This is a genomic window from Priestia sp. YIM B13486 (assembly GCF_042787865.1).
GTDB classification, from domain to species: domain Bacteria; phylum Bacillota; class Bacilli; order Bacillales; family Bacillaceae_H; genus Priestia; species Priestia megaterium.
In genome coordinates this window covers 620,182-677,852 of record NZ_JBHZOZ010000002.1, presented here as the reverse complement: position 1 = coordinate 677,852, position 57,671 = coordinate 620,182, and the positions used below count along the sequence as shown (strand labels likewise).

Sequence of the window (57,671 nt, the reverse complement as noted above, 5' to 3'; positions counted from 1 at the left end):
TAAGCATACAAATGGAGGAAAACAATGCGTTTATCAACAAAAGAGAAATTTCGTTTAAGTATTCTTGCGACCCTAAGGTGGACCATGGCCATTACGTTTCTTATTTATGGAATAGCCAAAATCTACCCAGGACAATTTATAACAGGCGATTTTGTGTTCGATTCAACAAAAGATTCTGCGATGAAACTGGCGTGGTATTTCTTTGGGTATTCCGATTTCTACAACTATTTTATTGCCGCTGGCGAATTATTAGCTGCATTGCTATTGGTGATTCCGCGTACCGCAACACTAGGGAACGTTATTTTTCTCCCCATTATTGCCAACATCACCGTCCTTAACTATTGTTTCAACATTCCTGCCAAAGTGGTGTGTGTTCCACTGCTTGCAATGAGCTTGCTATTAGTATTGATGGAATATTCAAAGTTAAAAGGCATCTTCTTTATCAACACTGCTACCCCAATGCAGAAGGTAGACGTTCAATCATCCGAAAGGAAGGTGACCGTTAAATGATTGTCTTTCTTTTGCCGCCCATTATCTTCGGTTTGGCATGTACCTATTATTTTGGTCTTCGGAAAGAAGACTGAACACAGACAATTCCTATTTTGCTTTGACTAGTAGTTACGGAAACCAGAGAAGTTATCCATAAGATACTAAAAAAACTGCTGCAGGTAAGCTAATAAAAGCGCAACTTAATGCCACTTTTCAAAAACAATAAAAAAGGCAGCAGCTCAACTTATGAGCTGCTGCCTTTTATTTATAGAAACACGGGAATAACCTTTTAACGATACCAAATCGTTTTATCTTGATATGGAATACGTTTTGATGAAGCTTCTTTATTAGGATGTCCGACGTAAATTAAGCCTAAGAGCTTATCTCCGTCTTCTAGAGATAAAAAGTCATTCAGTTCTGTCTGATAGACAATTTCACCGGTTCTCCAAATTGTAGCCAAACCTTGTTCTTCCGCTACTAATAGCATATTTTGTATGCTTGCCGCTACGGCAGAGATTTCTTCAATTTCAGGCACTTTACCAGAAGGACTTACTGCTACAGCAATAATGACAGGAGCGCGAAGCGGTCCTTTTTTTGCTTTTGTTGTTTTTTTCAACGCTTCTTCTTCACTTAAGTGAGCAGTTTTTTGTTTCATAATACGTTCCATTTCGTCTCCTAAACGAACGCGTGAACCCCCTGTAAACACGCGGAACTTCCAAGGCTCTGTCTTTTTATGGTTAGGAGCCCAAGTGCCGGCTTCTAACATAAGGTTAATAGCATCTTCTGATACGTCTTTGTCTTGCATGGCCCCAATCGTTCTTCTAGCTTTAATAATATCTAATACGCTCATGCTTTCTATCTCCTTTTCTACATTCAATTTATTATAAGTATGTATTTGTCTTGAATATAGAATAATTGAAAATCATTCTCACTGTCAAATGTTTTGATTATTACTTAGGTAACGATAAAAAAATATGCCAATTTTTTAAGCGTGTTTGTTTTTTTAGCGGGTTTTCTTTTAATTATTTGGCAGTTTTGTCAAATAAAAAAACGATTTGGAACATAGAGTCCAAATCGTTTTTTCATCTTATACCCACCCGCGGAAACGAGAAGCTTCAGCTGATTTTTTGATTCCTGCCATGTAAGCAGCAAGCCTCATATCTACGTCATTTTCTTGAGAGATTTGATAGACCGTTTCAAATGAATCTACCATTACCTTGCGTAATTTGTAAGCTACTTCCTCTTCAGACCAGTAGTATCCTTGATTATTTTGCACCCATTCGAAGTATGAAACCGTTACGCCTCCAGCACTCGCTAAAATATCTGGCACTAAAAGTACGCCTTTTTCATCTAAAATGCGCGTAGCTTCAAGCGTAGTCGGTCCGTTCGCTGCTTCTACTACAATAGAAGCTTTAATGCGATGAGCGTTGCGAACCGTAATTTGATTCGAAATGGCTGCAGGTACTAAAATATCACATTCTTTTTCTAATAGTTCTTCGTTTGTCATCACATTGGTAAATAAATTTGTTACGGTACCAAAACTGTCGCGTCGATCAAGCAGGTAATCAATATCAAGACCAAGCGGATCATAAAGAGCTCCGTATGCGTCTGAAATGCCAATTACTTTTGCTCCTGCATCATGCATGAACTTAGCGAGAAAACTGCCGGCATTTCCGAATCCTTGAATAATAATTCGCGCTTCTTGCAAGTTAAGGTTTTTCTTTTTAACAGCTTCTTCTATACAAATGGTTACTCCTTTAGCCGTTGCAGTTTCGCGTCCTTGAGATCCTCCGAGTACGATAGGTTTTCCGGTAATAAAACCAGGAGAATCGAACTCACGCAGTCGGCTATATTCATCCATCATCCATGCCATAATTTGAGAGTTTGTATAGACATCCGGTGCAGGAATATCTTTAGTAGGCCCAACTATTTGACTGATGGCTCTTACATAGCCGCGGCTGAGTCGTTCTAGTTCGCCAAAAGACATGTTTCTTGGGTCACATACAATTCCGCCTTTACCGCCGCCGTACGGAAGGTCGACAATGCCGCATTTTAAGCTCATCCAAATGGATAATGCCTTCACTTCCTCTTCATTTACTTCAGGATGAAAACGTACTCCTCCTTTAGTAGGCCCGACAGCATCATTATGTTGAGAGCGGTAGCCGGTGAATACTTTTACCGATCCGTTATCCATTTTAACCGGAATGCGAACCGTCATCATGCGCAGCGGTTCTTTCAATAAATGGTATACTTCTTCACCATAGCCTAGCTTTTGAAGCGCTTCTTGAATAACTGTTTGAGTAGATAAAAATAAATTAAGTGATTCCTGTTCTTGCTGCTGTTCTCTTTTTAATTCACTAGCTGTTTTTGTAATGGACATTCTGTTCACCCCATATTAATCATTGAATTTTCTCAACTATTTAACATGCAATTCCTGTGCCAGTTTGCAACGCTTTTATATTATAAATAATCTCTATTAGCAAGCCTTATATTCCCTGCATAGGCTGATATTAGTATATACTTAAAGAAATAAGACAAACTATTTATACCGCAAAGGAGGAAAGTGCTATGTTACATGAAAGAAAAGAACAAGAGCGAAACAATCACTGTATAGAATGCTGTTCCATCTGCGGAGAAAGGCTAACATCTTTTCAAGAAAAAGAAATATTCACATGCGACAGCTGCTTTGAACAAAAAGTCAACGATGTGCTTTCTGAGCTGTAATCAGATGCTCTATTTTTTAGAAACAGGTGTCACAATGTTAAAGTTTGGATCGATAGAATCCTGACAAGACAAAAAGAAATCCCATTTTGATTTATCTCCTTGAACAAATATGACCGAGCTATAAGAGTGATCATTTGTAGTTGTGAGTCGATATAAGGTATCTTGCCACATCGTTACCGTCACCTCAGCTTTCTTTCGCGTATCTCCGAGATACCTAAAGATTCCATGCTTAAATTCTGTGAGAGCTACTTCATTACGATCTGGTATGACAAACAATAGACGATAGTTACATGCACCTGCCTTTAATCCATCTACGCGAATGCTAAATAGTTCTAAAATATTTTTTAAAGGAAGTGTATCCCATACTTCTTTTGTGATAATGTTGGCAGGTAGCGGTATATTACCTAAACGAAGTTCTTTGGCTCCTGTTAAATATTCATTTCGCCAAGGGCCAGATTCCGCTATATACCCTAATTGTTCAAGCGCGTCTGCACATAAAAGTTTTGCCTTTACATGGTGAGGATCAGCGTAAATAACTTGTTTGGTCACTTCAGCTACCCATTGATAGTCGCCTTGTTGAAAACAACGCTGCGCTTTTTTGACAATGTTGTCCGCTCCCCCCATATACTCTACATACTTCTTAGCTGACTCTTCAGGAAACAGTTTATTTAAATCGACAGGATTGCTGTTATACCAGCCCATATAGCGCTGATAAACCGCTTTTGCGTTGTGGTTAACCGTTCCATAAAAACCGTTGGTATACCACTCGTGAGATAGGATTTCTGGGAGCTTCATCATTCGGCCGACGTGATCAATGGTATATCCTTGATTCATGAGCCTTAATGTTTGATCATTAATATATTGATAAACATCTCGTTGATTTTCGATATATGTGATGCACGAGTCGTTTCCGAACCTTGGCCAATTATGTACCCCAAATACAGTTGTTAGTTCTTGGCCAAATAAATCGATTGCTTGCTGCAAGTATCTTGCCCATGCTGCTGCGTCTCTTACTTTTGCTCCTCTGAGCGTATAGATGTTGTGCTGAGTGGCCGTACAGTTTTCTGCAATACACAGAGACTTTTCACTAGGAATATAGATGTTCATTTCAGCAGGCGCTTCCGTTCCTGGCGTAAGCTGAAACTGAAATGAGACGCCGTCAATTTTCTTACTTACATAAGAATGATGTTCGGAAGGACGGATTTCTTCTATGCCTTTAATAAGCGTGATTGTTCCAAATGAAATTTCTTTTCCGATACCGTTGTCAATTAAGCCTTTTTCATCGCGTCGCAGTTGAATACCGTACATATATTGACTTCTTCGTGTCATTGCTGTTGCCGCCGTGACGTTTTCATCGATAACCGCATCCATAAACCCAGCAGGAGCATAAACTTTACTAGTTTTATTTTGTGTTGAGTCAGGTAATACTCCTAAAACTCCACCGTAATGGTCTATATGTGAATGTGAGAAGATAACGGCTCTAACAGGACGCTTCCCCCAGTGCTGGTTTACTAGTTTAAGTGCTTCTTCTGCTGTTTCTCTTGACGTCAAGCAATCAATAACAATCCATCCCGTTTTCCCTTTAACAAATGTAATATTAGCCATATCAAAGCCTCTTACTTGAAAGATATTTTCAGTTACTTGATATAAGCCGGCTTGTACATTTAATTTTCCTTGTTCCCACAGTTTAGGGTGGACAGTAGCAGGTGTAGATTGTTCAAATAAAAAAGCGTACTTTCTTAAATCCCATACAGGATACAGCTGATTTTTTTTGAAAATCAGAGGAAAAGGTACGCGTACAAGAGCTTGGTAATCCGCAAGATTTTGTTCTGATTTCACTTGTTCCCAGTCTATGTTTTTATAAGTATCAGCATTAGTCGCTGCAGTCTTTTGAGTAGCATCTTTTCGGTGAATCGTTAACTCCTGTTCATAATCAAACAGCATAACCCCCTCCTTTTTATTACTTTATGCGTAAAAATGAGACGAAGTACAAAAAGGGAGGGAAAATAGAGTTAACAAAAAAGAAGATGCGCTTAGCACGCATCTTCTTTTTTATACTGAATGTCATGTTTGAATAGTCGAGTATTCTGTCTGAATTAGACAGCCTAGCACTTAGTATAACGATTGTTTACCAATGTGCCTTTTGTAATCAAAACAAATCTTCCTTCTAAGGTGCTCAATACGTTTCTTGAAGTCGCTGTAAAACAATGCATGTGTACAGTCTCTCCTTTCTTGTATTGGCCTTACATAGATTGTATACCCTCGAAAAAATAATTGAAACCTAATTGGGAGATTTTTTCAAAAAATAATAAATACATTATGGTTAGGCTCTTTTGTCTCTATTTTTTCACCCAGTTGTCATTATCATCTTTTTTGTACTTCGTTTTCACCGCGTTCCAAGCGACTTTGTGAGCGGTAGCTTCTTCTTTGTATTCATCACTTGCTGAATTGAATGCTTCTTTATAAATTTCCTGAGCATGATGAGGAAGATTATCTCTTACTCCATCCGGCAGTTCTTTTAATGAATTGTAAGGCATGATAGTATTCCTCCTTGAAAACATCTTTTACTACTGATTTACCTGTTTTCAAATAACATAAACATTTAATAAATATAGTCCTTATACAAGTCGGACTGAGTGACCTTTTTATAAGCAAGTCCGTGTTTTTTAGCAAGGGCTTTTACTTCATCTACACAGTTTTGAGCGCTTCTTGGTGATACGTAAATTTCATTGATAAGCTGATGTAAATTACATGTAAGGAGGTTACCATGCTCATGAGAAAACTCATACGATCTTTTTTCAAGGATATCCATTCGTTGTTGCCATTGATTTGCGGAAATACCTTGAATTTCGAACAGCTTTTGCAGCTTCCAAGCGTGTATACGACTTGCTACAATAACAAGCCTCAATTCATTTTCATGCTGATAGGATTTGCGCTTGTAAAATAACGTGTCATACACAGAGTGACTGACCATTTCTTTTTGGAAGTCTATGTACTGCACTTTGCCAGAGAAGATTTTATAGCGTAAATCTTTAATACTGCACAATAAATTTTCATAGGTGGTTTTAATAGCTACGCCATCATTCCCCTTTAAATATAGATCCCACATTCCAGCGGCTTCGTAATCATTGATATGCCAGGATGAAACAGCAGAAAATTCATGGATTTTTCTTATATAGGTTCTAGAGGTACGGTTATGACGTTCGCCTTTTTTTCTTAACTCTTCTATGTTCCACATTGAAGAGCATCCTTCAAGAGGGTCCGAAAATGCATCAGGTTTTGCGAAAAAAAGCGCATTGGTTTCCAGTAAATCTTGAAAATCAGACAGCGGCATAAATCGCCACACCGTCGGATTATTGTGCACCTTATAGCGTTCATCATAATCGTCATAGCTAGATTCGAATCTTTTGGCATATTCGTAAGCTTTATCTCTATAAGCTAAATCCATTGGTTTTCCTCCTCTGAATGCATATTCACACTTGAATTATAGCACTTAATTGTTGTAATTTTCAAAATTATCCACCTGTATTAGGAGAGTTCTGTTATCAGAAAAGAAGGCACGCCTCAACATCTGCAGCGTGTCTTCTATTTAATGAAATGAATGTTTTGCTTAACACTTTCACTTTCTGGCTGATTTAATTCCAATAAATAAATTTTATCCGCTCGAAAATCAGTATTCTTCATTTCTTTTTTTAAGGCACGAATAAAGGCAGCTGAACTTTTTCCGTAGGCTTCAAAATAATGAAACGTGTGTACAACAAATAGAATGGATGCTCCACTGTAATCTTTTTTGCTCTTTTTTTGGATGTTTTCTAGCACTTTTTCTATATACTCTTCTACAGAACCTTCCGTCTGGATACGGGGTAGAGCAAAATTTCCTGAATTCACCCTCTGTGCATCTTCAAATTCCAGTTTCCCATCTTTGTAAGAAGTAATTTCAATTCGTTTTTCAGTACCATCCGGCTGAAGAATTAATCCGTCGTATCCTTGACTTCCAATAATAAGCTTCAATTTTGAATTCCTCGGACAATAGGAAGATTGGCTGAAGCAATAAAGCGGATAAAACTCTTCAAAAAACTTTTTGAAACGCCCTTTTTTAAGTCGAGCCAATTTTATATATTCTCTGTTTTGATGAATCATTTTCTGCGTATGTTCAAAATACTGCTTCATTTCCTCTTGCGTCCTGTACACATCAAGATCTTTAAATAATTCATCCATCTTTTTCACCTTCAATCCCACCAACTAAAAAAGTCTTCTTGCTTAGTAGATACATATTCATAAGTGTGTGTGACAATTTTCTTTTTTTTTAAGATATAACTTTTTTAAAACAAAACGTGCACACTTTTCATTTTTTTGCATATCCTGTTATTCGTGCGTTCAATCATGAGCGTACATTTCAGCCTTTAGTTGTAAAAGATGAACAGCAAAGTTACCGCTGATGGCGGATGATATGCTTCTGATTATTTCATAAACTATAACAAACAGGAAACTTAACAATAATTGAGGTGTTGAAAATGTTTGATAATGATTACGTAGTTAAAACCATTCACGATTTATATGTAAGAAATACAGAAAGCAAATTAAAAGTCTTCTTAACTTATTTTTGCCATAAAAGATAACATGTATTTATAGACGGTAATATATAGTCAATTGTTACTTGGAGTTTTTTTATAGGAAGAAGAGTTTGATACAAATAAAAAGGAATAGTGGGTAATCCACTACTCCTTTTTTTATTATACTTGCAATTCCCGAATAAGTTCAGCAATAATTTTAATGCTTCTATCGATATCTGGTAAAGAAGCATAGGCGTAAGAAAGCCGAAGATAACTGCCGGTTTCTTGTGCATAGATACTTCCGGAATTAAGCAATATTCCTTTTTTTAAAGCACGAGAGTATAAAGATTTCATTGAAATAGAAGGTTGAATATGCACCCATATAAAAAAGCCTCCTTCAGGATTCGTCCATGTCGCTACATCTCCTGCATATGTTTCTAAAGCATTCAGCATAACTTTTCTTCTTGTTTGCAATTCGGTTCGTACCGTTTCCATATGCTGTTGATATAAGCCATTTTTAAACCATTCTGCTGCCACTCTTTGAGACAATGAGCTGGATCCATAATCCGTTTGCATTTTAATATCCGCCAAACGCTCAATGACTGGTTCTGGGCCGACTATCCATCCGATACGTAATCCCGGGCTTAATGTTTTAGAAAGACTGCTAACATATAACACGTGTCCATTTTTATCTAAAGCTTTTAATGGCAACGGAGGCTGTTTATTTAGCCATAATTCGCGGTATAAATCATCTTCAATAATAGGAAGCTGATGTTCCTCACATTCTTTCAGCAAATCGTAACGCCTTTTTGAGGACATTAATGTTCCCGTTGGGTTATGGAAACATGGATTTGTATATAAAATAGCTTGCCCTTCTTGAGGGTCAGCGCATTTTATAGCTGTTACTTTTATTCCTTCCTCATCCATAGAGAGACCTTTGAGTTTCATTCCGGCTGATTGAAATACATGTAAGGAGTATAGATAAGAAGGTTTTTCTAGCAAAACCGAAGAGTTCTTTTGCAGCAGTCCAATTGAAATAAGCTGAAGAGCTTGAAGCGCGCCGGAAACAATTAAAATAGAATCTGGAGAAGATTCAACCCCCATTGTTTTCATATACGTACTTAACTCTTTTCGTAAAGGAAAATACCCCTTTGGTTCTTCGTATCCCAGAACTTCCATGTTTTTTGCTACTTTTTCCATAGCGTATTTCATTTTATCTTTAGGGAATATGTCAGGTGAAAGCTCTCCTTTGCTTAATTGAATAAGGTTTGAGTTAAATTCGGATTCATTAATATCTTGTACCATTGCTTGACTCGGACGATGCATACCTGATTTCACATGAACATTCCAATCGGGCGGAGCCGTAGCCAAAAGTGTCCATGTATTATTTATAACGATTGTTCCCTTTCCCATCTTACCTTCAATTAAACCGTCCGCTGTTAATTCCTCTAATGCCGTGATGACCGTACTTCGGTTAACATCGAACATAGCAGCAAGCTTTCGCTGACTAGGAATTTTACTTCCAATCGGCCATTCTCCACGCGCAATTTTCTCTTTCATAAAATCAATGATTTGCTTGTATTTTGGATAACTCGAACTGTTCTCTTGATTCATACATTTACTCCTGTTTTTAAAGTGGTTGGGTTAATTGCTTTTAAACTGGTTGAAGACATTTTATCAAATGTTTATTAACATGGGAACCACAATAGATACTGGTTGGATTCAAAATGAAAAATGGAGATGAATAGGCATGAAATTAACGTTTAGTCTGGTGTTCTTACATATACTGATGATTAGCTTATGGGCTTCAGCATTTCCAGTTATTCAAATAGGGCTGGAATCGTTTTCTCCTCAGCACCTCGCTTTTGTTCGGTTAAGTATTGCTTCTGTAGTGCTGTTAGTTATTGCAATAGCCACACGCATGCGCTTACCTGATATAAAAGATATTCCACTTCTTTTAGCACTCGGTTTTTTAGGTTTTACCGTATATCACACGACATTAAACATTGGAGAAAAAACGGTGAGTGCGGGTATTGCGAGTTTACTGGTCTCGACTACTCCTATTTTTTCTTCACTTTTAGCTATTTTTCTTTTTCAAGAGGAGTTCGGAAAAAGAAAATGGATTGGATCTGCAGTAAGCTTTGCGGGTATTGCACTTTTAACCTTGAGCAAAGAGAATTTTGTACACTCAGTTAATGGAATCTTACTGATTCTGCTAGCTGCCCTTGCAGAAAGCATCTATATAGTATGTCAAAAAAATTTATTAAAAAAGTATGGTTTCCTTTCTTTTGTGACGTACAGTATTTGGGGGGCTACAATTTCTATGCTTGTTTTTTTACCTGGGTTAGAAACAGAACTTGCACATATCTCTGTCAGATCAGCAATAAGCGTGACATATTTAGGATTATTTCCAACCGTTATTCCCTATATGGTACTCGCTTATCTGACATCGCGTATAGGTTCTGCTGAGGCTGCCATTTCTCTTTACTTAACTCCTGCGCTGTCCTTTTTCTTAGCGTGGCTGCTTTTAAAAGATATCCCGAGTGCAGCTTCCATCGTTGGAAGCATCATTACGTTATGCGGCGTGTTTCTTACACATAGTAAAAGAAAAGTAGTGGTAAAAGAGACAAAGTTCACAATACAAAGATAATGTGTACGATTTAAGTAATTCTCTTAGAGGCTATGTTTTTTACCTATATATTTTATTTAGAACATACTTTAATTTCTTCTTTTTGCAGTTTAATTAATAATTAATAAAAAAGCACCTTTCTTTAATCTTGGTTTAAGATTTAAAGAAAGGCGCTTTTTTATGTAGTTTCTAATTCTGCTTTTATTTTTCCAGCCACTGCGTGAGTCAGCTGCTGAAGATCGTAAATCTCTTCTCCTGAAAGTACTACATGTCCGTTTAAAACGTGGTTATGTTTATATGCTCGATACGTCACTTCGATACTTTTTATCGCACGCTCTACTTCATCATTCACCATAATACTTTCATAGTGATAGGATAGTGTTTCAATTCGAATCTGCGTATTTTTCATATTCATTCACCCTCCATGAGCCGTTGACTAAAAATATGACTGTTAGAGGTGAACTATACATAGAAACTTTTTTGTTACCACCTAATTTGTTATTTAGAACATATTTCAATTAATTAATTCATCTCTGCTATTCTTTTTTTACAAAATACCAAAATAAACCCCCGCTCTTCGGAGCGGGGGTTTATTGCTTGTAGTACCAGCCTTTTTTATCTAAAAACTGTTTAACTTTTACAAAATCCAGCCCAGCTGCGGTAAGTTCAGCGGACGGATTACCTATTGCATGTACGTGTAATTCACTGTCGATTCCTTCATTTTTTAAGAAAGCACGAAACTCTGTTTCCATGTCTTTACTTAATCCGCCTGTTTTAATTGTAATTGGGATAGGTTCTACGTCTTTCATTTGCACAAATCCGCCTGGAATAGCCCATGCTGCATTGGTATACCCATATACGCTAAATACTGTGCCTTTTTTTATAGTTCTAAAATTCTCTGTTACATTCGCATATTTGTAGACTCCAATATCCTTCTTCGCTTTTACTTGAAAAGAATATTTATCTCCGAGTGAAGTAACCTTTGGTAATGATTCTTCGACAGGATTACTTACACCCTTAAGCAATTCCATCATTTTAGCTAATGTTGTCTCATCAGCTTTTCCAGTTGACGTTAATCCGTACTTTTCTTGAAGAGCTTTAACAGCTGCAACAGTTTCGCTGCCATATTGACCATCGGTTCCTTGCTGGGAAAGTTCAAATCCTAATCTAATTAAGTTTTGCTGCAGTTCTTTTACAGCTAGTCCGCTATCACCTTGCTGCAATTGTGCTGATGGCTTATTATTTTCCACCACCGTCACGCCTGTATTAATACTATTAAAGAAATCCAGATCCATTTCATTGATATCAACATTGCCTTTAATCCCGTTTACTTTTCCTTGATCTGTATATTGAAACATAGCCCATCTATCCCAAATCGCCGTATCACCTGGGTTAACGAATCCCTTAGAACGGTTACTTCCACTGTAACGAGCTATCCATAGCGGATATCTTGCCACGGCGCTTGTAAAATTGGATTTAATAAAACTATACCCCGTGTAAAGAATAGGCGTAATACTTGTTTTCCTTTCAATATACTCCATCCATCTGACTGCAAAGGCTGTGACCTGCGCTTTTGTTTTCCCTTTATTTTCTTCCAAATCTAAGCAATGAGGCAAATCAACCTTCATGCTGCCTAATTTATTTAAAAAGAAATTAACTTCTGCAATGGGATCATTATCAGCATGAGCAAAGTGATAAAAGCCTACACGTAGACCTGCATTTTTTGCACCTATATAATTATCATATGATTTTTTATCTAAGAAGGTTGTACCTTCTGTTAATTTAATATACGCGCCTTTTACACCATCCGACGCCACTTTTGCCCAATCAATTGTTCCGTTGTGATGAGAAACATCAATGACCTTAATATTTTGATTATTACGGTTTTGCATTGCTATCACTCCTTCATACAAACTATGAATAAAAAAGGAAATGGCAACTGATACAGGCCTATGAAATAGATATTAGGCTTTATAAAAAAACTACACTAAGAAGGGATTTTGGTAGCCTTCCCTTATTATAAGAAATGAATTTGTGCAATTTTATAAAGTGAGGAAAGCTATATTCGTTTATACTAATAATATGAAGATATACTGAATAAAAAGTGGAGGAATATGATGTCTTTAATAAAAGAAGCACGTAGATATGCAGAACACGCTCATAGCGGCCAAATGCGCAAGCTGTCCGATACACCTTATATTGTTCATCCTATTAACGTAGGTACTATTTTAGAAAAAGCAGGTTTTAGTGAAGAAGTAATTGCAGCAGCTTATCTGCATGATGCTGTAGAAGATACAAGTGTAACACTCGAAGAAATTGTACAAAGATTTGGTTTAGAGGTAGCGGGGATTGTTGAAGCTCATACAGAAAACAAATCAAAAAGCTGGGAAGAACGTAAACAGCATACAATTCAAATTGTGAAAACTGGTTCTCTTGAAGTGAAATCTTTAATTGTAGCAGATAAATTAGACAATTTACGGTCTTTAAAAGAAAGCTACGATCAGCAAGGAGATACGATTTGGAATAGCTTTAAAAGAGGATTCGAAAAGCAGAAATGGTACTACGAATCCATTAGCAAATACGCTGCACAAGGATTGGAACCAAGCCAAATTCCAAGTTTTTTTTATACGTATAAACAAGAAGTAAACGATTTTTTTAGAAGTTAATATTCATATGAAGAAATTAGAAAACACTGAAAATAACTATTGCGAACGCGCTGCATACGTATTAAAATATAGTAGAGTCAACACGCAATAAAGGCTCTACATAATCGGGACTGTAGTTCAGTGGGAGAATACTTGTCTGGCAGACAAGGGGTCGTGGGTTCGAATCCCATCAGTTCCATAAAACCAGTCGTATCAAGAGTTTAAAACGCTTTAAAACTCTGCAGGATGGAATGGTTGCAATACTATTTCATCTGACCTCTTCATGATTTCCATGAAGAGGTTTTTTATTTTCTTTTTACGATTGATCCTCATGATTTTTATGATTATTCTTTTCACTGCTCCTGCTGACAATTTCTCTAAGTTCGCCCTCGTCGCCTTTTGCATTGATGATTTCAAAAAGCTGATTCAGCCCTTCACTTGTTTCATCATTTGGTTCTTTGCCCATTCTATCCCCTCCTTTTGCTTCTAGGATGCCCATTTTTTTCACATTGTTTCATGTAAAAAGCAATTCATCAATATTAATCCGCCGTAAAAGTATACCTTTACGACCCTTGTGCGATTAATGGTTATACAAATATAATCAATCCTTTAAATTTTGCAGCATTTTATAGGGCTTCTAATACTCATCTATAATGAAATGATCATCACAAACTTCGTTAAAATCGTTCTCTTCGTGGAGATCTACTTCTTTATCTTTGGATATCTCGGTTTCTGTTGTAAATAGTTTAAAAAGCTTGTTTAACATTGTTCTACCTCATATTTTTCATTAATACATTCAATATGACTAATTTATATGAAGCCAGTATGAATTGAAACTTAAGATAATGTGAATGTAGACATTAACGTGAGATGTTAAGCATGCTTATACCCTGGACAAAGAAGTGATTAGTATATCAGCTGTATGTGGCATTCGTTCTATAAAAGTCGTCTTTGTTATTCGTTATTCGCTTTGCTATTGTACTAGGTAGCTTAGTTTTATGTATCATCGCTTTAATCCCTTAGTTATCAACATCCTTAAATACCATTCAAATGGCTTGTGTAGTTGGAATTATCCTTTTGCTTGCTTTGTTTTTCTTAGGTGATATCCACAATCAAACGAAAAAACGCAAGCTATAAAAAAGAACTTTGTATGCTGCTGCAAAGTTCTTTTCATAAACACTTACTGTTTGTTAAGAACTGTATGAAATAGCTCATACACTTCTCATACAATCGCTAAGACCTATTCAGTTAACAGTCCTTCTTACGTTTTTTTCAAACCATCCATATGCAATTTCAGCTTTAATTTCTTTATTTCCCGGAGAAACTAGGAAAATAACGTATGAACCGTTGTTTGGAAAGATAAATTTGCCATCTTCATCACTTACTAATGTACTTTTCGGCGGAACAACACGGTTAAATACGTTTACCCCTTTGGTAGGAAAGCCTTTTACCATTTCTGCAAATTTAATTTTCCCTTTTGGCTTTGAACGTATTGTAGTATTTGCTGGACTCACATTATCTGAAGTTGTTCCTTTTCCAGGCGGGATAGAATTAAACCAAATTTCAGCAGTAAAAGGTTCGTTGGAATAGTTAGTGATAGTAAAAGCATTCACAAATAAATCTACTCCGGAGCCGGAAGGGTTAACTAACCCGCCCCAAGCATTTCTATTTCCACCAAAACGAATAGGCTCAGTTTGTCCGACAAAATAGTCTCCTTTTAAAGATTGATATAAAGGATTAGGTATATTAACGGCTTTAATATAAGGTTTACTCGACTCGTAATTCGACATACAATCATCTCCTTTCTGTACTATATTTTATGAAGTTTTTCTATAAATGCTTGGACACATGCATTTAGAAATATATTTAATCTTTATATAAACGCAAAAAGATAGACCCGATACTGAGCCTATCTTTTCCTATCGCTTAATGCCCTCGTCGACTGCTGGTGTATAAACGGATTGTTTTTTGACTTTATATTCCGATGCTTTTTTAATACTTCTACTATCACTTCTTAAAGTAGGAATCACCTATTCTTTTGTAGTCATAGAATGAAGAATCCTTACCTTTTTTTCACAATATTCAACAATTTCATAACAGGCTGTGAGAATATCATGTCTAGACAGTTCTATTTCATCAAATACAAATTTTGAAAGCTGCTTCTGCAGAACCTCCAGCTTTTTGCTGTCTTCTTCATCGATCCATAGCCCTTCCGTAATACACACATCTGCTAGTTTGTTAATAGATTGAGCCGTCCAGTTTAAGCCGGCTGAAGAAACAGTTTTTGTAAGTAAATCGTTTTTTATAGCTAGAATAACTTGACACACATGGGTATAGGCATCAACTTTCTTTTGGATAAATGCTTTGCGAAGCTCTTGTTTGTATTGCTCTTTCGACATCACTATAGCTACGACAGACGTAATGAATGTTCCTGCCAGCGCGATGAGCGACCCTATCAAAATTCCTATCAGTTCTCCGGACAAAACGTTCACCTCTTTAAAGGTATTTCTATATGCTATGAGAATGAAGGAATTGATATGAGGTAAACACCATGTAAAAACAGCCCTAACTTTTCTAAGTTAGGGCTGTAACACTAAAATATGACGGAAACCAAATTAGATAATACGACTTGTAATAATTCCTTCAATTTGACCGATTTTTTCTTCTAGCTCAGGCACAATCTCGTCACTTACTTGATTGTCAATATCGATCATTGTATACGCATATTCACCGCGGCTTCTGTTCACCATATCTGCGATGTTTAAATTGTAGTTTGAGAATACTTGCGTAAGTTGTCCTACCATATTCGGCACGTTGTGATGGAAAGCAGCTACGCGTTTTTTCCCAGTGTAAGGAAGAGATGCATTCGGGAAATTCACTGAGTTTTTAACGTTTCCTGTTTCTAAGAAATTTTTCACTTGACGTGCTGCCATTACCGCACAGTTTTCTTCTGATTCTTGAGTTGATGCCCCTAGATGAGGAATTGGCACAACATTTTTCATGTTCAAGACATTTTGATTTGGGAAATCTGTAATGTATCGTCCAACTTTTCCACTTTCAAGAGCAGCTTTCATATCTTCTTCGTTTACAAGCTCACCGCGTGAGAAGTTCAAAATATGAACATCAGGTTTCATGATGCTAAACGTTTCTTTGTTGAAAACACCTTTTGTATCGTCCGTTAATGGAACGTGAACCGTAATATAGTCAGATGCTGCAAATAGTTCTTCTAGAGACATTGCACGCTGTACGTTGCGAGACAAATTCCAAGCTGTATTAACAGAAATGAATGGATCAAAACCAATTACGTCCATATCTAAATCAAGCGCATCGTTTGCTACAAGAGCACCAATTGCACCTAAACCAATAACGCCTAACGTTTTACCTTTGATTTCTTTTCCAACAAACTGTTTTTTACCTGCTTCAACTAACTTAGGAATTTGATCACCTTGGCCATCCAATCCTTTTGTCCATTCAACTCCAGCAAATAAGTTACGAGAAGAAGCCATAATTGTAGTTAAAACCATTTCTTTTACTGCGTTTGCATTAGCTCCTGGCGTATTAAATACAACGATACCTTGCTCCGTGCAAGCGTCCACCGGTATATTATTAACCCCTGCTCCAGCTCGTGCAATAGCTTTTAAATTTTGGTCAAATGCCATGCTGTGCATGTTAAAGCTACGCACGACAATCGCATCTGGATTTTCGCTGTCGTTGTCAATTTGATAACCTTCTTGATTAAAAACATTTAGACCTTTTTGTGCAATGTTGTTTAATGTTTTGATTGTTTGTACTTTTTTTAATGTTAATGTGCTCATTTTGTACTCTCCTCTGATTATCATCGTAGTTTTACATGTTTTTACCTTTGGATAAAGGAACTTCATTTTTAATTTTTTAAAAAGTCTGGTTTTTTAGCCTACATATGTGATAACTTCTATATCCTCTCCCCCTAAACAGAAAGAGGTAAGAGATATGTATTAATCCCTTACCTCTGCCCAGGCGAACGGCTACGTCACTATATGCTTCCTCACGGTTATCCGCGTTTCGCCAGTCACATATAGTCTTTGAAATTAAGTATATTCTAGCAAACTCTTTCAGAACGTTCAACCTTTTTTTAAAAGTTTGCTTTTTTCAGTCTAATTTTTAATCTCTTTAGTGAATCTCCTAATATATTGACAAATACCCTAATACATGTTAAATAAGAAGAGTGATTAGCACTCTATCCACTCAAGTGCTAATTGTTTTATAAGCCCTATTTGGAAAGGAGAATTTCTTATGTCAAAAAAAGAATTCAAAGCTGAATCAAAGCGATTATTAGAGATGATGATTAATTCCATCTATTCTCAAAAAGAAGTATTTTTGAGAGAACTTCTATCAAATTCAAGTGATGCAATCGATAAAATTTATTACAAAGCCTTAACAGACGACTCCTTGCGTTTTAACAAAGAAAGCTATTACATAAAAGTAACACCAGATAAAACTAACCGTACCTTAACCATTACGGATACTGGAATTGGCATGACGCAAGAAGAGCTTGAAAGCAGCTTGGGCACAATTGCGCGAAGCGGTTCCCTTGCGTTTAAAAACGAAAATGAAACAAAGGACGGGCACACGATTATCGGCCAATTCGGCGTTGGGTTTTACGCAGCGTTCATGGTGGCAGATGTCGTGACCGTGATTAGTAAAGCGTTAGGCAGCGATGAAGCCTATAAATGGGAATCTACTGGTGCTGATGGTTATACAATCGAGCGGTGCGAAAAAGAAACGGTTGGGACTCAAATTATTTTAAAAATTAAAGAAAATACAGAAGATGAAACATATGATGAGTATCTAGAAGATTATCGTTTAAAAGAAATTATTAAAAAGTATTCAGACTTTATCCGCTACCCGATTAAAATGGACATAACGGAAAAACGTCCTAAAGAAGGTTCTGATAACGAGCTAGAAGATTATACAGAAGAGCAAGTTATCAACAGTATGGTACCGATCTGGAAGAAAAATAAAAATGAATTGACTTCAGAAGACTATGAGCAGTTTTATTCAGAAAAGCGCTACGGATTTGATAAACCGCTCACTCACCTTCATATTAATGTGGATGGAACGATTCGCTACAATGCTATTTTATTTATTCCAGAAAATAGTCCGTTTGATTACTACTCAAAAGAATTTGAAAAAGGACTTGAACTCTACTCAAACGGCGTCTTAATTATGAATAAATGTGCAGATCTTCTTCCGGATTACTTTAGCTTTGTAAAAGGTATGGTAGATTCTGAAGATTTATCTCTTAATATTTCACGTGAAATTTTGCAGCAAGACCGACAGCTTCAGCTGATTGCCAAAAACATCGGCAAGAAAATCAAAAATGAATTAAAAAGCTTACTTAAAAACGAACGTGAAAAGTACGAGAAGTTTTATGAATCATTTGGCCGCCAGCTGAAGTACGGTGTTTACAGTGACTTTGGCAGCAACAAAGACGTATTAAAAGACCTGCTTTTATTCTATTCTTCTACAGAGAAAAAGCTCGTAACACTAGACGAATATGTATCGCGCATGCCTGAGGATCAAAAGTATATCTATTATGCATCAGGCGAATCGTACGACCGAATTGAAAAGCTTCCTCAAGCAGAATTGGTTGCAGATAAAGGGTACGAAATTCTGTATTTCACAGAAGATATCGATGAATTTGCGATTAAAATGTTAATGACGTATGAAGAAAAAGAATTTAAATCTGTTTCAAGCAGTGACTTAGGGATTGAATCAGAAGAAGAACAGCTCAATGAGTCTGAGGAAAAAGAGAATAAAGAGCTATTTGACTATATGAAGAAAGCTTTGGCGGGAAAAGTAGGAGATGTCCGCGCGTCTAAACGTTTAAAAACACATCCCGTGTGCTTATCGGCTGATGGTGAAGTAACGATTGAAATGGAGAAAATTTTAAGTGCTATGCCTGACAATCAGCATGTAAAAGCAGAAAAAGTGCTAGAAATTAACGTACATCATGATGTATTCGCTTCTTTAAAAGAAGCACTTGAAAATGATAAAGCGAAATTAGACCTTTATACAAATCTATTATATAACCAGGCTCTTTTAATTGAAGGCTTATCTATTAGTGATCCCGTTGAATTCACAAATGATATTTGTAAAATCATGATATAAAAATCAGGCGCAGAATCACTCTGCGCCTGATTATATGTATAACATAATAAAATTGGTTATATAGTAAGAAGCGATAAAAATGGGTACCGGCAGTTCTTCTATTACTCTTATTGAGTGTTTGCCTTCTTTAAAATGAAAAAGGTCTGATTTAAACTCCGCGACTTTTTCTCTTTTTTGATTAAAAATACACGCTTCCTCTATGGCTTCATGACTGCTTAACATGTAGACGTTATTTAACCATCTAATTTCTTGTTCCCCTGCGTTTTTAATTATTCCTTTACCTAATAGATACCCCACTGTTTTTCCATTTTCTTTTATCACCCACCGGTGTTTTTCCACGTGATCAATAAGCACCGTTCTTCCTTCCCATTGAACTTGTAAATGTACCTTTAAGCCGCAGGAGAAGATAGGAAACCAAGAAATAGAATCTAAAACTGGAAGTCCATCACGAGTTAAAAAATCAATACTTTTCGTCCACATATTTTTATGCGCTCTCTTAAGCTGTCCGACGTTTTCTCCATTTTCATTTGTAACTGCTACGGTCTTCCCCGCTGATTTAAAATAGGGAAGATAAAAAATATATTCTTGCATATAGGCCTCCAAAGATCCTGCACTTCATATTAATAGCGTGTATGTACATATACATAGTTATGTTTTTATCTTTCATATATTTCATTTGTTTCTTTTGATTTCTCCCTTTGTTTAAATTGGTTTTGATTTTCTTTTAAATGCTTTAGTAAAGCAACAATCAAGAAACTAATAATCACAAGAAGAAGCCAAGAGCTAATTTTACTTATATGAACCATTGTCCACTGCTGCTGTTGATCTGGATACTGCCATGCTCCAAAAAATGTTGCGATATTTTCAGCGATCCAAATGAAAAAGCCAATCAGTACAAAAGACAATACTAAAGGCATGCGATATGTACGTTTGTTAACCGTAAAATATACAAAAGTTCGATAAAAAATAAGTAAAGTAAAAAGTTTTAAAAACCAGCGGAAGTCGTAAATAAAATGATGCGTGAAAAAATTAAGGTAAATAGCCATACTTAGTATACTGACAATCCACGTAGAAGGCCAATTCGTAAGCTTTAATTCAAGCCTTCTCCACACTTGGCACATGTAGCTGGCTACACTAGCATACATAAATCCGCTGTACAGCGGAACTCCCCAGACTTTAGTGAAAGCTTTTTCTGGATAGCTCCATGAGCCCATATGAACTTTGTAGAGTTCTAACGCTAGTCCAATTAAATGAAATACTGCGATGACTTTTACTTCATCAAGCGTTTCTCGTTTAAACATCACCATTAAAACTTGAGTTCCTAGACAGACTAATAAAATAAGGTCATATCTAGAAATAAACGGTACTTCAATTATTTTTGTCATAGCCAACGTAAGAAAAATGATAACAGGAAAAACACAAGATTTTGCTTGTTCTAAACCAAAATAGATTAATTGCTTCATTGTAACATCCTATCTTTATAGCATTCCTTAGTATTTTCACAGAAATGATTCCTTGAAAATTATTGCAGATTTTTAAAATTTATTCAATAAGCATCTCCGCTGTTTTGGTAACTAAACTATCATACCCAGCGGAGAATCGTTTTCTCCGTTAACTTTTCAAAAAATCGGTTACTCTCTGTACATAGCGCTCTTTATCATAAGATAAGTACAGATAACTGGTTAACTGTACAGGCTCTCCAAAGAAAAAACGTTCATACAGTGTTTCTCTTGTGCCAAACGGACTCATAGTTAAATCCCACGCTAGTCGAAAAAGCTTAATTCGATCTTCTGCCCCTCTCGATTTAGCTTGCAAATAACGCGTAATATCTTCTTTAACCAATGAGCGGCACGTATTTTCTGTTGGTATTGCCATTAGTCCGCTTGCACCTAAAAGCTGGATAATCTCTGTAAAGGTAGGATATGTTTTTGAAAATATATTTGCGGCAATACGAAGTGTAGTTTCATTTGGACGCATGTATCCCCATAGATCAATCTCCGCTTCTTCTTCTGCTTTCATCACGAGAGCTTTCATCGTTTCTAACGCAATAATAAGCTCCGTTGCTTTTTCTCGTACATGCGGATAGTCTATAATGTTAATGGTTTCGATCAGAGATTGTACAATCCCTAATACAAACTCTGTTTTGACAATTCTCCTTGAAGTTACCTGATGCAGAGCAAAAGCTGAGAAGGAACTAGAAGCAAGGAATGTATTTGATACGTCTGCATTTTCATAGAAAAACACGCGGTTCCATGGTACTAATACATGCTCAAAGACAACAATTGTATCCATTTCTTCAAATCTAGAACTTAATGGATAATCAAACGCCGAATCTTTTCCTGCAAATGATTCTCTACAAATAAATTTAATTCCTTTTGTATTACTTGGAATCGAAAAAGCAAATCCTTTTTCTTTTCCTTGAATGCCCGCTGAAGACAGTACGAGCAGCTCATCCGTCATTCCACCCTGTGTAGCAAGCAGTTTCGCGCCTTGGATAACGATTCCCTCATTAGTTTTATCAACTATTTTTGCTGCTATCGGTTCGTCGTTTTGCTCGTAATAAAATTGGATTCGATTAGCTTGAGGATCGATGAATGTATGAGTGAGCGATAAATCGTGCTCTCTTACATATTCATAATAAGAAATGATGTTTTCAGGAAAGCAGTTTTCTGTTCCTCTCAGGAGTTCTGCAGAGGATGCAAAAGCCATCAATACGGTATTCATATAATCCGGACTTCTTCCCATCATACCATGGGTTAATTGCGCCCATTGCTGAGTCATCTCTCGTCGTTTTTTTAACTCTTCTTTTGTTGTAGGCTGTAAATAAGATGTACCAAAAAAATCCTCAGAATCCGGAGATTGGTATGTCATGATATCTTTAATTTTTTTATCATGCTGAAAATCATAAAGTTTAGCTTGACTGTTAATGGCTCCTTTAAAAGCCGGATGTTCTGATATATTGCCTGTTACGAGCTTGCCATCAACCCATACATTTGCTTTTAATTGATTAATTCTCTCTACGTATTGCTTCCCATTAATTGCTGACATACTCCCACTCCCAGACTTTCGATAAATATTTTTACCTATTGCATTTTTATCATATTACGATGTCTTTTCCATGTTTCCTTCATACATCACAGGTTTGAGCACAAAAAAAGAAGGTCACAGTAACCTTCTTTTTTATAATTTATTTATATTGAATATCATTTCTTAGGGATTCAACTTTATTTAATGCTTGGTCAATATCCGGCTCTTCAACATTAAAGTGAGCAAGTGCATCGTGAAGGTGCTTAGCAATTGCATTAAAATGTTCGGGTTGAATATTCATATTTGCATGTGCTTTGGCCATCGACTTTCCTGAATATTGATTCGGTCCACCTAAGGCAAAGCTTATAAATTTGGCTTGATGTCGACGCTGTTTATCCATATCCGTATGCTCGAAAAAGTGACTGACCGTTTCATCTTTTAACACGAGCTCAGAATAAAAATAATCAACTACTTTTTCAATAGCTTCTTGTCCGCCCACTTTTTCATACAATGTTTGTTCCAAAACAATTCCTCCTTTTGTACCTTTCCCCATTATTACCCAATAGAAGTGTTCATATTCTTTAAAAGGCTTCTTTATGGAAATTCGTTGTCCCCATGTTTTATTCCTCTTCCACATAAAGAATAAAATGTAAAGAAATGAACACAATGTAAAGGAATTGTAGAAGCTGCATGTAACATCTTTCGTTACTGGGCTTTAGGAATCATTACATTTTGATAAGCACTTATCTAGTACACGTAAGTATAAGCCGGCACGCCTTTTACTCCTACTCGGCATGAAAAAAGAGAGCCGGCAGCTTCTTCGTATTTTTCTTCTTCCTTAGCTGTGGTGATAAATAAGGTTTGTAAATCGTCTCCTCCAAATGTACAGCAGGTTACATTGGAAACAGGAAGATGAATAGATTCTATAATTTCTCCTTTATCTGGATCTACACAAATGACTTTCGAACCTCCCCAAAGCGCTACCCATAATCGGTCGTGTTCATCAATTGTCATTCCATCAGGAAACCCGTCCATATCTGAAAGGTCAATCACCACTTTTTCATCTTCGAGCCTTGTTGTTTCTTTCGAAAATGAATAAGACATAATTTTATTTTTCGGTGAATCAACCAGAAAGAATTTGTCTCCTGTTCGATTCCAAGCTAGCCCGTTTGACACGCTTAATCCTTCTTTAGCGCTCTTAATGACACCTTTTTCATCTACTACGTACAGCTGGGCTTTTCCTTCTTCATCTTCTTCACTCATCGTTCCAATCCAAAAGCGATTATATGGATCACATTTCCCGTCATTAAAACGCATGGTTTTTTCAAGAGTATCTAAACGGATATACTCTTCATGATTCTTTTTGTTTTTATCAACTAAAAGCAGCTGATTACGGGTGGAGACAATCAATTTTGAATGATTGGTTTTAGAAACACTTGTAACGACTGAAGGAAGAGCAATATCTTCTAAGGTTGTCGTTTTTGGATCATACGTAAGAAGCTTTTTATCTAAGATGTCTACTAGCACTAATTTTTGATTTTCTTCATCCCATAGGGGTCCTTCAAGCAAACGGCCATCGTACTTTTTTTCAATTTTTGCTTCCATTTTCAAGCTCCTTTTTCGTTTTTATGTACAATCATTTTTTATAATCGCTTTCTCAAAAAAATATTCTTTTAAACAAATAAAAAAAGCTAGGAATATCTTTCCTTTTTCATAAATACCCGTTGTATGACATTCTTTAAACACCAGGTTCTAAGAGAATCTTTTCATAAAAAAAAGCAGCACGCTTTGTATAGCGTGCTGCTTTTTTTTATTATAAAGTTACGTGTTCTTTTTCGAGCTCTTTAACACGTGCTGCAAACTCTTCTTCTGTTAAACTGTGTTCTTTTACATAGCGGTTACGAGGGCTCACTCGGCATTCATGTGAACAAGCGCGTAAATATTTGTGTTCATTTTCTTCAGAAGCTAAGATTTTCTTATTGCATTCTGGGTTTGCGCAGTTAACATAACGTTCACAAGGCTCACCGGTAAAGTGGTCTTTTCCGACAATCACATGCTCTTTTTGGTTAACTGGTACGCTGATGCGTTCATCAAATACATAGCACTGACCGTCCCATAGTTCACCTTGTACTTCAGGGTCTTTTCCGTATGTTACAATCCCTCCATGAAGCTGGCTTACGTCTTCAAAACCTTCTTCAAGAAGCCACCCAGAGAATTTTTCACAGCGAATACCGCCTGTGCAGTAAGTTAAGATTTTTTTATCTTCAAACTGATCTTTGTTGTCGCGAATCCATTCAGGAAGCTCACGGAAGTTTCGAATATCCGGACGAACAGCTCCTCGGAAATGACCTAAATCGTATTCATAATCATTTCGTGCATCAATTACGACCGTATTCTCATCTTGCATCGCTTGATGAAATTCTTTTGGGCTTAAGTAATTACCCGTTACGCGAAGAGGATTCACATCTTCTTCTAATCGAAGAGTTACTAATTCTTTACGGTGACGCACGTGCATTTTTTTGAACGCATGTTCATCTGCTTCGTCTATTTTAAATACAATACCTTCAAAACGAGGATCATTTTTCATCGTTTCCATGTATTTATCTGTTTGTTCAACTGTTCCTGATACCGTTCCATTGATCCCTTCAGCCGCAATTAAAATACGTCCTTTTAATTCAAGCTCTTTACAAAATGCTAAGTGCTGATCTGTAAACTCTTCAGGATTTTCAATTGGAGTGTACAAATAATATAGTAGTACTTGATATGGTTTTCTTTCAGTCATGTTGCTTCTTCCACCTATCTGTTTATATTTGCAAGATATAATGCATGTAGGTCGGTTATTGTGAACCGAATTGATGGTAACAATTCATTACTTAAAGGTACATTACGACAAAAACAACATCCTTTTTATAAGGATGCCTCTATCTAAAAAGTATTACAGTGAATGATTGTTTCAAAAACATACAGTATTTAAGCCTGTAATAGTATAACATATCAAAGCGTTTACTTCTAGGGTTTGTTCTTCAATAAAAATTTTATTGACGGGATACGTTCTACATGAATGTGCCCGCGCATACATGATGAGATATAAATCTTTGAGATTGGGGGCAAAAATGATGCCTTTTTATACATTAAAAGACGGTGCAACTTTGTACTATGAACAACAAGGGGAAGGAACACCTATTATTTTCATTCACGGAGTTTGGATGAGCAGTCGTTTTTTTCATAACCAGCTTTCTTTTTTTTCAAAACAGTATCAAACTATTCTTTTGGATTTAAGAGGACATGGAAATTCAAGTCATACTCCATACGGCCATACAATTTCCACTTATGCTCATGATGTGCATGAGTTTATAACCACTCATCAATTAAAAGACGTCATATTAGTAGGCTGGTCGATGGGTGCTTTTGTTGTGTGGGAATATTTGAAACAATTTGGTCAAGAAAATGTAAAAGGAAATATTATTGTAGATGAAATGGCTTCAGATTTTAAATGGCCCGACTTTCCGATCGGTGCATTTGATTTACCTGCGCTTATTTCGCTCATGCAGGGTATTCAGCTTGATCGAACAAGTACATTAGAAAATTTTATTCCGCTTATGTTTAAGGATGAATTAACTGAAGAAGATAAACATTGGGTTATGAAAGAAGTAACGAAAATGCCTGAGTCGATAGCCAGTGCTATTTTGTTTGATCAATCCATAGTGGACTATCGAGATTTTCTACCGTTTATTGCAATCCCTACCTTACTATGCTTTGGAAAAGAAGAAAAGCTCATTCCGGTAGCAGCTGGAAGACATATTCAAAAGCTGGTTTCAGGTTCTGTACTTGAAGTTTTTGAGAACAGCTGCCACTGCCCTTTTCTTGAAGAAAGCGATCGATTTAACAAAGTTGTGAGCAACTTTATCGAACATATCTAATTTACAAACTTAAAGAAGCAGCGCTTTAGCTACGCTGCTTCTTTAAATGAAACCTTTTATGCCTTTATGTATTGCTTTAGGGTAATAAAATCTCGCGTCCGTCATAGGCAAAGCTTACGTTTTCATCTGAAAGCATCTCGGCGTGCTTTTGGATATCAATATCATGTGATAAATGAGTAAACACCATGTTTTTGGCCTGTAGCTTCGCTTTGATCTCCATTGCCTCTGTCACGTCATATACGGATCTTTTTTCTTTTTGAAGATATTCTTTCCAGAAAGATGTACCAAATATCAGTAAATCTAAGTGGTAAAAGGGCTGCCACTGTTCTTTTGTCACATTAAAAGAATCGGATACATACGCCCAGCGTTCGCCTTGTTTTTGATGAACCACAATACCGTAGGAATGACCGTTAAATCCGTGATTTACTTTATGAAACGTAAGGGTTGTTTCTCCACTATCCCATTTTAACGTTCCTTTAAAGGTGAGCCCTTTTCTTTTTGCGAGATAAGGAAATCTTTCGATTAACTCGTTGATGACTTCAGGCGCTCCTACGACTTCTGTATTTACATTATTCCAATAGCATAAGTCGGCTAAATCTCCTAAACCAGCCACATGGTCATTGTGAGGATGAGTAATAAAAACGGTAGAAGGGATTTTTTTGTTATTGTATAAATGAAATTGATGCTTAAAATCAGGTGATACGTCAATCAAAAACACGTTACCGTCTATTGTAAACTGTGCACTAGGCCTTGTGCGCTGATTTAATTGATCTTTTTGTGTACATACTTTACAGTCACATAATAATCGAGGCACTCCTTGAGCATCGCTCGTCCCATAAAATAAAAGCTTATTCATTGCTCTGTTTCCCCCTTTTTTTCTTCTAAAGGTCTATCTTTTTGTTTCAAGAAATGTCCTATGTTGTTCTGCATCGTTCTTTTATTTGTCCTTCTAGAATAAAACCAGCTTTTATGTAAAACAGCCAGTCTTTTTAACGACTGGCTTTGCTATATTCCTTATAAAAAGCGTTTTTATGCTTTTCTATTGATTTCTTTCTTCATCTCTTTCAACAATATGCTGAAGAATAGATAATTTGTTCGTCCAAAATTGCTCGTAGTAAGAAAGCCAATCTTGTATCTCTTTTAAAGGCTCTGGCTGGAGACAATACACTTTTTCTCTGCCTTTTTTCTGTCCATGGACTAAGTCTGCTTCTGAAAGTATATGAAGATGCTTGACAATAGCGGTACGGCTTATTGAAAAATGAGACGTTATTTCTGATATAGGCAATTCTTTTTCAGAAAGCAGCTCAAGTACTTTTCTTCGAGTAGGATCAGCAATGGCTTGAAAGATATCATGCTTGGCAGCTGATAAAGTCATTTAGTTTTCAACAACCTTTCGAAGTTTTTCATTTACGAGACTAATCCACCCGTAGCTCATTCTATCTCGTACCACTGAACTCTTTTCGTTTGCTTTTTCAAGAAGTGTTTCAGCTTCTTTCCACCCGCTATGAATAAGCGTAAATTCAGTTTGATTACCCATTTCTTTTAAGGTAAATGAAACGACCCATCCATCCGTATCCCAAGAGAAAGAAAGATAGTTTGGTGCATCTATTTCTAATACTTTACACGGAGATGGGCCAAAAGGCGATTGTAAATGAAATTCATATCCTACCTGAGGCTGAAAATCATTAGGCATGAACCATTGTTGGAGCCCTTCTGCTGTTGCTACTTTATCCCAAATTTTTTGAATCGGCGCGTTAAATATTATCGTCTGTTTTACATCTTCTACTACACTTTTATCATTCATCGTTATCTTCATTCTCCTTTTCAAAAAATAACACCAAAAGGTTTTATATAAAAATAATATAACACCTTTTGGTTTCATGTCAATTCCTCTTTTAAAAAATGAAATCCTTCAATTCATTTCCGTTCTTTGATAAAGAGACTTGTTATGATGCTGAATGAGTGGATTTTGTTATATTTCAAATATATCTTTTAAACGATGCTTCGTCCGCTTTGTGCCAATGCATAATGAATGCCGTGCTGCAATGTTTGAAAACAATCATATTTTGATAAATCAATATGGGTCTCTGATATAACTAAGCCTAAGTCAGCAGAAATCCCTACTAAAATTGTTTTCGTACCAACTAGGGACGCTGCTGCACCTAATTTTTCAATAAGACTTGCCGTATATTCAGTAAGTTCTTTATCCAATCCGGTTAAATCCAGCACAAGATAATTAGCCTGGTGTTTTGGGAGGTTATTTAATGTATTGACAATCAAATCTTCCGTTCGATCCTCGTCGTATTTGCCAATCAAAGGAACGACGACTATGCCTTCCAAAACCGGAATAATAGGAGAAGAAAGCTTTTTAATAAGATCTTTTAACTCTGCTGTTTTTTCTGCTACAATGTTTTGTAAATGTTCTATTTTCTGCGCTTCTTTTCTTCTCGCTAATTGATGAATATTTTGAGTGATATCAATGTTAGAAGGGAAGTATTCTACTGTGGTGCATTCATGCCCTTCTATTTGATGTTGAATCACCTTGTACCAAATATTTGTTCCGAATAGTCCTGTGAAAATCCCTGCATAATGGGCCGGAAGAAAATTTCCTCCCTTTGTTTTCTTTTGCGCAACGTTAATTTTATGTTCCCAACTGTCTTTTAATTCAGCAGATAGAGTTTTACTTTCAGGATTTAAATATTTGATAGTAGTTTTTCCCCATCCAGCCGAAGCGTATGTATTGGTAATTAACTCAGCCGCTTCAAAAACCGTTACGCCTTTCATATTTTGAAAGTACTCTCCTACTACTAATCCCTGTCGGAAACCAGTGGTTTCTAGTACTACAGAAGCTGCCTCTTCCCCAGATATTTCTTCGATTGTGTCAAACAATGTTTTCATCGCAGAAGAAATCCAAAAAAGGATCGCATCTTCTCCTTCAAAGCTAAATTGTCCTTTTTCTAAATCCCAAGCAAAACTAAGGCCACCTATATCAATATTCTTTTTTTCACCCATGGCGAAATCTCCTTTTTATAAAGTTCTTACCTTCTATTTTATCTTATGTTGAAGAAGCTAGTAATAAAAATTGTTGCATATTTTCTATTGCTTGTCTAACCATTACCCATGTTTTCAATTAATAGAAAAGAAAGGTGAATGCTATAGAACTTTGAATTCGCCAACTTTTCTTTCTTTTGTATCAAACATACATGATAAAAAGGAAGAAAGGCAAATTGTAATATAACATCACATTACGTTATAATATAATTATATTCAAAAGAAAGTATTTAGGAAAGAGGAGGAAAAAGATGAAGCTAAATACTCATAGCTCTACGCCTTTATATATGCAGTTAAAACAGGCTATTACAGAAGATATTAATAAAGGAGTTTATACTCCGGGTGAAAAACTTCCAATTGAAACGGATTTGTGCGATATATACGGAGTAAGTCGGATTACGGTAAGAAAAGCCGTATTAGATTTAGTAGAAGAAGGCCTTCTGATACGTCAGCAAGGAAAAGGAACCTTTGTTCAATATCCAAAAGCTAAGAGAGAGCTGTTTGCCGTTAATGGGCATACAGAGTATATGTCGGAATTAGGGAAAGTACCGCAGACTAAAATTTTATCTTTTGGTATAAAACCTGTAAAAGCTCATGTGGCAAAGATGTTATCAATCCCTCCAGAAAGTGAAGTCCTTGAACTGCAGCGCATTCTGTATTATGACGACCAGCCTCTTACCTTAGAAATTTCTCACTACTCCTTAGAATTGTTACCACACTTAGATCAGCACGTCCATAATTCAGTTTCAATGTACGATACTATAAAAAACAAGTACAATATTGCTCCGGTTCATAATAAAAAATTATTGAACATGGTATTTGCAAATGTGGATGAAGCAAAACATTTAGAATGTGAAGTCGGAGAGCCGCTGTTTAAAGTGGAAAAAGTGGCGTATGATGCACAAAAAAGACCGATTCATTCATCTTTTCTACACTACCCTGCGAATCGCGTTACGTTCACTATAGACAGTTCTAATTCTTAATAAAATAGCGCCTTGCTTCAAAAGCAAAGGCGCTATTTTATTCATTTTAGAACCATTTCACAGTCTGTATGATATTCTTTTCCATATCCAAATGCTCCGTAATTTTGACAAGTTTGTGATGCCACCAATGATCCATTATGGAGGGCTTTGGCTATGTTTTTTTCTGGTAGATAAGAAGAAAGAAAGCCAGCTATAAAAGAATCTCCAGCCCCAAGCGTATCCACTACATTTGTAGGAATTATAGGCTGTTTAAATAACTGATTTTCGACTGATAATAAAGCTCCCTCTTCTCCTCTTGTCACGCATACGACACTGGTTCCTAACAGGTGTACTCGCTTTATTAAATTCATACACTCTTCTTCTGGCAGGCTGCTTCCTGAGAAAAATGCATAGCTGATATATGGACATACTTGCTGTAAATATTCCTCATCGTATCTCGTAGAAAAATCAAAGGAAATATCAATGATTTTATGTAGCAACGGAAGGTCAGATTCTAAATGACTAAAAACGCTCGTATGAAGAAGATCGTGCTGGCGAATATAGGTTAAATCCGATTCATTCAGCATTAGTTTTAATCTAGATTGAACGCCCCCTTTATTTGATCCTACAAAAACTCGGTCACCTTGTTCATCAAGTGTTACAACCGCCATTCCATTTTCTCCTACAGCTCTTCTTACTCTGCTAATCTCCATCTTTTCTTGCTGCAAAGTATTTACTACATGCTCTGCCGATTCGTCATTCCCCACGATTCCCATATAGGAAGACTGATGATTGCTCAATCTATTATAAAATACGGCCACATTTAGCGCGTTGCCGCCTGGATAGATCTTTCCTTGATCTTTATAGTAATCTACTACATTATCCCCTACTCCAATTAGTTTCATCTGCTTGTCCTCCTATTATTTAACACTTCCGTTAGCAATGCCACGGATAAAATATTTTTGCATAAATAAAAACAACATAACAATCGGTGCTGCTGAAATGGTGAGTCCAGCTAGTAATACCCCCCAATCTGTTTGCAAAGCGTCTCTAAATTGCATTAATCCTGCTGGGATTGTACGCAAACTGTCGTCGTCGATAAAGATAATGGCAAACATAAATTCATTCCATGTGTAGTAAGCTGTCAAAATTGTCGTTGTTAATAGAATGGGCGTGCTCATTGGGATAAAAATTCGAAATAAAATCCCCAAGCTTGTACATCCATCTAACCGAGCTGCTTCCTCTAGTTCTTTTGGAATCGAAAGAAAATAAGCTCGAATTAACAAGATGGTTAAAGGAATTCGATAAGCAACATAAGGCAGAATCAGTGCCAAGTGTGTATTATAGATTCCAAGTTTTTGAATAATGCTATACAAAGGAATTAAACTTACCTGAGGAGAAAGCATAAGCCCTCCGAGACATATAATGAGGACAAAAGCTTTTCCTTGAAACTCAAAGCGTGATAGTCCATAAGCTCCTAACGCACTGACCAGCACCGTCAAAAAACAAGACGCGCCCGTGACGATTACACTGTTTAAAAAGTAAGAAGATATTCCACTTTTCCACGCTGTCACATAATTTTCAATTAGCCAAGTATGCGGCATAGACCAGCTGTGCGTAAAGATTTCATCCGTGCTTTTAAAAGAACTTATAATCATCCAAAGCAAAGGATACGCAATGACGATAAAATAGACGATCAATCCGACATATACTATCGTTACACCTGTGTAGCTCTTCTTTTTTCTTTCTTTAGTGGCTGTATTGACAACATTAGGTAAGGTGACATTTGTTTTAGGCATCTGCATCAAGCGTCTTCCTTTCCTGTTTTAAATGCTTTCATTTGAACAAGAGAAATCAACAGCGTAATAATTAAAATGACAGTAGCAATTGAGGAAGCATAGCCCATCATATCTTTCGAAAAGGCTGTTTTGTATAAATACGTACTTAGGACTTCAGATGATGTACCCGGTCCGCCTCCAGTTAAAATATAAGGTTCATTAAATACTGTAAAAGCACCAGTGAGGGTTAAAATAACAGCCACAAATGTCATTTCTTTTGTTTGCGGTACAGTAATATGAAAGAACATTTTAAATTTATTAGCGCCGTCTATTTCAGCTGCTTCATACAATTCAGGTGAGATTTTTTGTATCGCTACAATATACAGCATGGCAATATAGCCGATAGACTGCCACTGAGATATAGCAATAACTGCATAAATAGCCGTATTACTGTCTCCTAGCCAAGGTTTTGCCAATGAGTCTAATCCGATCATTTTGAGCATTTGATTTAAAAGCCCTACTTCAGGATTGTAAAAAAAAGTAAACAGCAAGGCAATAACGGTCATCGAAACGACTACTGGTAAAAAATAAACCGTTCGAAAAAAAGGAGAAAACCTTCGAATAAGTTTATCTTCTAAAACGGCAGCCACAATTAGACCTCCACCCACTTGAAAAATAATTGAAATGACCGCATAAAGAATATTATTTTTGAGTGCCTGATAAAAGACAGGGTCTTTAAATAAGTGCACATAATTATCTATTCCTACAAAAACTTTGTCTGGTGAAAATGTGCTCCACTCATAAAGACTATCCCAAATATTCTGAAAAATAGGGATATACACAAGTAGTAAAAAAGCAAAAGCAGGAAGAAGATATAAATAAGGGGTTAGCTTATTGCGTTTTAACATCGCTTTTTCACTTCCTTACTTTTTAGATTCAGCACGAACACTGGCTGCAGCTTTTTGCACATCTTTCATTACTTCTTTAGGTGTTTTATCACCATTTAGCATAAGCTGAGCCCCTGTTAAATAAGCATCTGCAATTTGAGCATCGATTGCCATATCAAACCATGGAGCCATCTCTTTGGCTTGTAAAATATTATCTACTGCTTCTAATTGCTCCGGTGTTGAATTACTGCTGTTAGCTGTATCATTTACTGCACTGTATTTCCCTACTTCTTTTACTAGCTTTTCACCCATTTGTTTTGATGTTAAAAATTCAAGAAATTCCATCGCTTCTTTTGGATGCTTTGTTTTAGAAGAAATCATAAACCCTTCAGGTGATCCAGTTAAATTAGTAGCATTTCCTTTTCCATCCTCTAATTTAGGAAAATTAAACATGCCAATCTTAAATTTCGTTGGACCGAAAAGCTTAATTTCAGCGGTTTCAGCATAAAACATAGCTGCTTTTCCATTTGAAAATTGTTGTCTTGCATATTCATGATCAATCGAATTTGTATTTTTATTAAAGTAAGGAACTAATTCTTCTAATTTTTCTAGAGCTTTTACATAGCCTTTATCCGTGAATGTCCCAGTTTTTGAATTATAGTCTTTTGAAAGAACGTCAGGCTTTACCATGCGCTGATTCAAGGTTCCTACGTAGTGAGAAATGGTCCACGTATCCTGGCTTCCAAATTCTAAAGCTGTATAATGCTTCTTTTTTAACACGCTTAAAACATTTAATAGCTCGTTCCAGTTTGTAGGCGCTTTTAATCCTAATTTATCGAAGATATCTTTGTTGTAAAAAAACATTTTCCCGTCCATTGTGACAGGAACACCGTAAATTTTCTTATTAACGGTATATGGTTTAATTTGAGACTGAACAAGCTTGGAAGACCACGCTGAATCCTTCTTATAATAAGAGGTTAAATCTAAGGCTTTGTTTCCTCTGACAAATTGTCTAGCAAACTCATCGCTCCAAGAAAAGTACACATCAGGAGGGGTATTAGTGCCTGTCATAACTTTAATTTTGTCTTTATACGAATCGTTTAACACCGCTTCTGTTTTAATATCAATATCAGGGTGCTGTTTTTCAAATTCTTTTACAACTTCTTCAAAGTAGCTTTTTTCAGGTTCTTTTGGCCATCTGTGAAAGAATGTTAATGTTGTCTTTCCTGTGTCTGAGTCTGAAGACGTTTGTTTTCCCGCACACCCCCCCAGCATTAAAGAACAACTTAAAAGTGAGGCTAAGATTAAATTTGTCTTTTTCATATAGAAACCCCCTTATTGTAAGTGCTTTCATATATAAGTTATACTATAATGTTTTATAACATTATAGTATAACTCGTAAGGAAAATATACAGATTTCTATCTTTATTAGGAGATTATTAATATTCTACTTTCCACATGTAGCGTCTTTTACTTAAAGGATGATTGCGTGCTTCAGCTAATTCTTCGGCATACTGACGCAGTACACGGTTTAATACAAGAGGAGCAATATACCCTTGCACATCTTTATCAATTCCTTCGAAGTCATATGCTTTTGCATCTAGAACAGTTAATTTCTTTCCATATCGTTTAGAGAATGATAAGGCGCGTTCTTCTAAAGGTCTCGTTTCATCTAGTCCAGCTAGGATGATAAACGGTACGTTTTCATCAATAATTTCGAATGGACCGTGGAAATACTCTCCAGCGTGAATAGCGTGAGAATGAATCCACTGCATTTCCATTAAGATACATATGCTGAATGAATAGGCTGCTCCATAGTTCGAGCCGCTGGCCATTGTATAAATAACCGGTTCGGATTTATGTGATTCAGCAAATTTCCTTGCGTTGCTCGCTTCGTATTCTAGAGCTTTTTCATAAACAGACTGTAGATTTTCTAAGCTAGTAACTAACTTTGCAAATTTATCATTTTCTTCTGCTACGTATAAGAGACCAAATACAAGCTGATATAAAACGCCTAAATTTGTTTCAAAAGCATCGATATCATTGCCCCACTCATACTTAATAAAAATATCTGCGCTGTGTGCTAAAGGTGAAGTAGGTTCATTTGTTAAGGCTACAGCATAAGCGCCTTTGCTTTTAGCAAACTTAGCTGCTTCTGTAGTCTCAGGAGTTGTTCCTGACATGGAACATAAAATAACTAAGGAGTCTTTTCCCAGCTGCTGCGGATTGCGGTGGATAAATTCGTTCGAGCTATACAAATCGGATGTAATATGTTGAGCTTCTCGATCTAGTACATACTTAGCTGGATACATGATCGCAGAAGATCCTCCACACGCGACGAAAAACACATTACGAATTTGCTTGCTTTTTAATTCGTTTAATACGGCTTGCACATCACTTTTTACATTCACTGCTGTTTTGCTCATTTTCCCCACTCCTCAAATAAGATATGATATACAACATTATGTAATGTTATATATTGTTATATTAAACCGCAAACGTTAACTAGTCAATACATTTATCAGAATATTTAACTTTTTTATCTATATTTGTAGAAATGCGCTCTTCTGTTTCTCCATCAAAGAAATGCACGTAGGTTAAATTCAACGAAAAAGCGCTTTTGTCCCCTGCTTCAAACTCACATAAAAAAGGCACTCGAGCCACAAACGTTTGCTTTTCTAAACTAGCATATAAAATTGTTTCAGCACCTAGTACCTCTATCATATCTAGTGTCGTAGTGAAGCAAAACTCATTGTTCAACTCTCTCTTACTATCCTCTTTATGATATACAATGTGTTCAGGACGCGCACCCATTATGACCTCTTTCTCATTATGACCTTGAGAATGTAAAGCGTGTATTAGAAAATCAGGAAGCTGTATTTTAGTTTCTCCCATTATAAAATAAGTGCCTTGGAGATACCCCCGAAAAAAATTCATTGCGGGTGATCCAATAAAACTGCCTACAAATACATTCCTAGGATGTCTATAAATATCTTGAGGAGTTCCGATCTGTTGAATAATCCCCTCTTTCATAACAACTAGGCGAGTAGCCATTGTCATAGCTTCCACTTGATCATGCGTCACATAGATTGTTGTTGTTTGCAGCCTTTGATGCAGTTTAATAATCTCAGCACGCATCTGTACTCGTAGCTTCGCATCCAAATTAGATAATGGTTCATCCATTAAGAAAACTTTTGCTTCCCGAACAATAGCACGACCTAAAGCAACTCGCTGACGCTGCCCTCCGGATAAAGCTTTTGGCTTTCTATCTAAATATGTTTCTAGACCTAATGTTTTAGCTGCTTCATTTACCCGTCTATCAATTTCGTCTTTCTTTATTTTTTTTACCTTCAAGCCAAATGCCATATTTTCTCGAACAGTCATATGAGGGTAAAGAGCATAATTTTGAAAGACCATAGCAATGTCACGATCTTTTGGAGCTACTTCGTTCATATGATCTCCATCAATGTAAAAATCACCTTTTGAAATCGTTTCTAGACCTGCAATCATTCGCAGCGTAGTAGATTTACCACAGCCTGAAGGTCCAACAAATATAACAAACTCTTTCTCTCCAATCTGAAGGTTAAAATCATTTACGGCGATATTTTTTTTATCATATATTTTATATACTTTATCTAAATGTAACATTGTCATATCACCTCAGCTCCTTATATTTAAAGTTTGAGATACATGATTGCAAGTTACGCGTCTCTTTTTCCTTAATCCTTAATTCTTTCCTCCTTTTTATTTAAATTGTTAACTTGAGACATTAAAGTAACTTAATAACTATACTAATCGAATCTAGTTAGACAGAAAATAAATATGTAAAGGTTGCTAACACAAAACATACAAGCAACCGTTCACCTTCAAAAAAATAAAAACCTTCTCTAAAATAAGAAGGTTTCACATCATAATCTGCATAGAGACTGCCTTTGCCTTATTTCTGAAGATTTTATTACATATCTTCTTTGCCTTGACAGCTTGGACACTCATAAACATGCACAAAATAAAGTCCAATATGGTGGAATCGTTTCCCTAAGCAATCTGGACATGTTCCTGCTTCGCGCATTTGTTCCCGTCGTTTGTCTCGCTGATTAGCTAAGAAATTTACAAATTTCATAAAAAAACCTCCCTCATGTTTTTGACTATAGGTTTTCCTGATGAGAGGTCTTTTATTCGACTAAGTGTATTTATAACAGCACCTGCTTGATTGTGCTTTTAAACTATACTCACGTTTTCCAATAATACAAAAAGGATAGATAGAGCAGTCTTATAACGCTCATCTATCCTTCATTTTTACCCTATATAATGTTTAATGCTATACAGGCGTATCACTATTTCCTAACAGATATCTAATTTTTGATATAGCTATCATATACAAATTATTCTTCTATTTTGTATTTTTCTTTTTTTCGAAGAAACGGCCACCAGTTTCCTTCTCCAAGCGTTACGACAATCGCTGGCATAAGAAGCGGAAGAATGACAAGGCCATAAAGTAAAAGACCAATAATAACAACCGTTGCTACATGAACAAGTGTTAATACACCTGATGGCATCATAGCCCCAAACGTTCCGGCTAAGATAATAGCAGCAGTAATAATAACCGATCCCATCTTACTCATAGACGTAACCATCCCTTCTGCTACGCCGCTTTTTACTTCTTCGTTAAAACGGTCTAACAAGAAAATAGAATAGTCAATTCCAAGGGCAACTAAAATAACAAAACTAAAGAATGGCACGGCCCAGCTGATTCCGTCATTCCCCATTATATCCACGAATAGAAGCTCTGAGATTCCCATTGCTGTATAATACGTAAGCAGCAGTGAAGCAATCATGTATACAGGCATGATCATTGACCGGAATAAAATGGTCAGCACAATAAACAATCCAATCATCATAATAACCATTGTGCGTGAAAGATCCGTTGTAGATAAATCTTTTAAATCCGCATTTGAGCTCGATACCCCTCCGTACACAATTTCTGTATGCTCAAACGGCGTATCAACGACTTCGCTTGCCACCGCTTTTTCAATATTTTTTACGGTTGAAATGGCTTCTTCAGAATATGGATTTTGATCGAGCACTACACTGAGCTTAACTCCTTTTCCATCTGCAAAAGAATAGTTATCGATGGATTGTTTAAACCCTTTATCTTTCATCACTTCTGCTGGAAGGTAAATACCCGTATCTCTAACTGTTGACCTGTCACTCATGTTATCAAGCATATCTGTTGCTTTTGTTAAGCCATCTGAGATCTTAGTCAGTCCGTCATTCGCACTGTTAACGCCTTTTGCTAACTGATTGATACTGTCTGATAACGTTCCAATTTGACCTTGCTGAGCTGAAAGCTTCTCATTTGCTTGTTGGAGACCGGTTTGAATGGTAGTAAGCTGTTTACTGATTGCAACAAGCTGCGGAACCGCTTGCTGCACATTTCCTGTTGTAGAGAGCTGAGTGCTGACAAGCTGCAGCTGTTGATTAATTTGAGCTAATCCATCTGCAGCAGGTGCAAGCGACCCGCCAGATTTCTCTTTAGAAGCAGAACCCGTTTGGTCAGCTATTTGATTTAGCCCTTTTTTAACATCACTTAATCCTTTTTGCACATCTCCGATTCCTTTAACAGCATCTTTGATTCCGTTTGATACAGAGCCTAACTGTGAATTAACATATAAATCATCAATCTTTTCTCCGGTAGGCTGTGTGATAGTCATAACAGAATCCACGTGATCCACTTTTTCAATTGCTTTGCTTATATTTCCTAAATAAGGAATAACATCCTCCTTTGTTAACTCTTTATCTCCTTTAATAATAACATTGACAGGAAACGCTTTTCCTTCTCCCAGTGCATCACTGATAGCATTTAGTCCTTTTATAGATTTATAATCACTGCTTATTTCAGCAGTAGAATCAAACGATACTTTTGAGTCGTACGTTACAATAAAAGGCACGGTAATAATCGCTGTAATGACTAAAAACACGAACGGTCGCGCCACTGCCTTTTTTCCTAAAAAGCCCCACAGCTTATTATCGCTATGAGAAGCCACTTTTTTAGACGGCCAAAATAATTTTTCTCCAAGCGTAACCATAAAAAGTGGAAGCAGAGTAAATAAAATGACTAGCAGTACACCTACGCCCACTGCTACCCCGACAGCCGACTGGAAAATGGCAAACTTGGCAAATCCAATGGCTGCAAATCCAATAAATACGGCAATTCCGCTGATAAATAGCGTTCTTCCTGCTGTACGATAAGCCGTGATCGTGGCCTCTACTTTATCATGTCCGTTTGCCAATTCTTCACGGAAACGATTAAGTAAAAGAATGCAGTAATCCGTACCAATTCCAAATAAAATAGCTACTAAGAACGTTTGCGTGAACGTTGAGATTGGAAAATCGACATTTTTAACTAAAATCCCTAGTAACGATTGACTGATTAAGTATGTGATTCCCACAATTAAAATAGGAATAAACGGCGTCACGACTGAACGGAAAACGAGTAAAAGCAAACCTAAAATCAAAAAGATAGTAATAAACTCGGTTTTCTTTAACCCTTCTTCTGAACTGTGTGCAAAATCCTGATTAATAAGAGATGCACCTGTTACATATGCCGTAGTGTCTTTTGGCACGCTATCATAAATCTGATTCGCTATTTTTTCAACTTTTTCATCCGATCCACTGACAGTAACCGGAACTAAAACAGTTTTTTTGTCTTTAGACATTAATTGATTACGAACATCTTGATCATCTGTTAAAGGCGTTGTGACATCTTTTACACCTTTGATTTTCTCTGTCTTATCAATGATTTTCTGTATTTGTTTCTCACTATCTTTATCTAATGCGTTATCTAACTTGATAACCATGCTGATGGTATTACTATCTTCTCCAGCATTTTTTAGAATTTGGCTGGCTCTAGATGAAACGGCATCGTCAGGAAGCTGAGACTGTCCTTGTTCACTTGCGAGCTTTGTTAAATTTGGTGACGTTAGCATCAATATAACCGTTAAAGCTAAAATAAAGGCCGCAATCACCCATTTAAATTTCACAATAAATTTCATTCTTTGCTTTCCCCTTTTGTAGTTAACTTTTCTTTTGCCATTGTAAGAATTTCAATAAATGTATCTATTTTTTCTTCTTCTACATCATCAAACAAATTCTCAATGATACTAAAACACGCGGCATTTCCGTCATTTATTACCTTTTCTCCTTCAGCCGTAATCTTAATAAGCTTAGAACGTTTATCGCTCTCTAGTTCATTAGTGTCCCACTCCACAAGCCCTTTTTCGAGCAGCTTTTTGATTCGATTCGAAATAGCACTTTTATGAACACCTTGCAAGACAGCAAGACTGCCTGGTGAAGATGGACCTTTAATCATTAAACTATTTAACAAATCAAACTGCTGCCTAGAGACATGTTCGAAGAGGTTATGGCTAAGCTCTCTGTGAATTACTTCTGTTCCTACAAACAGCACTTCTTCAAAAAGTTCTACAGCTTGATATAACTTGCTTTTCGTCACTTCTTTCCCTCCTTTGCTAATTTAGTTTATAGGTATAAACTATTCAACTTTAAAAATAGTTTATAGGACTAAACTTTATTCTGTCAATAAATTTATGTCTGACTGTCTTCATATATGATAAAGATAAACGGAATTCGAAAAGATACCGCTTACATCAGCTTTTTTGGTTGTCAAAGCTCCATCACTTAAGTATTATTAGTAATTGACTTCTTTTCAAGGAGATATAAATTTTATACACAGAAAGGGTGATCACACATGAATACAATGCATGCTAATGAGCAGATCAGTAAGAAAGATTCCTTTCCAATTGCTCTCATCTCGTTAACTCTTGGAGCTTTTGCTATTGGAATGACGGAATTTGTTATTATGGGGATACTGCCTAACGTTGCGGAAGACCTTCATGTTAGCATTTCGACTGCTGGTCAGCTAATTACAAGCTATGCGTTAGGAGTAGCAATCGGCGCGCCAATTTTAACCATTTTTACTCATCGACTTCCTCAAAAGCTTCTGCTTTGTTTACTTATGCTTTTATTTATTCTCGGAAATGCAATTGCTATTATTGCACCCAGCTATGGAATTTTAATGGGAGCTCGTTTAGTTACAGCATTATGTCACGGTACGTTCTTTGGAGTAGGCGCTGTTATTGCTTCACGGCTCGTACAACCTCATAAACGTGCAAGTGCTGTCGCAACGATGATGGCAGGTTTAACCATTGCAAATATCATCGGTGTTCCTGTGGGAACATTCATTGGGCAACACTTAGGCTGGAGAGCTTCGTTTGGGGCTATTACGATCATGGGGATTATTGCATTTATTGGTATTATTCTGTTTATCCCAAAACTTGGTCAAGACAAATTAACGGGTCTAAAACAGCAGTTTGCTGCTTTTACTCAACCAAAACTTCTTGTGATGCTTCTTTTAAGCGCAATAGGATGCGGCAGTTTATTCACTGTATTTACGTACATTACACCGCTTCTTGAAGACGTTACAGGAGTAAGTGAACATAGCGTTACGTGGATACTTGTATTATATGGATGCGGCGTTACGCTCGGAAACGTTGTTGGAGGCAAGCTAGCAGACTGGAAGTTAATGCCTTCAGTTGTAGGTATATTTGCTTTTCTTTGTATTGTGCTGACTATTTTTACGTTTACCGTTAAAAGCCCAGCAGCAGCAATTATCACGCTGTTTTTCTGGGGAGCAGCAGCATTTGCTGTAATGCCTGGTATTCAAGTGAAAATTATGAACTTAGCACAGGAAGCACCTGCTTTAGCTTCTACTTCGAATCACTCGTTTGCTAACTTAGGAAATGCTTTTGGCGCCTTTTTCGGAGGCGTAATTATTAATCATATGGGACTTACTTCACTTCCTTGGGTCGGCGCCATTTTTGTAGGAACGGCTTTTATTATCAGCACTTGTCTTTTTATTGTGGAGACACGCAAAAAACATAGTGAACAATCGTCCTAACTGTCTAACAACCGAACAACAAGTAGAAAAAGAGCCTTTCTTTGCTGAAAGGCTCTTTTTCTACTTTTAACTTGCTTTTTTCATTTCTTTACTTGTTAATCGACTGTGTTTACGAGAATAACCGACATATACAACTATACCAAGCACAATCCATATGCTAAAATACAGCCATGTTGTTTTAGGAAGATTAATCATTAAAAACAAACAAGATAATACAGATAAAATTGGTAAAACCGGGACAAACGGCATTGTAAATCCACGTTTTAAAGTTGGGTGCGTTTTACGTAAAATGATAATGCTGACGCCCACCATGCCGAAAGTTAAAAGAGCTCCGATATTTGCTAAATTCGCAAGTTCTTTTAGATCAATAAACCCTGAAATTAACGCTCCGATAATCCCTACTAGCCAAGTAGAAAGAGTCGGAACTCCCGTTTTCTCATTTGTTTTAGCAAATGCTTTTGGCAGCAAGCCGTCGCGGCTCATTGAGAATAAAATGCGTGTTGCTGCATAAATGTAGGCGAAAATAACAGCCATGATTCCAATGACAGCTCCTGCAGCAATAACCCCTGCCACTGCATTTTGTCCTACTGAATGGAGAACATAGGCCATTGCTTCTGGGACATTCAGTTCCTTGTACGAAACAACTCCGGTCATAACAAGGCATACCGCTACATAAATAATCGTGCAGATCACAAGTGAACTAATAATTCCAATGGGCAAATTGCGCTGCGGATTCTTTACTTCTTCTGCTGATGTAGATAAGGCATCAAAACCTAAGAAAGCAAAAAATACGGCCGCGCCCCCTGTCACAACACCTTCAATTCCATAAGGCATAAAAGGTGTCCAATTAGACGGTTTTACATAAAAAGCTCCTACAATAATAAAAAGAAGGATAATAAACAATTTAACAAGCACCATAAAGTTATTCACTTTTTTACTTTCTTTTGTTCCTCTTGAAAGCAGCCATGTAATAAGAAGCGTAATACAAATAGCAGGAAGGTTCACTAGACCTCCATTTGCAGGGATCGTAATCAATTCTTTTGGCAGCGAAAAACCAAAGCCTTCTAAAAAGTTGTTAAAATAAGAAGACCATCCGTTTGCTACTGCTGACATTGTTAACAAATAGACAGAAAGCAACGTCCATCCCATTAAGTGCGCTACCACTTCGCCGATGGTTGCATATGTATAGGTGTAAACGCTCCCAGATACAGGTATAGTTGAAGCAAATTCCGCATAGCACAGCGCTGCAAAACCGCATACAATAGACGCCAATATAAAAGAAAAAATAACGGCTGGTCCAGCATCGTTAGCAGCTACTAAGCCTGTTAATACTAAAACCCCCGTTCCGATTACGGCTCCAATACCAAGAAGAGTCAAATCGAATGCTCCTAATGTTTTGACTAGAGATTTGTTTTGACTTTGTTCTAATAATTGCTCGATTGACTTCTTTTTAAATAGTTTTCCCATTGCACTCTCTCCTCTCTGTTGCCATTCATCCCTTAAAAAACTTGAAAATAACGTTTTTCCCCATTGGGCTGCGCGTTTTTACTTCAGATATAGAAGTAATTATATAGAAATAATTACTAACTTGTCTATTAGTATACTAATATCATTATATATATTTCAAGAGTTTTTGTAAGCGATTTCTTAATATCGCTCTATTTTGGATTTATAAACTAAATAAAGAGATTATCATTGTGCTTACGTATAATAAGTTTGAATAAAAATAATATTCTGAAAAATTATTTTACATGTTTTTAGATAACTTTTTTCACTAACTATCTTCAGATATAAATTCCTGACATAGAGATTATTTACAGAACGATGAATGTTTTATCTTACCGGGTGTTATAATGATGAAAACTGAAGTGTATGAAGGGCGGAGAAAGATGATTAACTTACTTATTGGCTGTATTTTACTAGCATTAGGAGTATACTTTATGTTTAAATTTCTTTTTTACTCTCCTTCTAAAAAGAAGCGAGATCAGCAAAATATAAACAAACCATCAGGTGAGGCTTCAGCTTCATCCCGTACAAACGATTCGAATGGAATAAGATAAATTTTTTATAAAATACCGGCGTTTGTCTAAGGCAAAAGTTATACTGCTGATATATATTATCTTATACCCTTCTAGTTCAATATTCCCTTCATTTTGGTGTGAGACAAAATGAAGGGAATCACTATCCGACTTAAAAAATCGGATTTTTCTATTTAGTAAGGTAAATAGCTTCAATACACTCTGTTTGAATTCTTTTCTTTATTCAAGTGTACAGCTGCCTCTTCCACACTTACTGTTCCTATATTTTTCTTCCCGTGCTTTCGCATAGCAAGCGATTCATTTTCCACTTCTTTATCTCCTATCACAGCCATATAAGGAACTTTCAGCATTTCTGCTTCTCGAATTTTCAGCCCTATTTTTTCAATGCGATCATCTACTTCAACACGATACCCTTTTAACTCCAGCTCGTGCTTCACTTTATATGCATATTCCACGTGCGGCGGTGCAATAGGCAAAAGCTTAAATTGAACAGGAGCCAACCAAAGAGGAAATTGACCTTCGTAATGTTCAATCAAGATGGCCATAAATCGCTCAACTGATCCGTATATAGCGCGGTGAATCATTACGGGACGATGAGGTTTATTGTCTTCTCCAATATACATACAGTCAAACTTCTCCGGCATTAAGAAATCAAGCTGAACTGTTCCGCACTGCCAGCTGCGACCTAAGGAATCTAAAATATGAAAATCGATTTTCGGCCCATAAAAAGCTCCGTCTCCTTCATTTACCTGATAGTCTAAGCCTTTTTCACTTAACACAGATTGAAGCGACTTTTCTGCTTGGTTCCATGTTTCAATATCTCCCATGAATTTTTCAGGTCGTGTGGATAACTCCACTTTGTAATTGAAGCCAAAATGTGAGTAAAAGTCATGGATAAACGCTAGGATGCGGCTAATCTCAGCTTCAATCTGACTGAGTTCTACGAATAAATGAGCGTCGTCCTGTGTAAATGAACGGACTCTTAGCAATCCGTTTAAAGACCCAGAAAGCTCGTGACGATGAACTAATCCAAGCTCTGCGTATCGAATCGGAAGTTCTCGGTAGCTTCTTCGCTTGCTGTTAAACAATAAAATGGCTCCCGGACAATTCATCGGTTTAATCGCATAGTTTTGTTTGTCAACATTTGAAAAATACATATTCTCATGATAGTGCTCCCAGTGCCCTGATTGTTCCCAGAGCTCCTGTTTCATCATGATGGGTGTTTTTATTTCTTGATAGCCTGCTTTATAATGCTTTTGTTTCCAGTAATTTTCTAACTCATTTCGAATAATCATTCCGTTAGGTAAGAAAAATGGCATACCAGGAGCTTCTTCCATCGACATAAACAGCTCTAGTTCTTGACCTAACTTTTGATGATTTCGCTTTTCTACTTCCACTTGTTTTGACATCTTCATTCCTCCAATATGTTTTTATTCAACAAAAAACCGCACTCATCCCTAGTAAAGGGACGAATGCGGCCGTGGTACCACCCTAATTCCGTAAAATACTTATACGTATTTTACGCTTAAAAAGATAACGGTTTTACCGGTTGCGGTTTCAGTGTATACACATTCCCCGCCGCAGCTCCAAGGTGGTAAATTCATTTCGTTTTCTAAGGGTTCTCAGCCAGTGACCCTACTCTCTGTAAAGAAAATCCAAAAATGATTCATGTCCTTTTCATTGCTTGTATATTCATTTTTTCTACATAAAAAGCCGCACTCATCCCTAGTGAAGGGACGAATGCGGCCGTGGTACCACCCTAATTCCGTGAAATACCTATACGTATTTCACGCTCAAAAAAGATAACGGTTTTACCGATTGCAGTTTCAGTTATGCACGTTCCCTGCAATAGCTCTAAGGTGGTAAATTAGATGATTTCTTAAGGGCTCTCAGCCAGTGACCCTATTCTCTGCGAAGAAAACAGCATCTAATTCGTGTCCTTTTCATTGCCAAATACTGTTTATTAGTTGTTAAAAGCGATTATAGTGTATAAATTTAACAGAAGTCAAGAAGTAATTTTTTATTTTTTTATGGTATAGAATTACTTTATGCTTGAATTCTTGAAAAGTTACTTAAGAATCTACGGACTTAAAAAGTTTTTTATTATACTATTAACGACTACATTTCATTCTTATTTTCATAACAATAAAGGCGAAAAAGAAAGATGCTATAAGTCCTTATTTGTTTTATCTAAGCGGGATTAATGAAGTGAAACCAATACTACCCTAAACCAGAACAAGTAACCTAACACAACCATCATCAGGTTTTCAATTTATATACTAAAATATTAAATACACCTTTTTCTGCTCACGCAAATATCTGACTTGAATCCATAGAAACTATTTTTATCTATCTTTAGACAAAAGCTCATCATGCATGCTTCCACTTTGCGGAAAAATCCGTTTTTTCCTGACTTGTTCTTTAAGAATAACGTCAAGCTGCCGCTGAATTTTCCTTGTTTCATTTGTCGAAAAATACGGGTGAGCCAGATTTACTGTTTCTAACGGATCCTTGGTCAAATTGTACATTTCAATTTGATCAGGAACACGGGTTGTTTTAAGGGTAGTAAAACTCACAGGGTAACCTTCATATTGCTCTCCGTGAATGAATTCATCTTTTTCGTCATCTGCTGACCAAAATTGCAGATTATCATGATAGCGAGCGTATTTCCAAATTTCCTTTCCTGCCGCTGACGAAAACTCGACAATGACCGCTTGAATGTGATTAGGCTGAACAACTGACGGGTAGCTTTCTCCTAAAAAATTTGTTTGGTGAAGTCCTTTTGTCGGGTCATCATCCGTCATGAAGAAAATCGCTGTTTCCTCTTGCTCAGCACACGTTTCTCCTCGAAGTATACCTGACAGGTCTCGCCCAACAAATGGATGTACTTCCGTATGACTTTTTTGTAATTGCTTTTGAATAGCGGAAGCATCTATATTAGCTAAACTAAGCATTGTCGGGATCAAGTCAAGGTGACTAGTCAGTGTGTCTGTACGTTGATAACTAGGAAACAAACGCTTGTTATGAATGAGAAGCGGAACGTGAATAGATTCTTCATACATGTTGTACCATTTTTGATGTAGTCCCCCGTGAGCTCCAAGCAAATCACCGTGATCAGACGTAAAAATAATAATTGTATTTTCATAGAACGAAGATTGTTCCATGGTCCGAAGAACTTTTAAAATTTGTTTATCAACATTTTTTTGCAGCTGATAATACAAGCGCCGGTAGAAGCTAGAATTTGGGGTTGGCTGCAGCGCTTTTGGATAGATGTATTTATAGCTGCTTTGAGCGCTAGGCTTTGTTTGTAAAGGTTCTCTAATGGTAGGTGGCGGATCGATGTTTGGAATCGTCTCATCAATAGAAAACTGAAACATAGGAAGGTGTTTGGTAATCGCTCCGAACAGCGCAATGTCATGCGGGTTCACAAATGAAGCTACCATGAGCCAAGGCTGCGCAGGCGCTTGATGTTCTAATCGTTGAATAAGCTCTATGATTTCCTCTGCATATATTTCGTCTCGTCCGCTCACTCCAATGGCCGCAGATGAACCGGAATTGTGCGGATTTCTCCCTTCCGGTTCCGGACCAATCCACCCTGAAAAACCAAACTTTTCAAGCTTATTAGCCCGTTGATAAAGGCCTTCTTTCTCTGGATCCGGTATTCCTGTTTGCATCTGATAGCTAGAAAAAACGTCATGTGTTCCTGGAATTAAGATGTTCTCATCAGAAATATGCCATTTTCCTTTATAAAAGGTTTGATACCCAGCCTTCTTAAAATACTCTCCCATCGTCGGGACGGTATTAGGCTGCAGCCAAAACATATCAGGATCTTGTGATTTCTTTGCGATACCTTGCGTTTGCGTAACTCCGTGCAAGGAAGGATACTGCCCTGTAAACAATGTAGCTCGACTTGGTGAACAAGCTGTAGAACCGACGTAGTGACGAGTAAACTCCGTTCCATGCTGTTTTAAAAATTCATGTGCTTTTAAATGTTTTTTTCTCCACTTTTTTAGTTCTTTACTTTCATATAAGGGTGGAAATCGCTCCTCGTCCACGATAATCAACAAAAAATTAGGCTGTTTCTGCATGGTTATTCCTCCGCATGTTTATCAAATTTTCTGTATTGATAAACTATGTAAAAAGCACTTTTTTTAGAAGAACGGAGTACGGTTCATGTCTTTTTATACCCACACAAAAAAAGACTTGGAGGATTTCTCTAAGTCTTTCATAACTCGTTTCAATACGATATCCCTTATTTTTTGTAAGCTTTTAGCTGCTGATTTCGTTTATAGGTGCTAATGATACTAGGTATACCTACAATTATACTTATCATAAAACTCCACATCATGTAGCGCCAATCCCCTGTAAAAAGCGCTACTCCCGTAAAAAAACGAGCTGACCAGCAAGAGCTAACCATGAAGCTATCCAAGCAAACATCATATTCTCTTTCACGTTATCACCTCATATTTTTAGTTATGAATGACTTTTTATGTTTTACCATGAAATTCTAATTTTAAAGATTATTCTACTGTTTATTTTATTTACATAACTAAAAAAGCTAATAGCAGCGCGCAGCTAGCCATTAGCTTTTTTATTATTTTGCAAATACATGATTTCCTATTTTAATTGTTTCTTGTTTTTGGCGCAGCCATTGATCTCCCGTTTTATCAGGATTAAAGAAGAATAATGAACCTTTTCCTTGACCTTGGAAGTTAATTGCTTCTTCTACAGCTTTTTTTGAATCTTTGTCTGCAGGTTTATTAATTTGACCGTTGCTGACCGGACTATACTGACCTTTTTGATAAATAACGCCTTTTACAGTGTCTGGGAATTTGCTGCTGTCGACTCTATTTAATACAACTGTCGCCACGGCTACTTTGCCTGCATAAGGCTCTCCTTTGGCTTCAGCTGATACAAGACGAGCTAATAATTCTTTATTATTTTTATTTACTTGAACGTGCTGTTCATGAGCGGGCGCTGCTGCAAATGCTGAGTAACCTGCACCAAAACTTGGGATAAGCATTGCTATAGCAATCACTAGTTTCTTTATCATAAAAATAAAAAGCCTCCTTGCTATTTCTTGACGTGGTTCATATGCTAGCAGAAATATAGGAGTCTTTCATTGCAAAAAATTATCCAGTTCCAAAAAAAATTGTATATTATCGTATTTTTTTAACTATTTTTCAGCATATAAAAATATAACTTTACTGATTAAATATGAGTTGCATTTCATTCTTTAGTGGTTTATGATATAAAAATATAAATAGTAATGATTACGATTTTCAAGAAGGACTTTAAGAAAGGATTGATTATTTGGCTAAAAAATCAAAAATAGCAAAAGAAAAGCACCGACAAGCACTTGTCGAAAAATATGCTGAGTTAAGAAAACAGTTAAAGGAACAAGGAAATTATAATGAACTACGAAAGCTTCCTAGAGACTCTTCTTCTACTCGCTTGCATAATCGCTGTGAAGTAACGGGAAGACCTCGTGGATATTTACGTAAATTTAAGCTTTCGCGAATTGCATTTAGAGAACTCGCTCACAAGGGACAGCTTCCTGGGGTGAAAAAATCAAGCTGGTAAAATTCTAATGAGGTAAAGGGCCCTCTTTGCTAAAAAGGAATCAGTATACGTCATAAATCGTAATCATTACTTTTAATAGGAGGGATCAACATGGCTACATGGAACTTAGGTACAACGAAACATCACGTTCTCATTTGCAATGGAAGTAGCTGCAATCGAGCTGGAGCCGAAGAAGTTACACAAGCGATTCGAACTGAGATAGCTAATCAAGAGATGGACGAATACATACATACGACTCGCACTCGATGTAATGGAAGATGCCATGATAAATGCGTCGTCATTTCCTACCCAGACGGTATTTGGTATAAAGATATGAAACCTGATGATGCACAAGAGCTTATTAACTCTCTAAAGGCAGATCAACTTTTTGTCCAAAAAACAAGCCATACTTTTTGCGGAGAAGGTTTCCAGCGAACAGAAGGTACTATTAAAGGTATCTCAAAACAAAAAGAAACCGTCATCAAAGTATCTAAAAAACTTTAATTTACAACGGTGAAATCCTGGTCTTTATAAAGTTAACCAACTAAAAGAGAAACATCATTAAAAATGTCTATTTGTTTTCTCTAATGTGCCTATCGCTTAATCTAAACAAAAAAACCGGCCCTAGCAACCGGGTCGGCTTTTTTTACCTCTAAACCTTTAAGAAATTAGATTTTTTCTGTTTCACATATAAAATCTGAACTGTATACTTTCTTGACTACTGACGAAAGAATATCAATTCCTTTCTTTAACTCCTCATCTGTAGCAGTAAGACTTATGCGAATGCACTCCTGGTTGTGAGGACAAGACCGGTTGCCGTGAAAGAATGATCCGCCTGGTACTACAATCAAGTTTTCTGCTTTTAATTTATTGTATAGATCGTTATCACTGAAAGGCAAACCTTCTAACCAAAGCCAACCAAACAACGAACCTTCCGCTTTATGTAAATACCAAGGAATATCATCCGGCATATGTGTAGTTAAAAGATTTTTTAAATAGTCATGTTTTTGTTTATAATGAGTTCTTATATAGTTAGCTGAAATTTCAGGTAACTTTCCGTTCTTTAAGGTGTTAACCACCATCCGCTGACCTAACCTAGAAGAGTGAATCAAAATATTTGATTGAAATGCTTCCATTACTTTTATGAAGTCACTTTTTCCTATAGCAATTCCTATTCTCTCTCCAGGCAATCCGGCTTTAGAAAGACTCATGCAGTGAATGATGTTGTCATGTATAATTGGATTCATTTCAACAAAGTTCATAGCCGGAAAAGGAGGTGCGTACGCTGAATCAATTAGCAATGGAATGTGATAGTCCTTGCATACTTGGGATATAAAGTATACGGCTTCTTTTGAAAGAATGTTGCCGCTTGGATTATTAGGTCTTGATAATACGACAGCTCCGATATCTGGGTCCTGTGCTATTTTATCTTTGAATGCCTGTTTGTTAAATTCATAACGAAACGTATGATGATCAAGCTTTGAGACGATAGGAGGAATTCCTTCTATTGTAGCTTCCTCTAGTGCCACTCCGCTGTACCCAGCGTAATCCGGCAGCATAGGTATTAATGCTTTTTTAACTCTTCCTTCTTTACTTGTACCGCAAAATGAATTTATAGCTAAAAAAAACAGATTTTGACTTCCTGAAGTAATCAAGACTTGTTCTCTGTCCAGCTCAATACGATAATTCCTAAAGAAGTACTCTCTTATGCAATCAATTAATTCATGCGTACCGTAACTAGAACCATATTGGCTAATCAAATTCTTTAGTTGTTTGTCGTTCACAATATCTCTTAAAGCTTTTTCCCACATTTCATAAACTTGAGGGAGTATGGCAGGATTGCCAGCGCTTAAATTCACATATTGATTGAGATCAGAATTCAGCACTTCTTGGATGTCATGCATAATAGCGCGAACGCCTACTTTATTAGTCATTTTGTTTCCTATTTTACTTAAATGCAAAGCATTCATTAGTGCATCTTCTCCTTAGAGATTATGGTCATCGAATAGTAAGTATGGAACTTCAATCTTTTTATTTTGCTGATTAATAAAGTACTTGTCCGGAATAGTAAATTTATCACCGTTCTCACTAGGCAATAAGTATTTTTGAACATAATGTTCAGCTTTTTCTTTATAGTCAGAGTCACTTTGAACCGTTTCAAGTTCTTCAATTTCTTTTACTAAAAGATCCAGTTCTTTTAAGCATATGTCTAAATCTAAATAAGCATGGTCTCCTTTTCGGGATATTGAATGCCCATTTGCAACTAACCAGCTAAAAAGAAAAAATCCTGTTCCAGAATCAAAGTTTCGGGGTGCATTATGCTGGATAGGGTATCTTAAAAGTCGTTCAAAGAGAACAAATTCTGTTATCTCTTCCCAAAAAGGATATTTTCTTTTATGAAGAGTCAGCACAGTCTGACAGTCTACTTTAACTTCTTCCAGTATGCCTGCAAAAAAATTCATTTTTGCCTGTATATGTTGATCAAAAGGTTTATTTCCGCAGTGATGGTAATAATCATGCAGATATCCCCAGATTACCCTTGCCTGATAGGTGTCTTCTCTATTCATAGTATGAGATTTAAAGTTAAAATCAGGAAAGATAGAATACGCTCTTTTTAATGTATCATCATTGTATATGCTGTGAAATTTATTAAAGAAAAATATCGCGAAGTTTTGACTTGTTACCTTTTCTTTTGTTTTTACATTCTCAGGGAAAAATACAATACACTTCCCTTCCATAAATCCTTGAGTACCAGCCAACAGCTTTAAAGATTCACACCCATTTTTAGGATGAGGAAGGTCTGCTTCGATGGATTTCATGATTTCAGGTTCATCGCGCACAGCGATAAAGGCTTCTAAATAAAATCCTCTTTTTGTAGGGCCATTAGGCGTTACAATCGGTCCTAAAAAGAACGTCGCCTCCCCGTTTGCAGGCGGGCTATAAGCAATTAGCGTTTGATCAAAATAAGGAGCTTGATCGAGTCCTCTTTCAATCCAATCACATACGTCATTTTTTAATGCATTCCATACTTCAGTTAAATTTAAAGAGTTATATATTGTTTCAGTTTCAGCAACTACTTTTAATAAGAGCTCTCTAGCTTTTTCGTAATTTCTTTTGACCTCTCCATTTGGGCCCTGATATTTTCTTATCTCATATAGAGAAGGTACTATTTTATCGTTTAATAACTCCACTAAACTTTGAGTATGATTTTTTGTTAACATGATTAAAACCCTCCTTTTTTAGAACAGCTACTTAGCAGAAATATTTTTAGATGATTTAAGAGTAGAATTATTTGTGTTTTTCTCTATTTGCTTTTTCAAGTTAATAAATATAACCCCTGCTATTACAAACGCTGTACCTATATAGACCTGTTTGTTTAATGTTTCACCTAAAAAGACAAATCCTACATATAAGGCGATAACCGGTGAAATAAATAAATGCGCCGTTGCTTTTGATATATGCCATTTTTTTAATAAATAAATATTAATAGAAAACCCCACGACCGACCCTATAATGGCCAAGTATAATAATGAGATAAGACTAATCCCAGAGAAAGTGCGGTTTCCATTTTCTACAAATAGACTAACAATCAGTAAACAAGCGCCTCCACTTAGCATCGAAAAAGAATTAAAGGTCATAATAGGCAAGGATTTTATGCGAGATTGAACTTGAACAGTTATAAAAGCAGAACCTAGCATAGCCATTAAAATGACGATCATGGCTACTATTTGAATCACATTTCCCTGTATAAACAGCTGATTTCCAAATACAACGCTCATACCAATTAAGCACATGACTACACCTAGCTTTTGTCCTTTTGTAGCGGGTGTTCCTTTAAATAAGCGATTAAATAAAAGAGCAAACACTGAAATGCTGGCAGCTAAAACGGAAACAAGCCCGCTTGGCAAATAAACGGATGCCCAATAAACAGAACCAAACGGTAGAGCAAAGTACAAAATTCCGTTTAATGCTGAAATGATTACTACTTCTTTTGAAACGGCCATTTTTTTTGTGAGTAAGAGGTAGAGGGCAATTATTAAACTAGCAATTAAAAACCTCATACCTGCTGACCATAGAGGCAAGCTATCCTTTAATCCAGTCTTTTGAAAAGCCCATGTCGTTCCCCCGATGACGGCTAATAGACAGAACAAAAGATGTACATGAATACGGGTTAATTTAGAAATCACTGTTTCACCTTATTTCTTTTTTAAAGTTAAGCCTATTTTCTTCCGTGGAGCGTAAAACACATCGGCACTTCTCCAAAATCTTTTAAAACTGTTAACCCCTGCTCGTTAGCGGCTTTACTCGTTGTAATACATGCGTCTACCTTTCCTTCTAAGCAATCAATCGCCGCTTGAGCATTACTATTTACTAACTGAACATTGGGACTCATGGAATGAGCTAAATCAACAGGGGCAGGATGTGAAGCAATTAACAGGTTATTGGTTGTTATCACCTCTTCTTTTGAGGCAAGCACCATGTTATACGTTGGCATAATAAAGCTATCTACTAGCTCTAAACTAGTTAAATTTTTGAACACAATATCATGTAAGTAAGGATATACTGCGCAGCCTAGAAGAGCAGAACTCTCTGTTTCTTTCACATGAACTAAAGCTTCTTCCAACGTTTGATGCAAAAAGACCTGACCTTGTATGCTTTGGCGTTCGAACCACAGATAGCCTGCTTTTTCACAATTTGTTCCTTCAGGCCCTAAGGTATGGATAATGCTAATTTTTTGAAGCTGCTTATTTTTCTTACTAGACGACTCTGCAACTATCATAGCCTTTGATACCCCCTATGCGTTTACTTTATTTTTATAAACGATTTTTACTTTGTTATCTAAATAGCTGTAATACTGCTCACAGTCGGAATAAGAGTCATGAGTGGTTAAAATAAATCCAGGGTACCCTGAAAAGTGCGGATATGGTAAAATGTCTGTCCCTTCAGTTATAAATTGAATAACTCTTTTTACTTCAGTATCTCTGCGCACGTCTTCTAAGCCTCGAATTTCTTTAAAAATCCCATGGCCTTGCACAGGGATAATGTAGTTGCCCACCACTTTCTTTCGTTTTCTTTCATTTTTTAATACAGGAGGTTTTAACCCTAATACATAGTAAAAAACTAGCTCCATATAGTTAATACCTGTACTTTCCTTTACGATATAATGAGAAATCCCAGATCCTCCAATGCGCGCTCCTATTTCAATTACATAAGGTTTTCCTGCTGGGTCCAGGCGTAATTCAATATGAGCCGGGCCATTCTCAATTCCTAAAGCATTTGTTGCTCTAGCTGCTTCTTGTGCAATAGATTGCCAAACGTTTTCTTCTAGCTGAGCTGGAGCTATGTAAACACCTTCTTCAAAGAAAGGTCCTTTGGAATTTCCTTTATAACCTATAGAAAGTACATAAACTTCTCCTTCTACAGAAAACGTTTCAATAGCAAACTCTGGTCCGTCTATAAATTGTTCAATTACCATGCCCGTTTTATTTTTTGTGAATTTGCTTAGGTCTTCTTCATTTACGCGTCTCACTTTTTCTATGCTGTCAATCAGTTCCTTTTTATTATTCGCTCGTGATACACCTTGACTGGAAAATCCGTTAGAAGGTTTTACTACGACAGGATAAGGCAGTGAAAGATTCTTTAATTCCTCCGTATTTTCAACCTCTTTAAAATACGGAGTGTTAAGATCATTATCTTTTAAAACCTCTCTCATCTTCTGCTTGTTTCGACAGTTACTAATCACAAACGGTGATAAGCCCGGTAAGTTTAACTCTTCTGTCAGCTGAGATACAACCTCTAATGCAGGCTCATATAATGTCATAATGCCGTCAAAAGGATTTTTGTGATGCTCTGCTTTAATAATCTCAAGAGTTTTGTCTGGGGTGTGAAATAAATCAATGGGTATGAAATTTTGTACGTTTTTAAGATGCTTAGGTTCTACTTCTTCTTGGTTATAAAAAAACGTCAATTTAATTCCGAGAGCTTCTGCTTCTTCAAAAATAAACGGTAAATATGTATTTTGTAACACAACTGCTAGATGCTTATTTTGTAACGGCATTTACTTCCCCCCTACTTTTAAACAGCTCTTCACTGTTCGATGACTAAATTCTAATGACCGCTTCATATATTTGTCAATTTAATTTTATATAACATTAGGAATATATAGAATATTTAATATATTAGTAAAAAGTAAAGAAAAGAATGGGTTTATAGAGTTAATACTAAATCGAAACTAAAAGCAGAAATTTTGCTATTTGATTATAAAGATATTGTTTAAAAAATTTAATGAGAATTTTTCTATAAAAAAGAAAGGTCGACATAGATTCAACCTTTCTTTTTTATATTTTTTATTAAAATAGATACTTATCATTTACAAAATAAGTTTTCTTTATCAGCTATTTCTTTAACGGTTTGAGGATCTAACTCAACACGCAAAAAAGATAGCGGTTCTTTCCATTCGCAAGTGCTGTCAGCTCCAGCAGGAATAAAGTTAATATCATTTTTAAAAGCTACTCCTCCATGAAAGCTGTCTGCTACTGTTTCTTGAATCACAACAGGCTTAGTGGTACGGTGAAGAAGGAGCAAATGTTTATCCAACGTTTCACGTGCTTGTTGAGGCTGCACGTTTTCTGCTTTTATAATTTGAACATTTTCTTGTTTTTGACTCAAGATGTCCTTTGAGTTAAACTTCACTTCTTTCATATTGCGCTCCTTTTTCATAGATATATCCATTTTTCACTTTCTTGTTTGAATTTATGTGAACCCTTTTTGTTTACTATAACGAAAGAGAAAATAAAAAGAAAAAGAAGTGAACTTATAATTTACTTCTTTTTTTGACGTAGCATTTATTTCATAGTCTGCAAATGATTATTAGTTTTTTGTTTTGCATCACGCTGAACGAAAAAAATAATGCAAAGCGCCAAAAGATATAAACATGCAAAAGCTGTTATGTACCAAAGTGCTGAGGTAATTCCGCTTACGTCCATAGTAAAGCCAATAAGTGCAGGAAAAATAGCTCCTCCAAGCCCTGAAAAACCAGTAATTAAACTTGTTACAATACGAGCAGATCCAGTAAACGTATGATTAGCATATACCATCGTTATCGAATAGATACCTGACATGGCAAGCCCTAAAAATCCTAATAAAATATAGCCTGCTACTGCTTCTTTTAACACAATAAACAGCACTAAACTCACAATTGTTCCTCCAATGCTGCCAAAAAGATAACGTTCATATGTAACGATTCGAATAATCCATCCAGTAGCCACTCGTCCTATTAGCATAGCCACCCAAAAAACGCTTATGCTCAAAGTAGCCTGTGACGGGATTACATCTAGATACGCGATAAAAATAGACGAAAGAAAATTATTCATACTGCTTTCTACTCCGGCGTACATAAAAATCATCACACTAAAAAGAGCAAGTATTTTCCATCTATGTTTTTTAGCAAGCACAGGCGCAGGTTCTGAGTTGGCGTCTGAAGCATCACTTTCTGAAGTTAAAACAGTCTCTTTTTTAAAAGAAATCATTTTACAGACCACAACCATTAGTAAAGCTAGTACACTCGTTATAAAAAATGAAAACCTCCAGCTGTTCTGTGAAATCAATAAGCTAGCTACTAACGGCATCAACAGCGCACCTAGACCAAATGATACTTCTAAATAGCTCATAACAATAGCTCTTCTACCGATAAATACTTCCATCATTAAAGTAGCTACAACTACTTCCAATGCGGCTACACCAATACCGTTTAAAAAATTGAATGCAATAATCCACTCAAATGGAGGCAATAAAAGCATACCTATTTGTGATAACGCTATCATTAGTGCGGAAACTGTAAGTAAATTCATTTCTCTAAAGCGTCCTAATAGAAAAGAAGATAGCGGAACTCCTATCAAAAATCCTAAAGAACCTAATAATACAAGCTGTCCGCCAACTGTATAGGACACATGATAATGTGTTAACAATTGCGGTAAGACGGACCCTACAGCTGTAATGACTAATCCGCCCAGCAAATAAAGCGCATATGAAGCTAGCGCAAACTTTTTCATCTTCCCACTCCCTTAAATTCTCTAAAACTTTCTTTCTGTACTTAATTATAAAGCTTTTCCTTTAGTTGTTAACTGAAATTTGAGAAAAAAACCATTCTTCCTATTCTACTTAATTTCCAGTCATTTATAAGATAAAACAAAAAGAAGAAGACAGATGTCTCCTTCTTTTTTGTTTTTCACTTTACAGTGACGCTTTTAAAATAGCTAAAATATCATCTTTATTTAGTTTT

Annotated in this window: 57 protein-coding genes, 1 tRNA gene, 1 riboswitch and 2 other annotated features (2 of these 61 only partly in view); of the genes, 13 read left to right on the top strand and 45 right to left on the bottom strand. The window is 36.5% G+C overall.

Annotated elements, in window-relative coordinates; genetic code table 11:
- Positions 1–3: the final stretch of a thiol-disulfide oxidoreductase DCC family protein gene (locus ACFX4G_RS07595; RefSeq protein ID WP_377573696.1), read on the top strand. 423 nt of this gene lie to the left of the window's left edge; only the last 3 of its 426 coding nucleotides appear in the window; the start codon falls outside the window, past its left edge; the stop codon is at positions 1–3.
- 21 nt (positions 4–24) lie between these two features.
- Positions 25–510 carry a hypothetical protein gene (locus ACFX4G_RS07590; protein ID WP_377573693.1) on the top strand — a complete coding sequence of 162 codons (486 nt, stop codon included), beginning with the start codon at positions 25–27 and terminating at the stop codon, positions 508–510.
- Between the two features lie 268 nt (positions 511–778).
- Here the strand turns inward: ACFX4G_RS07590 and ACFX4G_RS07585 are convergent, their stop codons facing one another.
- Together ACFX4G_RS07585 and ACFX4G_RS07580 are read right to left on the bottom strand one after the other, a co-directional pair.
- Positions 779–1,339: a nitroreductase family protein gene (locus ACFX4G_RS07585; RefSeq protein WP_377573690.1), complete on the bottom strand. Its 561-nt coding sequence runs from the start codon at positions 1,337–1,339 to the stop codon at positions 779–781.
- A 237-nt stretch (positions 1,340–1,576) separates the two neighbouring features.
- Positions 1,577–2,869, bottom strand: a complete 1,293-nt coding sequence (locus ACFX4G_RS07580; RefSeq protein WP_097823367.1) for a Glu/Leu/Phe/Val family dehydrogenase — start codon at positions 2,867–2,869, stop codon at positions 1,577–1,579.
- A 188-nt stretch (positions 2,870–3,057) separates the two neighbouring features.
- On the opposite strand from ACFX4G_RS07580, the gene ACFX4G_RS07575 reads away from it, so the two are divergent.
- Positions 3,058–3,213, top strand: coding sequence for a hypothetical protein (locus ACFX4G_RS07575; RefSeq protein WP_013083248.1), 156 nt, complete (start codon positions 3,058–3,060; stop codon positions 3,211–3,213).
- A 9-nt stretch (positions 3,214–3,222) separates the two neighbouring features.
- Here the strand turns inward: ACFX4G_RS07575 and ACFX4G_RS07570 are convergent, their stop codons facing one another.
- The 5 genes from ACFX4G_RS07570 to pdxR all read right to left on the bottom strand — a co-directional run bounded on the left by ACFX4G_RS07570 (position 3,223) and on the right by pdxR (position 9,380).
- Positions 3,223–5,157 carry an alkyl/aryl-sulfatase gene (locus ACFX4G_RS07570; RefSeq protein ID WP_377573687.1) on the bottom strand — a complete coding sequence of 645 codons (1,935 nt, stop codon included), beginning with the start codon at positions 5,155–5,157 and terminating at the stop codon, positions 3,223–3,225.
- Positions 5,158–5,552: 395 nt separating this feature from the next.
- Positions 5,553–5,750, bottom strand: coding sequence for a ChaB family protein (locus ACFX4G_RS07565; protein ID WP_013083246.1), 198 nt, complete (start codon positions 5,748–5,750; stop codon positions 5,553–5,555).
- A 65-nt stretch (positions 5,751–5,815) separates the two neighbouring features.
- Positions 5,816–6,661, bottom strand: coding sequence for a DUF2971 domain-containing protein (locus tag ACFX4G_RS07560; RefSeq protein ID WP_377573684.1), 846 nt, complete (start codon positions 6,659–6,661; stop codon positions 5,816–5,818).
- A gap of 137 nt (positions 6,662–6,798) precedes the next feature.
- Positions 6,799–7,431: a hypothetical protein gene (locus ACFX4G_RS07555; protein ID WP_043982549.1), complete on the bottom strand. Its 633-nt coding sequence runs from the start codon at positions 7,429–7,431 to the stop codon at positions 6,799–6,801.
- Between the two features lie 515 nt (positions 7,432–7,946).
- Positions 7,947–9,380, bottom strand: a complete 1,434-nt coding sequence (gene pdxR, locus ACFX4G_RS07550; RefSeq protein ID WP_377573681.1) for a MocR-like pyridoxine biosynthesis transcription factor PdxR — start codon at positions 9,378–9,380, stop codon at positions 7,947–7,949.
- Positions 9,381–9,516: 136 nt separating this feature from the next.
- Here pdxR and ACFX4G_RS07545 point away from each other — a divergent pair, with 136 nt between their 5' ends.
- Positions 9,517–10,416: a DMT family transporter gene (locus tag ACFX4G_RS07545; protein WP_377573678.1), complete on the top strand. Its 900-nt coding sequence runs from the start codon at positions 9,517–9,519 to the stop codon at positions 10,414–10,416.
- 157 nt (positions 10,417–10,573) lie between these two features.
- On the opposite strand, the gene ACFX4G_RS07540 is transcribed toward ACFX4G_RS07545, so the two are convergent.
- On the bottom strand, positions 10,574–10,804 hold the full coding sequence (locus ACFX4G_RS07540; protein ID WP_016764194.1) for a hypothetical protein: 231 nt from the start codon (positions 10,802–10,804) through the stop codon (positions 10,574–10,576).
- 181 nt (positions 10,805–10,985) lie between these two features.
- A complete protein-coding gene (locus ACFX4G_RS07535; RefSeq protein ID WP_377573675.1) occupies positions 10,986–12,287 on the bottom strand; it encodes a GH25 family lysozyme in 1,302 nt (433 codons plus the stop codon).
- Between the two features lie 225 nt (positions 12,288–12,512).
- Here ACFX4G_RS07535 and ACFX4G_RS07530 point away from each other — a divergent pair, with 225 nt between their 5' ends.
- The gene (locus tag ACFX4G_RS07530; protein ID WP_043982544.1) at positions 12,513–13,061 is read left to right on the top strand and encodes an HD domain-containing protein; all 549 of its coding nucleotides are present in this window, start codon (positions 12,513–12,515) and stop codon (positions 13,059–13,061) included.
- 106 nt (positions 13,062–13,167) lie between these two features.
- Positions 13,168–13,239: transfer RNA gene (locus tag ACFX4G_RS07525), tRNA-Ala, on the top strand.
- A 117-nt stretch (positions 13,240–13,356) separates the two neighbouring features.
- Here ACFX4G_RS07525 and ACFX4G_RS07520 read toward each other — a convergent pair.
- The 5 genes from ACFX4G_RS07520 to ACFX4G_RS07500 form a co-directional block, all read right to left on the bottom strand.
- Entirely contained in the window at positions 13,357–13,506 is a 150-nt protein-coding gene (locus ACFX4G_RS07520; RefSeq protein WP_013057122.1) for a hypothetical protein, read from the bottom strand.
- Positions 13,507–13,677: 171 nt separating this feature from the next.
- Positions 13,678–13,806, bottom strand: a complete 129-nt coding sequence (locus ACFX4G_RS07515; protein WP_272946360.1) for a hypothetical protein — start codon at positions 13,804–13,806, stop codon at positions 13,678–13,680.
- A gap of 478 nt (positions 13,807–14,284) precedes the next feature.
- A complete protein-coding gene (locus ACFX4G_RS07510) occupies positions 14,285–14,830 on the bottom strand; it encodes a DUF6143 family protein (protein ID WP_043982543.1) in 546 nt (181 codons plus the stop codon).
- Positions 14,831–15,070: 240 nt separating this feature from the next.
- The gene (locus ACFX4G_RS07505; protein WP_244300070.1) at positions 15,071–15,532 is read right to left on the bottom strand and encodes a hypothetical protein; all 462 of its coding nucleotides are present in this window, start codon (positions 15,530–15,532) and stop codon (positions 15,071–15,073) included.
- 123 nt (positions 15,533–15,655) lie between these two features.
- Positions 15,656–16,855 (bottom strand): phosphoglycerate dehydrogenase, encoded by a 1,200-nt coding sequence (locus tag ACFX4G_RS07500; RefSeq protein WP_097823374.1) that lies wholly within the window; start codon positions 16,853–16,855, stop codon positions 15,656–15,658.
- A 168-nt stretch (positions 16,856–17,023) separates the two neighbouring features.
- Positions 17,024–17,102, bottom strand: a riboswitch (ZMP/ZTP riboswitch).
- A gap of 210 nt (positions 17,103–17,312) precedes the next feature.
- Between ACFX4G_RS07500 and htpG the strand changes: the two genes are divergently transcribed.
- Entirely contained in the window at positions 17,313–19,190 is a 1,878-nt protein-coding gene (gene htpG / locus ACFX4G_RS07495; protein ID WP_377573669.1) for a molecular chaperone HtpG, read from the top strand.
- A 30-nt stretch (positions 19,191–19,220) separates the two neighbouring features.
- Here htpG and ACFX4G_RS07490 read toward each other — a convergent pair whose 3' ends face one another.
- The 6 genes from ACFX4G_RS07490 to trhO form a co-directional block, all read right to left on the bottom strand.
- A complete protein-coding gene (locus ACFX4G_RS07490) occupies positions 19,221–19,781 on the bottom strand; it encodes a tubby C-terminal domain-like protein (protein ID WP_377573666.1) in 561 nt (186 codons plus the stop codon).
- A gap of 65 nt (positions 19,782–19,846) precedes the next feature.
- Positions 19,847–20,653 carry a DUF817 domain-containing protein gene (locus ACFX4G_RS07485; protein ID WP_377573663.1) on the bottom strand — a complete coding sequence of 269 codons (807 nt, stop codon included), beginning with the start codon at positions 20,651–20,653 and terminating at the stop codon, positions 19,847–19,849.
- Positions 20,654–20,801: 148 nt separating this feature from the next.
- Positions 20,802–22,238, bottom strand: a complete 1,437-nt coding sequence (gene hpaB, locus ACFX4G_RS07480; RefSeq protein WP_377573660.1) for a 4-hydroxyphenylacetate 3-monooxygenase, oxygenase component — start codon at positions 22,236–22,238, stop codon at positions 20,802–20,804.
- 139 nt (positions 22,239–22,377) lie between these two features.
- Complete coding sequence (locus ACFX4G_RS07475; RefSeq protein ID WP_013083221.1) at positions 22,378–22,740, bottom strand: group I truncated hemoglobin; 363 nt, start codon at positions 22,738–22,740, stop codon at positions 22,378–22,380.
- A 224-nt stretch (positions 22,741–22,964) separates the two neighbouring features.
- The gene (locus tag ACFX4G_RS07470) at positions 22,965–23,822 is read right to left on the bottom strand and encodes an SMP-30/gluconolactonase/LRE family protein (RefSeq protein WP_025751869.1); all 858 of its coding nucleotides are present in this window, start codon (positions 23,820–23,822) and stop codon (positions 22,965–22,967) included.
- A 208-nt stretch (positions 23,823–24,030) separates the two neighbouring features.
- Positions 24,031–24,999 carry an oxygen-dependent tRNA uridine(34) hydroxylase TrhO gene (gene trhO / locus ACFX4G_RS07465; protein ID WP_377573656.1) on the bottom strand — a complete coding sequence of 323 codons (969 nt, stop codon included), beginning with the start codon at positions 24,997–24,999 and terminating at the stop codon, positions 24,031–24,033.
- 334 nt (positions 25,000–25,333) lie between these two features.
- Between trhO and ACFX4G_RS07460 the strand changes: the two genes are divergently transcribed.
- Complete coding sequence (locus tag ACFX4G_RS07460; protein WP_377573653.1) at positions 25,334–26,137, top strand: alpha/beta fold hydrolase; 804 nt, start codon at positions 25,334–25,336, stop codon at positions 26,135–26,137.
- A gap of 76 nt (positions 26,138–26,213) precedes the next feature.
- Here ACFX4G_RS07460 and ACFX4G_RS07455 read toward each other — a convergent pair whose 3' ends face one another.
- The 4 genes from ACFX4G_RS07455 to ACFX4G_RS07440 form a co-directional block, all read right to left on the bottom strand.
- On the bottom strand, positions 26,214–26,993 hold the full coding sequence (locus ACFX4G_RS07455; protein WP_377573650.1) for an MBL fold metallo-hydrolase: 780 nt from the start codon (positions 26,991–26,993) through the stop codon (positions 26,214–26,216).
- Positions 26,994–27,176: 183 nt separating this feature from the next.
- The gene (locus ACFX4G_RS07450) at positions 27,177–27,512 is read right to left on the bottom strand and encodes an ArsR/SmtB family transcription factor (protein ID WP_043982530.1); all 336 of its coding nucleotides are present in this window, start codon (positions 27,510–27,512) and stop codon (positions 27,177–27,179) included.
- The gene (locus ACFX4G_RS07445; protein ID WP_043982528.1) at positions 27,513–27,941 is read right to left on the bottom strand and encodes an SRPBCC family protein; all 429 of its coding nucleotides are present in this window, start codon (positions 27,939–27,941) and stop codon (positions 27,513–27,515) included.
- A gap of 188 nt (positions 27,942–28,129) precedes the next feature.
- The gene (locus tag ACFX4G_RS07440) at positions 28,130–29,149 is read right to left on the bottom strand and encodes an STAS domain-containing protein (RefSeq protein ID WP_230184075.1); all 1,020 of its coding nucleotides are present in this window, start codon (positions 29,147–29,149) and stop codon (positions 28,130–28,132) included.
- Positions 29,150–29,439: 290 nt separating this feature from the next.
- Here ACFX4G_RS07440 and ACFX4G_RS07435 point away from each other — a divergent pair, with 290 nt between their 5' ends.
- Complete coding sequence (locus ACFX4G_RS07435) at positions 29,440–30,171, top strand: GntR family transcriptional regulator (RefSeq protein WP_013057106.1); 732 nt, start codon at positions 29,440–29,442, stop codon at positions 30,169–30,171.
- 41 nt (positions 30,172–30,212) lie between these two features.
- Here ACFX4G_RS07435 and ACFX4G_RS07430 read toward each other — a convergent pair whose 3' ends face one another.
- The 9 genes from ACFX4G_RS07430 to ACFX4G_RS07390 all read right to left on the bottom strand — a co-directional run bounded on the left by ACFX4G_RS07430 (position 30,213) and on the right by ACFX4G_RS07390 (position 40,325).
- Entirely contained in the window at positions 30,213–31,055 is an 843-nt protein-coding gene (locus ACFX4G_RS07430) for a fructoselysine 6-kinase (RefSeq protein WP_377573646.1), read from the bottom strand.
- Positions 31,056–31,070: 15 nt separating this feature from the next.
- Positions 31,071–31,955: a carbohydrate ABC transporter permease gene (locus ACFX4G_RS07425; RefSeq protein WP_043982526.1), complete on the bottom strand. Its 885-nt coding sequence runs from the start codon at positions 31,953–31,955 to the stop codon at positions 31,071–31,073.
- On the bottom strand, positions 31,955–32,836 hold the full coding sequence (locus ACFX4G_RS07420; RefSeq protein ID WP_318331315.1) for a carbohydrate ABC transporter permease: 882 nt from the start codon (positions 32,834–32,836) through the stop codon (positions 31,955–31,957). Before ACFX4G_RS07420 ends, ACFX4G_RS07425 begins: the two co-directional genes overlap by 1 nt.
- Positions 32,837–32,851: 15 nt before the next feature.
- Positions 32,852–34,138, bottom strand: a complete 1,287-nt coding sequence (locus tag ACFX4G_RS07415) for an ABC transporter substrate-binding protein (protein WP_377573643.1) — start codon at positions 34,136–34,138, stop codon at positions 32,852–32,854.
- Between the two features lie 116 nt (positions 34,139–34,254).
- Complete coding sequence (locus ACFX4G_RS07410; RefSeq protein WP_043982524.1) at positions 34,255–35,241, bottom strand: SIS domain-containing protein; 987 nt, start codon at positions 35,239–35,241, stop codon at positions 34,255–34,257.
- A 79-nt stretch (positions 35,242–35,320) separates the two neighbouring features.
- Positions 35,321–36,469: an ABC transporter ATP-binding protein gene (locus ACFX4G_RS07405; RefSeq protein WP_377573640.1), complete on the bottom strand. Its 1,149-nt coding sequence runs from the start codon at positions 36,467–36,469 to the stop codon at positions 35,321–35,323.
- A 301-nt stretch (positions 36,470–36,770) separates the two neighbouring features.
- Positions 36,771–36,935, bottom strand: coding sequence for a hypothetical protein (locus ACFX4G_RS07400; RefSeq protein ID WP_016764155.1), 165 nt, complete (start codon positions 36,933–36,935; stop codon positions 36,771–36,773).
- A gap of 262 nt (positions 36,936–37,197) precedes the next feature.
- Complete coding sequence (locus ACFX4G_RS07395) at positions 37,198–39,867, bottom strand: MMPL family transporter (RefSeq protein WP_377573637.1); 2,670 nt, start codon at positions 39,865–39,867, stop codon at positions 37,198–37,200.
- Positions 39,864–40,325 (bottom strand): MarR family winged helix-turn-helix transcriptional regulator, encoded by a 462-nt coding sequence (locus ACFX4G_RS07390; protein WP_028408494.1) that lies wholly within the window; start codon positions 40,323–40,325, stop codon positions 39,864–39,866. The genes ACFX4G_RS07395 and ACFX4G_RS07390 overlap by 4 nt, the downstream gene beginning before the upstream one ends.
- A 255-nt stretch (positions 40,326–40,580) precedes the next feature.
- Here ACFX4G_RS07390 and ACFX4G_RS07385 point away from each other — a divergent pair, with 255 nt between their 5' ends.
- Complete coding sequence (locus tag ACFX4G_RS07385; protein WP_043982521.1) at positions 40,581–41,789, top strand: MFS transporter; 1,209 nt, start codon at positions 40,581–40,583, stop codon at positions 41,787–41,789.
- 66 nt (positions 41,790–41,855) lie between these two features.
- Here the strand turns inward: ACFX4G_RS07385 and ACFX4G_RS07380 are convergent, their stop codons facing one another.
- A complete protein-coding gene (locus ACFX4G_RS07380) occupies positions 41,856–43,256 on the bottom strand; it encodes an amino acid permease (protein WP_050688893.1) in 1,401 nt (466 codons plus the stop codon).
- 389 nt (positions 43,257–43,645) lie between these two features.
- Between ACFX4G_RS07380 and ACFX4G_RS07375 the strand changes: the two genes are divergently transcribed.
- Positions 43,646–43,849 carry a hypothetical protein gene (locus ACFX4G_RS07375; protein ID WP_243405956.1) on the top strand — a complete coding sequence of 68 codons (204 nt, stop codon included), beginning with the start codon at positions 43,646–43,648 and terminating at the stop codon, positions 43,847–43,849.
- Positions 43,850–44,019: 170 nt separating this feature from the next.
- On the opposite strand, the gene thrS is transcribed toward ACFX4G_RS07375, so the two are convergent.
- The 3 genes from thrS to ACFX4G_RS07360 form a co-directional block, all read right to left on the bottom strand.
- Positions 44,020–45,237, bottom strand: coding sequence for a threonine--tRNA ligase (gene thrS / locus ACFX4G_RS07370; protein WP_377573632.1), 1,218 nt, complete (start codon positions 45,235–45,237; stop codon positions 44,020–44,022).
- A 52-nt stretch (positions 45,238–45,289) separates the two neighbouring features.
- Positions 45,290–45,518, bottom strand: a binding site (T-box leader).
- 39 nt (positions 45,519–45,557) lie between these two features.
- Positions 45,558–45,784 (bottom strand) — a binding site (T-box leader).
- A 389-nt stretch (positions 45,785–46,173) separates the two neighbouring features.
- Entirely contained in the window at positions 46,174–47,916 is a 1,743-nt protein-coding gene (locus ACFX4G_RS07365) for a sulfatase family protein (RefSeq protein ID WP_377573629.1), read from the bottom strand.
- Positions 47,917–48,422: 506 nt separating this feature from the next.
- On the bottom strand, positions 48,423–48,881 hold the full coding sequence (locus tag ACFX4G_RS07360; RefSeq protein WP_377573626.1) for a cell wall hydrolase: 459 nt from the start codon (positions 48,879–48,881) through the stop codon (positions 48,423–48,425).
- 260 nt (positions 48,882–49,141) lie between these two features.
- Between ACFX4G_RS07360 and rpsN the strand changes: the two genes are divergently transcribed.
- The gene (rpsN, locus tag ACFX4G_RS07355) at positions 49,142–49,411 is read left to right on the top strand and encodes a 30S ribosomal protein S14 (RefSeq protein WP_047750950.1); all 270 of its coding nucleotides are present in this window, start codon (positions 49,142–49,144) and stop codon (positions 49,409–49,411) included.
- A gap of 90 nt (positions 49,412–49,501) precedes the next feature.
- The gene (locus ACFX4G_RS07350) at positions 49,502–49,894 is read left to right on the top strand and encodes a (2Fe-2S) ferredoxin domain-containing protein (protein WP_377573623.1); all 393 of its coding nucleotides are present in this window, start codon (positions 49,502–49,504) and stop codon (positions 49,892–49,894) included.
- A gap of 164 nt (positions 49,895–50,058) precedes the next feature.
- On the opposite strand, the gene ACFX4G_RS07345 is transcribed toward ACFX4G_RS07350, so the two are convergent.
- The 8 genes from ACFX4G_RS07345 to ACFX4G_RS07310 form a co-directional block, all read right to left on the bottom strand.
- A complete protein-coding gene (locus ACFX4G_RS07345) occupies positions 50,059–51,360 on the bottom strand; it encodes a valine--pyruvate transaminase (protein WP_377573620.1) in 1,302 nt (433 codons plus the stop codon).
- 15 nt (positions 51,361–51,375) lie between these two features.
- The gene (locus ACFX4G_RS07340) at positions 51,376–52,611 is read right to left on the bottom strand and encodes a DUF6421 family protein (RefSeq protein WP_377573617.1); all 1,236 of its coding nucleotides are present in this window, start codon (positions 52,609–52,611) and stop codon (positions 51,376–51,378) included.
- A gap of 27 nt (positions 52,612–52,638) precedes the next feature.
- Positions 52,639–53,577 carry a DMT family transporter gene (locus tag ACFX4G_RS07335; RefSeq protein WP_016764143.1) on the bottom strand — a complete coding sequence of 313 codons (939 nt, stop codon included), beginning with the start codon at positions 53,575–53,577 and terminating at the stop codon, positions 52,639–52,641.
- A gap of 32 nt (positions 53,578–53,609) precedes the next feature.
- Positions 53,610–54,170, bottom strand: a complete 561-nt coding sequence (locus ACFX4G_RS07330) for a type 2 periplasmic-binding domain-containing protein (RefSeq protein WP_377573615.1) — start codon at positions 54,168–54,170, stop codon at positions 53,610–53,612.
- Between the two features lie 15 nt (positions 54,171–54,185).
- The gene (locus tag ACFX4G_RS07325; protein WP_377573612.1) at positions 54,186–55,448 is read right to left on the bottom strand and encodes an ATP-grasp domain-containing protein; all 1,263 of its coding nucleotides are present in this window, start codon (positions 55,446–55,448) and stop codon (positions 54,186–54,188) included.
- A gap of 308 nt (positions 55,449–55,756) precedes the next feature.
- Entirely contained in the window at positions 55,757–56,092 is a 336-nt protein-coding gene (locus ACFX4G_RS07320) for a hypothetical protein (RefSeq protein ID WP_377573609.1), read from the bottom strand.
- Positions 56,093–56,235: 143 nt separating this feature from the next.
- Complete coding sequence (locus ACFX4G_RS07315) at positions 56,236–57,441, bottom strand: MFS transporter (RefSeq protein WP_097823398.1); 1,206 nt, start codon at positions 57,439–57,441, stop codon at positions 56,236–56,238.
- A 181-nt stretch (positions 57,442–57,622) separates the two neighbouring features.
- Positions 57,623–57,671: the 3' end of an iron-containing alcohol dehydrogenase gene (locus tag ACFX4G_RS07310; protein WP_377573606.1), read on the bottom strand. The gene runs 1,124 nt beyond the window's last position; the window shows 49 of its 1,173 coding nt (coding positions 1,125–1,173); its start codon lies off the right edge, out of view; the stop codon is at positions 57,623–57,625.

What these genes read in the sequence shown, in the direction of transcription:
- ACFX4G_RS07590 (WP_377573693.1), top strand. Translation starts at nt 25, where the DNA reads ATGCGTTTATCAACAAAAGAGAAATTTCGTTTAAGTATTCTTGCGACC.
- ACFX4G_RS07585 (WP_377573690.1), bottom strand. Translation starts at nt 1,339, where the DNA reads ATGAGCGTATTAGATATTATTAAAGCTAGAAGAACGATTGGGGCCATG.
- ACFX4G_RS07580 (WP_097823367.1), bottom strand. Translation starts at nt 2,869, where the DNA reads ATGTCCATTACAAAAACAGCTAGTGAATTAAAAAGAGAACAGCAGCAA.
- ACFX4G_RS07575 (WP_013083248.1), top strand. Translation starts at nt 3,058, where the DNA reads ATGTTACATGAAAGAAAAGAACAAGAGCGAAACAATCACTGTATAGAA.
- ACFX4G_RS07570 (WP_377573687.1), bottom strand. Translation starts at nt 5,157, where the DNA reads ATGCTGTTTGATTATGAACAGGAGTTAACGATTCACCGAAAAGATGCT.
- ACFX4G_RS07565 (WP_013083246.1), bottom strand. Translation starts at nt 5,750, where the DNA reads ATGCCTTACAATTCATTAAAAGAACTGCCGGATGGAGTAAGAGATAAT.
- ACFX4G_RS07560 (WP_377573684.1), bottom strand. Translation starts at nt 6,661, where the DNA reads ATGGATTTAGCTTATAGAGATAAAGCTTACGAATATGCCAAAAGATTC.
- ACFX4G_RS07555 (WP_043982549.1), bottom strand. Translation starts at nt 7,431, where the DNA reads ATGGATGAATTATTTAAAGATCTTGATGTGTACAGGACGCAAGAGGAA.
- pdxR (WP_377573681.1), bottom strand. Translation starts at nt 9,380, where the DNA reads ATGAATCAAGAGAACAGTTCGAGTTATCCAAAATACAAGCAAATCATT.
- ACFX4G_RS07545 (WP_377573678.1), top strand. Translation starts at nt 9,517, where the DNA reads ATGAAATTAACGTTTAGTCTGGTGTTCTTACATATACTGATGATTAGC.
- ACFX4G_RS07540 (WP_016764194.1), bottom strand. Translation starts at nt 10,804, where the DNA reads ATGAAAAATACGCAGATTCGAATTGAAACACTATCCTATCACTATGAA.
- ACFX4G_RS07535 (WP_377573675.1), bottom strand. Translation starts at nt 12,287, where the DNA reads ATGCAAAACCGTAATAATCAAAATATTAAGGTCATTGATGTTTCTCAT.
- ACFX4G_RS07530 (WP_043982544.1), top strand. Translation starts at nt 12,513, where the DNA reads ATGTCTTTAATAAAAGAAGCACGTAGATATGCAGAACACGCTCATAGC.
- ACFX4G_RS07520 (WP_013057122.1), bottom strand. Translation starts at nt 13,506, where the DNA reads ATGGGCAAAGAACCAAATGATGAAACAAGTGAAGGGCTGAATCAGCTT.
- ACFX4G_RS07515 (WP_272946360.1), bottom strand. Translation starts at nt 13,806, where the DNA reads ATGTTAAACAAGCTTTTTAAACTATTTACAACAGAAACCGAGATATCC.
- ACFX4G_RS07510 (WP_043982543.1), bottom strand. Translation starts at nt 14,830, where the DNA reads ATGTCGAATTACGAGTCGAGTAAACCTTATATTAAAGCCGTTAATATA.
- ACFX4G_RS07500 (WP_097823374.1), bottom strand. Translation starts at nt 16,855, where the DNA reads ATGAGCACATTAACATTAAAAAAAGTACAAACAATCAAAACATTAAAC.
- htpG (WP_377573669.1), top strand. Translation starts at nt 17,313, where the DNA reads ATGTCAAAAAAAGAATTCAAAGCTGAATCAAAGCGATTATTAGAGATG.
- ACFX4G_RS07490 (WP_377573666.1), bottom strand. Translation starts at nt 19,781, where the DNA reads ATGCAAGAATATATTTTTTATCTTCCCTATTTTAAATCAGCGGGGAAG.
- ACFX4G_RS07485 (WP_377573663.1), bottom strand. Translation starts at nt 20,653, where the DNA reads ATGAAGCAATTAATCTATTTTGGTTTAGAACAAGCAAAATCTTGTGTT.
- hpaB (WP_377573660.1), bottom strand. Translation starts at nt 22,238, where the DNA reads ATGTCAGCAATTAATGGGAAGCAATACGTAGAGAGAATTAATCAATTA.
- ACFX4G_RS07470 (WP_025751869.1), bottom strand. Translation starts at nt 23,822, where the DNA reads ATGGAAGCAAAAATTGAAAAAAAGTACGATGGCCGTTTGCTTGAAGGA.
- trhO (WP_377573656.1), bottom strand. Translation starts at nt 24,999, where the DNA reads ATGACTGAAAGAAAACCATATCAAGTACTACTATATTATTTGTACACT.
- ACFX4G_RS07460 (WP_377573653.1), top strand. Translation starts at nt 25,334, where the DNA reads ATGCCTTTTTATACATTAAAAGACGGTGCAACTTTGTACTATGAACAA.
- ACFX4G_RS07455 (WP_377573650.1), bottom strand. Translation starts at nt 26,993, where the DNA reads ATGAATAAGCTTTTATTTTATGGGACGAGCGATGCTCAAGGAGTGCCT.
- ACFX4G_RS07450 (WP_043982530.1), bottom strand. Translation starts at nt 27,512, where the DNA reads ATGACTTTATCAGCTGCCAAGCATGATATCTTTCAAGCCATTGCTGAT.
- ACFX4G_RS07445 (WP_043982528.1), bottom strand. Translation starts at nt 27,941, where the DNA reads ATGAATGATAAAAGTGTAGTAGAAGATGTAAAACAGACGATAATATTT.
- ACFX4G_RS07440 (WP_230184075.1), bottom strand. Translation starts at nt 29,149, where the DNA reads ATGGGTGAAAAAAAGAATATTGATATAGGTGGCCTTAGTTTTGCTTGG.
- ACFX4G_RS07435 (WP_013057106.1), top strand. Translation starts at nt 29,440, where the DNA reads ATGAAGCTAAATACTCATAGCTCTACGCCTTTATATATGCAGTTAAAA.
- ACFX4G_RS07430 (WP_377573646.1), bottom strand. Translation starts at nt 31,055, where the DNA reads ATGAAACTAATTGGAGTAGGGGATAATGTAGTAGATTACTATAAAGAT.
- ACFX4G_RS07425 (WP_043982526.1), bottom strand. Translation starts at nt 31,955, where the DNA reads ATGCAGATGCCTAAAACAAATGTCACCTTACCTAATGTTGTCAATACA.
- ACFX4G_RS07420 (WP_318331315.1), bottom strand. Translation starts at nt 32,836, where the DNA reads ATGTTAAAACGCAATAAGCTAACCCCTTATTTATATCTTCTTCCTGCT.
- ACFX4G_RS07415 (WP_377573643.1), bottom strand. Translation starts at nt 34,138, where the DNA reads ATGAAAAAGACAAATTTAATCTTAGCCTCACTTTTAAGTTGTTCTTTA.
- ACFX4G_RS07410 (WP_043982524.1), bottom strand. Translation starts at nt 35,241, where the DNA reads ATGAGCAAAACAGCAGTGAATGTAAAAAGTGATGTGCAAGCCGTATTA.
- ACFX4G_RS07405 (WP_377573640.1), bottom strand. Translation starts at nt 36,469, where the DNA reads ATGACAATGTTACATTTAGATAAAGTATATAAAATATATGATAAAAAA.
- ACFX4G_RS07400 (WP_016764155.1), bottom strand. Translation starts at nt 36,935, where the DNA reads ATGAAATTTGTAAATTTCTTAGCTAATCAGCGAGACAAACGACGGGAA.
- ACFX4G_RS07395 (WP_377573637.1), bottom strand. Translation starts at nt 39,867, where the DNA reads ATGAAATTTATTGTGAAATTTAAATGGGTGATTGCGGCCTTTATTTTA.
- ACFX4G_RS07385 (WP_043982521.1), top strand. Translation starts at nt 40,581, where the DNA reads ATGAATACAATGCATGCTAATGAGCAGATCAGTAAGAAAGATTCCTTT.
- ACFX4G_RS07380 (WP_050688893.1), bottom strand. Translation starts at nt 43,256, where the DNA reads ATGGGAAAACTATTTAAAAAGAAGTCAATCGAGCAATTATTAGAACAA.
- ACFX4G_RS07375 (WP_243405956.1), top strand. Translation starts at nt 43,646, where the DNA reads ATGAAAACTGAAGTGTATGAAGGGCGGAGAAAGATGATTAACTTACTT.
- thrS (WP_377573632.1), bottom strand. Translation starts at nt 45,237, where the DNA reads ATGTCAAAACAAGTGGAAGTAGAAAAGCGAAATCATCAAAAGTTAGGT.
- ACFX4G_RS07365 (WP_377573629.1), bottom strand. Translation starts at nt 47,916, where the DNA reads ATGCAGAAACAGCCTAATTTTTTGTTGATTATCGTGGACGAGGAGCGA.
- ACFX4G_RS07360 (WP_377573626.1), bottom strand. Translation starts at nt 48,881, where the DNA reads ATGATAAAGAAACTAGTGATTGCTATAGCAATGCTTATCCCAAGTTTT.
- ACFX4G_RS07350 (WP_377573623.1), top strand. Translation starts at nt 49,502, where the DNA reads ATGGCTACATGGAACTTAGGTACAACGAAACATCACGTTCTCATTTGC.
- ACFX4G_RS07345 (WP_377573620.1), bottom strand. Translation starts at nt 51,360, where the DNA reads ATGAATGCTTTGCATTTAAGTAAAATAGGAAACAAAATGACTAATAAA.
- ACFX4G_RS07340 (WP_377573617.1), bottom strand. Translation starts at nt 52,611, where the DNA reads ATGTTAACAAAAAATCATACTCAAAGTTTAGTGGAGTTATTAAACGAT.
- ACFX4G_RS07330 (WP_377573615.1), bottom strand. Translation starts at nt 54,170, where the DNA reads ATGATAGTTGCAGAGTCGTCTAGTAAGAAAAATAAGCAGCTTCAAAAA.
- ACFX4G_RS07325 (WP_377573612.1), bottom strand. Translation starts at nt 55,448, where the DNA reads ATGCCGTTACAAAATAAGCATCTAGCAGTTGTGTTACAAAATACATAT.
- ACFX4G_RS07320 (WP_377573609.1), bottom strand. Translation starts at nt 56,092, where the DNA reads ATGAAAGAAGTGAAGTTTAACTCAAAGGACATCTTGAGTCAAAAACAA.
- ACFX4G_RS07315 (WP_097823398.1), bottom strand. Translation starts at nt 57,441, where the DNA reads ATGAAAAAGTTTGCGCTAGCTTCATATGCGCTTTATTTGCTGGGCGGA.